This is a genomic window from Tractidigestivibacter scatoligenes (assembly GCF_001494635.1).
Taxonomy (GTDB): domain Bacteria; phylum Actinomycetota; class Coriobacteriia; order Coriobacteriales; family Atopobiaceae; genus Tractidigestivibacter; species Tractidigestivibacter scatoligenes.
In genome coordinates, this window is record NZ_LOJF01000010.1 from 1 (window position 1) to 57671 (window position 57671).

The following is a 57671-nucleotide window of genomic DNA, read 5'->3' on the forward strand; positions in this document are numbered from 1 at the left end:
CGATCTTTCTCTGCTCAGCGCTGTGCATGCGGCTTCCTTCCTGTTCCGATTTGGTCCAGGATTCCCACCGCAGTCCCACAAGTCATTTTTAAGTTTGCATAAACAATACCTATGTTATCATCCTGCAAAGTGGGTCTGGAAGTCGCTCTATCGTGAGTTAATTGATTCGCCTCGACCACCCATCTGGCTGACATTGCACGGCGTGCCCCTTATCCGCACAGGGAAAGGAGGAGGGTTTACATGTTCTTGTCTCCTGCAACATACATGCTGCTTGCAGGCGGATTCTCCGCTGTTGCCCTCATCTCTGCTCCGCGTGCTTTGCTTGCTGATAATGGCGCAGATGCTAGGCGCGGCCATCCCGGCGCGCCAGCACTGACATTCCCCCGCACCGCCACAATAAGCGGCATCTTTGGCCTTCGCCGGGGCAACGATCACAAGGATTCCGCGCCCCAGCGTGTGTCGCTGCCTGCTGCCAAGCAGGCTCCGGTAGGCCATGCCCCCGCAGACGCCCTCGACCTCAGCAAGCTCGACCGCGTGCAGCTGCTCCAGCTCCTGCGTGACGCCATGGAGGAGAACGACCGTCTCCGCGCCCAGACGGCAGAAGCCACTCGTCGCGCGGAAGAGGCCGAGAAGAAGCTCGAGGACCGACGAATCCAGATAGAGGACTCCGAGTCTCTGGCCGAGGCGTCGTTGCGCTTGGCGGGGATCTTTGTTGACGCCCAGCACGCGATTGACCTCTATGGTTACAACGTCGAGCAAAACAAACTCGGGGGGGGGTCTCCCAGCAGGGGCGTAGCGACCTCGGGAGACGCGACGCCAGAAGGCCCGGTGGAGAAAAATGAGCGCGCACGGGAATGATTCCATGCCCGAGCGCGACGGTGCGGGGCGGTTGCAATGAACGCCGCGCAGAGAAGACCACGACTACAAGAGGCAGCTGGGAGCAAGCGTAACCAGGGCGCAAGCCAAGTCCAGCTTCCCACTGTCGACCAGATAGATGAAGAGCTCCAGCGCACCGAGGGCCTGCGGAATAGGCACGGCTTTAGGCGCAACGTAGCATTTGCGCTGGTAGGTGTCTTTGCGGCGTCCGTGCTCCTCTCCACCTTTGTGCTTCCTACTTTCAAAATTTATGGCCAGTCCATGTCACCCACCTTGAACGAGGGCGACATTGTGGCGGCCACCAAGTCCGCCTCGTACAGCCGAGGCGACCTCGTGGCCTTCTCGTACAACAACAAGGTGCTCACCAAGCGCGTGATTGGCTGCCCGGGCGACTGGGTGGACATCGACTCCAACGGCAACGTGAGCATCAACGGCGAGATGATCGACGAGCCCTACCTCCAGGCGGGTGCCAAAAGCCTGGGCCAGTGCGATATCAGCCTGCCCTACCAGGTGCCTGAGGACACGTACTTCGTGATGGGCGACAAGCGCTCCGTTTCGGTGGACTCCCGCCTCACGCAGGTGGGTTGCATTCCGCGGGACCAGATTGTGGGCAAGCTCGCGCTTCGGGTGTGGCCCCTGGGAAGCTTTGGGGTGGTGGGGTCGTTATGAGACATGCGAGTGACCGTGGCCCGTAATCGGCTGCGATGACATTGGGCTGTGTATGGCACGAGAAGGCTACTCATGCTGAGAAAGGAAGGACAATGAAACACCTAAGCAAGAAGCTGACGTCCGTCATTACTGCCGTGCTTGCGGTTGTGATGGCGCTGACGCTGGCACCCACAGCGTACGCGGCAGACTCGACGTACAAGCTGACGCTTACGGGCACCGCGACGGGCCACACCTACGAGGCATACCAGATTTTCACTGGTGACCTTTCGACGAAGGAGGACGGCACCAAGGCCCTCTCCAACGCCAAGTGGGGCGAGGGCGTCACCTACACGGGCACCGAGTCTGCGGCTGACGTGGCGAAGGCCCTGGGCGACGGCACGATGACGATTGCGCAGCTTGAGGAAAAGCTCACGCTCACGAAGCCTGCGAAGACCGTGACCTCCGCGAAGGACTCGACGGTTATCGAGGGCCTTGACGCCGGCTACTATCTGGTGAAGGACAAGGACGGCACCCAGGCCAACACGTCTGACGCCTACACCAAGTTCATCGTCCAGGTTGTGGGCGACACCGAGGCCAAGATCAAGTCCGATGTCCCGACCGTCGTGAAGAAGGTCAAGGACACGAACGAGTCCACCGGCGACACCACCGACTGGCAGGACTCTGCCGACTACAAGATCGGCGCTGATGTGCCGTACCAGATCACCGGCACCATGCCCTCCAACATTGCCGACTACACCACCTACAAGTATGTGTTCACCGATACCATGTCCAAGGGCCTGACCTACACGGCCAAGAACGCCAAGGTCACGATTGGCGACAAGGACGTTACCTCGAGCTTTGCCGAGGTCGTTACCCCCAAGGAGGACGGCTCCACGGTCGTTACCTGGACCTGCAACAACCTCAGGGGCATCGACGGCGTCACGCTCGACAAGGACACCAAGGTCGTCGTGAACTACACCGCTAAGCTGAACGAGAGCGCCGTTCTCGGTTCTGCTGGCAACCCCAACGAGGTTGACCTTACCTACTCCAACAACCCCAATAAGGGTGGCGAGGGCGAGACCGGCAAGACCCCCAAGGACAAGAACATCGTCTTCACCTACAAGACCGTCGTGAACAAGGTCGACCAGGATAAGAAGTCCCTGGCTGGCGCCGCGTTCAAGCTCGAGAAGAAGGTTAAGAAGACCGACGGCACAACCGAGTACAAGACCGTCAAGGAGTTCACCGCCGGCGAGGAGACCAGCTTCGAGTTCAAGGGCCTGGACGACGGCGAGTACAAGCTCACCGAGACCACGACCCCCGCTGGCTACAACACGATTACCCCGATCGAGTTCACCATCAGCGCAGATCACGATACCGAATCCGACAGCCCCACGCTGACCAGCCTTTCCGGCAACGCGACCACGGGCGAGGCTACGTTCACCGCTGACAAAGATGCCGGCTCCCTCACGACCGACGTCGTGAACAAGAAGGGTTCCACGCTTCCCTCCACGGGCGGTATGGGCACCACCGTCCTCTACGTCGCTGGTGCAGCAATCGTTGTTGCTGCGGGCGTTGGCCTGGCCATCCGTCGCAACAAGCGTCGTGACGCATAGTCCTGTTCCTTAGTTCTTCTCATGCCAAGCGGCCGCCCCAGCCACGGGGGGGCGGCCGCGGACGCCGCGAAAGGAGGTGCAGATGGGAAGGTGGCTTAGGACGCACGTACCTGAGGTCCTTCTCAGCTGCGCTCTTATCGTTGGCGTTGGCATGATGCTCTACCCCTCGGTGAGCGACTGGTGGAACTCCATGCACCAGTCGCAAGCCATCGCCACCTATCAGGAGGTGGTGAGCGACAACTCCGCAGAGCGCAACCAGCAGATGTGGGACGAGGCGGTTGCGTACAACCAATCGCTTTCGCACGACGGTAGCCGGTTCACGCTTTCGGACGAGGAGCGCGAGAGGTACGAGCAGACGCTCGACGTGACCGGTACCGGGATCATGGGCTACGTGGAGATCCCCAAGATTAGCGTCTCTCTTCCCATCTACCACGGGACGGACGACACGATTTTGCAGATTGCCATCGGCCACATTCCCGGTTCCTCGCTGCCGGTTGGCGGGGAGGGCACGCACTGCGTGATTTCCGGCCACAGGGGTCTTCCGTCCGCGCGTCTGTTCACGGACATCGACCAGCTCCGCGAGGGTGACGTCTTCATGCTGCACGTTCTGGACAAGACGCTCACCTACCAGGTGGACCAGATTCGCGTGGTCCTGCCCGACGAGCTGGACGATCTGGCAATAGACGACGGGCTGGACCTTTGCACGCTGGTCACGTGCACGCCCTATGGGGTGAACACTCACCGGCTGCTTGTGCGCGGCCACCGCATTCCCAACCAGAGCGCGGCGATTGCGGACGGTGACGCGGTGCAGGTGAGTCCCGCCATCGTGGCGGTGGTGCTCACGGCGCTGGTGCTGCTGGTGGCGCTTTTCGTCCGGGCGGTGCGAAGGCGCGCGGACGGCTCGGGTGGAGGTCCGGGCAGTGGTCCGAGCAGAGGCACGGGCGGCACGCGGCACCGAGGCGCACCACGCGGGCGAGCATCAAAGGTTGTAGTAGGTACGAGAGAGGGAGCACAGTCGTGACACGCAGAGAGACAAAGCCGTTTGGCTCCGCAGGGCGAGTCCTCGTGGCTGTGGCGGTCCTTCTCGCAGCGGTGCTTGCCGCCGTGCCCGCGACCGCCCGCGCACAGGTGGGCATTGCGCGCGGCACAGTCTGCTCGCTTGAGGTTGAGAAGTGCCCAGCCGAGGGGCAGGGCTTCCACCTTGCGCTTGTGGCGCGGATGGACGCGGCAGGCAAGCTCACGGCGGTGCCGGCCCTTGAGGATGCGGTGACGGAGACCGGAATCGACCCGGCAACCTTTAGCGAGGCGACCGACGCCCAGACCCTCTCAGCCGCGGCGTCCAGCTACCTGGGCTACGTTGCTTCTGGCAAGGGATCCTTTGACGAGAAGGACGCCACGGTCGCTGGCGGCAAGGCAAGCTTTGCCGGACTCGAGCCTGGCATGTACCTTCTCACCGCAGACCCTGCAACCGTGGGCGGCTCAACCTACACCGCCCTTCCCAACCTGGTGATTGTGTCGCGCGTAGACGGCAGCACGTATGCCACGGACTGCCAGGTGGAGGCAAAGTTCGAGGTTCGCCCGGCAGAGACGCAGCACAACCGCGTGACCAAGCTCTGGCAGGGTGACAGCGCTTCCACGCGTCCTCAGTCCGTGCAGGTTGCCATCTACAACGGAGACCAGCTCTACCAAGAGGTCACGCTCGACGCCTCGAACAACTGGACGTTTGCCTGGGACGGTGAGGGCAACTGGTCCGTGCGCGAGAAGGACGTGCCCGCCGGTTATACGTGCTCGGTCCTCATGACGCGCGGAGACTCGGAGTCTGGCCAGGACGGCATGGACTTCACGCTCACCAACACCGCGCCCACTGGCAAGCACGAGAACCCCCGCACGCCTGGCTCCATCTCCAACACGGGCGACCCCACCTCGCCTGTGGTGCCGGCGGCGCTTCTCTGCGCTGGTGGCGTACTGGTTCTTCTCGGCCTTGCGGGACGTCGCAGGGAGGAGGGCCGCGCGTGAGCGATGCTCGCCTGACATCACGCGAGAAGCGCGGCGGTGCTGCCGGCGCGGCGTCGCGTCGCTGGCGGTTTGCGCTGGTTGCGGGCGCAGCACTCGTGGCCTGCGGGCTTCTCGTCTGGTGGCAGGGCATGCAGCGCGCGACGGCTCAGGCTAGCGAGGGAAGTGCGCTCTGCCAGGCGGTGCTGGCAGACCTTGATGCCACGGTGCCTGCCTCTGGGCCCGCGGCAGAGGAGGACCCGGCGGCCCTTCCTGTGGCGCAGCTCGAGGGCGTCGACGTGGTGGGCCGGCTTGTCTGCAAGGACGCGTTGCTCGACCTTCCCGTGGCGACGCTGGGTGAGGACGCGAGCCTTGTCCCCGCGCTTGAAGAGGGCAATGACGGCGAGCTTGTGGTGCGCGTGCCCGCATGGCTTGCGCGCGAGGCCGGCCTGGACGCGCTGAAGGCGGGCGACAGGCTTGTGTTTGTGCAGGTGAACGGTGCGCGGAGAACCTTCTCCGTTGCGGATGCAGGTACGACGAGCGCGGACTTTAACGACAACTTTGACCTTCTCGTCTACACCGAGGGGTCGTTTGGCGAGAAGACCTGGGTGGGTTGCTCGCAGTCCTCCTAGCAGGAGGCTTGCGAGCAGCGTACGCGGATCGAGACGACGATTCGAGGAAACGATGAACCGACTCTTCGAAAAAGCAAGCAGGATGCTCAAGGACAACCGCCGGAGGCATGGCCTTCTCGGCTTGGCGGCTGTGGTTGGCGCGGCGGTGGCCGTGGTGTGCACAGTGCTGCTCATGTACCCGGCGCACGCGCTTACGGGCGGCGACGCGCTGAGGAACGCGATCAACGACGACTCGGCCGTGTTCTGGCGCCCGGCGGGCGCAGACGACGACGCCTGGAGCAAGACGGACGGCGGCAGCGCAGTGGACGCCGATGCCGAGCTACGCCTTCGTGTGGCGTTCACGCTTCCTGCGGGTACGCTGGCCAACGGGACCACGCTGCAGTACAAGGTGCCGTCTTCGGTTCATCCGGACACGTCTACCGGCGCGATTAAGGGCGAGGTCTATGCCAGCCCCACGGTTGGGGACCCGTCGAGGAACGGCGCGAACGCCATCGGCACGTACAGCCTGGACGGCGACGTGCTCACGCTGACCTTCAACGACGACGTTGGGACGGCGAATGCGGGTAGCGCTCAGGGCGATGGGGCGAGCGACGCTTCGGCCGACGCTGGCGAGAAGACCGCGAGCGCGCTGAACGGCTACGTGGACCTTGACCTTGGCTTTGACCAGCTGACCTGCGACGACAGCGGTCTTGCGAGCATCGAGCTGAACGATTCCGTGAGTCTCAAGGTTGCGAAGGCGGCGGAGGAAGAGGCGTCTGCTCAGAGCGCGGATGACAGCGCTGCGACGGCGACCGTCGAGGCCACGACTGACGACGAGCAGGACTCGGCCGGTGTTGAGGCAATGTCTCTGATGGCTGCGGCACCCTCGGCCACCCTTGCAGACGCCAATGGGACGGGCGTGGACCTCACGCAGTACCTCAAGACGGTGACGGTCTCGAAGCAGCAGGGCAACAAGATGGTGCCTGCGACCGAGTTCAATGATGGCGATCAGGTGGAAACCTACATTAGCTACAAAATTCCGGCGAATGTTATCACCGCCACCAATCGTACGGCTAGGTATCAGATACCTAAGGGGCTTAAACCCAATCAGGAGCTTTCTGGCAAGATTACGAGGAATGGTGAGGAGATCGGCGACTACACCATCTCAACGAGCGGCCTCGTTACGCTTACTTTTTACGACAAAGTGGTCGAGGATGGCGGAGCAATTACCGGTGACGTTACCTTTGATGGCGTTGTGAGCAACAGCAGCACGACTGAAGACCTTCCCATCAACTTTGGAAACAACTCCGGGCAGATTACCATCAAGAAGAAGCAGGGCGGCGGCGGCAACGAGGACACCAACCACGATGTGAAAGTCAGCAAGACTTCTTCTCCGAGTGATGATAACAAGACCATCAACTACTCCGTAACCATCTCTTCCGATAAGGGCACGTCTGGTCCGGTGAGCTTCACGGACTATCTGAACAAGTACTATAAGAACAATGCCAATCCTGCCTATCAGCGGGGTTCCCTCCAGCTGGTAAAGATCTCTAGCAGCGGCAGGGAGACGCTTACTCCATCTTCTTATGGCCTTTCGTGGAATGACAACGGTACAAATGGCCCGACCTTCTCGCTCGGCACTCTGCCGCAGCTGAAGGCGGGTGAGAGCTATGTGCTCACGTATACGGTAGACGTGAATGCCACAGATTCATCAGCCATGGTCAGCAATAACGCAAATGCCTCCTCTGGCAACAACAGCGGCAGTGATGATGACCACGTGGAATTCAAGCAGGACGTATCCAAGACAGGCACGTATTACAAGGATAGTAACTCCATCATTTGGAGGCTTGAGATTAACCCCACTGGAAAGAAGGATATCTCGAACTGGCTTGTGACCGATGCCATGCCAGGTGGCACAAAGATGTCGCAGTACAGGGTCTTTAGCTCTGATGGTCAGGTTGACCACACGTTTACGAGCGATAATGACTCCAGCTTCAATGAGAGCAATCTCTATTTCAACTTCTCGAGCCTAGGCCTTACTGGTGACCAGAAGACTAAGACCTATTACATCGACATCTACACAGACGCTCCCGCAAGCGATAACACCAGTTTCGCGAATACGGCAACAACGTGGACTAATAGCGGGAAGGTTGAATCTACGGGAACCGTTGATGTCGAGCACCGCACTACCAACATCTCAAAGACCCATGTCTCCGACGTGGCGGACGCGACCAAGGCGAAGGGAATCCGTAAAGAGACCTGGTCTTCAGATGCCACTCTTCCGGAGGGCAACCTCTCTGGGATGACGTATACGTATACAGATAACATCAAGAATGCTACGGACGGAAACGGTACAGACCTTGGCCCTGACAGCCACTATGCGATTGCGGCTGATCTTGATGCGGCGCTCAAGGGCAACGATGGGCTCCGTGTAAACCTCAACTCCTATGACAAGTATCGCTATGTCGGCAATGGCACAGGATACTATGACGATTACTACAGATACCACGATAAGCAGGACGTCTTCTTTACGGTGACCTACTACGACGGCCTTAACTGCACTGGCAATACGGTTGATGCTAGCAATACCACCATACCTGTGAAGAGTTTCAAGGTACAGGTGAAAATCGCAGATGGAATTACGTTTAGCGCTACGAACATGAAGATTGGTGCGTATCCAACGTACATGGACACCACCAAGGTCAAAGAGGGCGAGTCCATTAACGCCAAGAATAAGGGTGAGATTGATAACAAGGAGTCCGAGCCGCAAGTCACCTACACCAGGCCGCATCGCATCCTGAAGTCGGTCAAAACCGGCAATAACAAGGCGGCGAGCGGCAACAAGTCCTTTAAGCTTAGCGAGATTAAGGATGGCAAGCTCACCTATCGCATCAACCTTGCAACCGATCCCTCTGATGACAACACGACGATCACCGTTACTGACACGCTCCCGAAGGGCATGACGTATGTCGACGATTCGATAAGAGCGGCGTTTTTCAAAGACGAGTACTACGAGGACACCACTAACAATGCTGGCGTGGATCTTGGCAAGGGCAAGGCAAACGCGCCCCAGCTAACTACAAGTACCACGGAGGATGGGGGGACTCTTCTCACCATTACAATCCCCAACTTCCACTATGACTCCAATCCCGAGAAGCAAACGATTGCCCTGTACTACGACGTGTCGATTAAGTCGGACCCTTCTTGGAACAACGGCTCGACCACGAAGACCTACTCCAATACTGCCAAGTGGGGGGAGAGCTCCTCTACTCAAAACACCACGGTGAACCGTGACGAAGAGGCTTTCTCTAAGAGCGGAGAGCAGGTCTATGACAGCGATGGTAACCCAACGAATGATTTGAGCTATTACATCGAGATCAATCCGACGGCTACCGACCTCGACCCCAACTCCAACAGCCTTACGCTAACCGATACCTTCAATTCCAATGGTATTGAGTGCTCTCTGGATCCGTCGTCGGTCAGGCTCTATGCCTATGACTACTCGCAGCCTCATCATTACGATCCAAACCGTGAGGTCGATGGGGAAAAATACTCGGTTAAGTACGATAGCAAGGCACATACGATTACGGCGCAAGTGCCTGATGGAATGGCGTGTGTTCTCGTCTATAAGTACTCGCTGAGCTCTTTTGCTAATGGCGCATGGGTCACCAATGAGGCTTCTCTCAACGGGCAGAGTTCTGAATCTAAGGGCCTTAGCTTGATTAAGGCATCTTCTTCCGCGCATGCCAACAAGGCACGTCTCGTTATTTACAAGGTGGATGCGGATAACTTCCACAAGCAGCTCAAGGGTGCCAAATTCAAGCTCTACCAGTGGGACAATTCGCAGCAGGCATGGGTGGAGAAGTATACCAATAGAGACCTTGTCACCGATGACAATGGTGCTATCACCTACGATCTTGAGGAGGACGCAGACTCACTCGATTCTGATGTTCTCTATAAACTGGTGGAGGTTGCGGCTCCTGCCGGGTATTCTGGGAACTCCGTTGTGCGTTACTTCATCATCAAGAATGTGAAGGAAAGCGATTCTGATGACAGCGCATTCTCGAAGGCAAATGCAGGCAATGCAAAGGACGACAGCGGCAACTATCTTGGCCTGCAAACCTCGAGCGTCGAGTTCTTTGATAACAATGTAATAAGCTCAATGTACGTGCCAAATGAGTACACGAGCCTCACCGTGAAGAAGAGCTGGGCAGACGAGAAGGGCTACTCGACTTCTGCTCCTATTGGGTCTTTTGTGAAGCTCACACTTAACCGTACGACGGACTACTCTGCAAGCGTAAAGGTAATAGGCGAGGGTAGCAATGGGGGCAATGCGAATCCCTCGGTGAGCCTCCTCCAAGGCAACGGTGTGAGTGACGGCACCGTCAAGGTTAAGAACGGTTCGGACTTCTCGTTTAATGTTGGATATGGATGGAACCAGTCTTTCAGTGTATATGTGAATGATAAGAAATACGGGGACTTTACTGCACCAACATCAGTAACGGTGGAAGGCAAGTACATCTCCGGTGCCACGACCATTGAGGTCAAGATGAATAACTGGGATCTCCCGACGCTTACTGCCAATTCGGACAAGCCATGGACGGCCCCGCCGGAGGGAAGCAGCTCGACGGCGGAAACTGTGGTGCTTTCCGATTCCAATAATTGGACCAACAGCTGGGACAATCTTCCCAAGACTGATGACAAGGGCAATACCTACAACTACACGGTGACGGAGGTCAGCTACACCGTGAACGGTACCGAATACACCCCTGGTACCGGATCCTACGACGTGTCGTACACCAACAACAACGGCATCCAGACCGGTACCATCACGGTGACCAACTCCGAGAAGAAGAACCAGGGCTACGAGCTGCCCTCGACGGGTGGCACGCCGAGTCCGCTGCCGTGGGTTGGCGGAACGCTTGCGGCGCTGGCCGGCGTCCTTCTCGTCCGCAGGATGCGTCCGCGCAAGAGCTAGCCGCGGCATCTGCGAACTGCTTTACTGCCCCGCCTCCTTGTGAGGCGGGGCTTTTCTCTCGCCATGTGTCGGCTCTTCCTGGCAAGAACAGCGCGTCCCTCTCTGCAAAGATACGCCTTCCGGCGAGAAAACGGCGCCTGAACAGGGGTTTCCGACGGGATTACGTACGAGATGGGGCCTCCGGCGTCAGAATGACGCCGGAGGGCGACTTCCGTACGCGATGGCTGCAAAAAACGTGCATTCCGGCATCGGCGGACGGTGGGCGTCTTTCAGGTTCGCCGGACCATTGGGTCAGAAGTGTGGTGCCCGGGGCGGTGCCGTTCGACGCTACGAGGGGCGGGTACCTTCTCGTCATTGGCCGGCGGTCGTGCCCCATTTGGGGTGAACACGGTAGTCCAGCTGCCGACCGTTCTGGAGGTGAGCACGATGATCCTCTTCTTGATCGTTGTTGTCCTGCTGGTGGCTCTTGCAGTGAGACTGTTCCGTGGACTCTTCTGTGGAGGTTTTGGCTGGGGTCGCCCCGTGTGGGGAGGTGGCTGGTTTGACCGACCCAGCATGTGGGGTTGCTGGGGCCGCGGCTGGGGCTGGGGTGGGCCCGTCCCGCGCGATGGCGGCATGAGGCCTGGCCCCGGCGGCCCTGGTCCCGATGGTCGCGGCGGCTTTGGCAGACCTCGCGATGCCGGTGGCCCTGGCGGAAGAGGCGGCGGCCCGCGCTAGAGTCGGCGGTGGTTCTCGCTGGGAAGCGACTCTCCTATGCGAGAGCGCGGTGCCCCTCTCTGCAAAAATGCGCCTTCCGGCGAGAAAAGGGCGCCTGAACAGGGGCTTCCGACGGGATTCCGTACGAGATGAGCCCTCCGGCGTCAAAACGGCGCCGGAGGGAGAGCTTTGGAAGAAATACCTGAGAAAACGTACCTTCTGGCGTCAGCCAACGGGGGACCCGCCGGTGCTCCGGGCGCCCTCGCGACTAGATTCGTCGCACGCCCTCCCAGATCCACATGATGACCGGCGCAGGAACGATCTTGTCGGCAATCCTCATGAGGAATCCCGTCACGCAGCATGTGGCGATGGGATAGTTTACGGCGTTCACCAGCATCGACCAGCGCACCACCCGCCGCGCGCCCAGCACGGGGAAGGGATGACGCACCGTCTGGCCGTTGGCCGTCTGGCGTGCGACGTCGATGAACTCGGTCTTCACCCACAGCGGGCACACCGCCGTCACAAAGATGCCGCGACCGCGCAGCTCAAAGCGGAGCGCCCGCGTGTAGCTGCGGACAAACGCCTTGCTCGCCGCATACACGTTAAGTCCGGGCAGTGGCTGGAAGGACGCGCTGGACGCAATCTGGATGATGCGTCCGCCGCGCTCCATGTGCGCAAGAGCTACCTGCGTCACGTCGACAAGCGCGCGGCAGTTGAGGTTGACCATCGTGTCGACCTCCTCGCAGGTCATGTCAGCGTAGGTGCCAAACTTCCCCAGGCCGGCCGCATTGACGAGAAGGCCCACGGAGAACTTCTCGCCACGCGCCTTGTCCTGCGATGCCGCCTCGTCGAGAAGCCCCTTAAGCTGCGTAATCGAGGCCTTGTCTGTAAGGTCGAGAGGAACTGGCCGCACAGGGGTCGAGAGCTCGGCCGCCAGCTCTTCCAGGCGCTCGCGCCTGCGGGCCACGGCCCAGATCTGGTCGTAGCCGCCGTGGTCGCTTGCCCAGCGTGCGTACTCGCGCCCCAGCCCGCTCGACGCACCGGTAATCAACGCTATGTGCATGACACCGCCTCTCTATGAGACAAAGGGAAACTCCCTTTGTCTCATGCGAGCTTCGAGATCACCTTTGCCGCGTCTTCATCGTACAGCGCTGACCTCTCCGCGATTCGTGCAGGTGCAATCACGCTGCCAAGGTTGAGCTGCACGTAGCGCGCGTTGCGGTTCTCAGCCACCTGCCGCCAGAAGGGGTACTTGATAATGCCCGGGGTGTTTGCGCCAACACCAATCTCCAGGTAGAGCACCTTGTCATGAGCGTGCTTGCGCACGAAGGCGTCGTAGCGGCGCGCGGCGGAGTGCCAGCCGTCATCCTCCACAAAGCGACCATCGATCCTGAGGTTCATGGTTATGGGCTCGCCACATACGGGACAGTGCGGAACCAGCTTGGTGGGGATACGAAGGTCCTTCTCGGCCTCAACCATCTGGCGCACGGCGTCGTAGTTGTCGTACGTGCGACTATGGCAGGGGACCGAGCACTGGAAGAGCCCGTAGTCGCCCTGCGTGTAGAAGAGTCGCTGCTTGTTGAAGCCGGCACGCTGGAACTGGTGGTCCACGTTGGTGGTGAGAACAAAGTAATCCCGGCCATTCACAATGCGCCGCAGGTCAAGATATGCGTTGCCCACCGGCCCGGCGTAGCGCTCGTTCCAGATGACGCGAGTCCACCACGCCCACAGCTCCTCCGGCGAGTCGTACGGGTAGAAGCCGCCGGAGTACTCGTCGTGGAAGCCGTAGCGCTGGGCAAAGTCTCCGTAGAGGCGCTCGAAGCGCTCCCCGGTGTAGGCAAACTCAGGCCCGCATGCCGCCGAGAGGCCCGCGCCAGCGCCTATGAGCACGGCGTCGCTCTGGTCTAGCCACGTGGCGATTTGCTCAGCGGCTTGCGAGGAGGTTTCGATAGATGTGCTCATCCACTGGTTTGAAGACATTGAAGATCACCTTCATCTGTGGTCGGTTGGGCTGTTCGAGCCTAAAGGCGCGCACTGTGTCGATTGCCACCTGCGCCGCCTCGCGGTTGGGATAGCGGAACTCGCCGGTCGAGATGCAACAAAAGGCGACGCTGTGCAGGTTGTGCGCGGCGGCAAGCTCCAGGCAGGAGCGGTAGCAGCTGGCGAGAAGCTCGCGGTCGTGCGCGGAGGGGATGCCCGTGGGGACGATGGGCCCCACGGTATGGAGCACGTGCGCTGCAGGCAGGTTAAAGCCAGACGTAAGCTTGGCCGAGCCCGTTGGCTCCTCGTGGCCCTGCTCGTTCATGATGCGCTTGCAGGCAAGACGCAGCTGGATGCCAGCGTAGGTGTGGATGGCATTGTCGATGCAGCGGTGGTTGGGGACAAAGCAGCCGAGCATCTGGCTGTTTGCAGCGTTAACGATGGCATCCGCGTCAAGCGTGGTGATGTCGCCGCGCCACACAGCGATGCCGTCAGCGTTGAAGGGGAGGTCTGAGACGTGCGAGATACCCCGCTCCGCCAGGCGTTCCTCGAGGTAGGCGTCTTGGATGGCGAGAAACTCCTCGCTTGCGGGTTCCGGCATGCGCACGTTCATGAGGGCGCGCAGCAGGTGGCGACGGTCATCGTGCGAGGGCGGCATGGCGATGGGGCTACCGATGGCGTATGCGCATGCAGGGTCTCCTAGCAGTGCTTTTATCAGGTATTCAAGCCGTTCGTCCTGCGTCATGCATGCCTCCCTTGTTGGGTGGACGCTGTTGCCGCCCGTCGTGTGTACTGGCTCCAGTGTGGCTCGTTGGCTCCAAAGAGGGAAGTACGCACTAATAAGTAGGCTGGTTACTGCGAGGGAACTGCTGGCGCGGACGTCACGCTGCATGAAAGTGCTCTATCGAACAGATAATTTGGACTCCGTGCATGAAAACGCTCTATCGAACGGTGTGTATCTGGTACCTTCATCAAATATGCAACTAAACATGCGCTAATGTGCATTTCCTATTAAAAATCTGCATAATCTCGTATATGTAGTTTATTATTTGATGCTAACAGATTCGAAGCACTGTTCGATAGAGCGTTTTCATGCAACGCACGCGCTTTCCTTGTTCGATAGGGCTTTTTGTGCAGAGTCCAGAAAGCAACTCCTGCTACTCTGGAAGCTAAAGATGAGAATCATCGAAACAATTCATCGTGTGTACCCGTGCGCTGCGTGAGGGTTATGCTATCGAAAGTCCTCCAGATAAGTAGTCAGTCTCCTGCGTTGCATACTGTCTAGCAGTAGAAACGCACTTCGCCAAAGTACTCTTCCCACATAGCGATGATTTCCTCGCTCCTTGCCTCCACGATACGCATGATATTTCGCAGAGTTTTGGGCGGTATTTTGGAGTTGTTGTTCGCGAGATAGGTCTTTCCGGATGCGGTAATCCAAATCTTGGTCGCGTTTTTCGTTGGCGCTCCCTCCGAGACGTGAACATGTATGGGTTCGAGCGGATCGCTTTCGTTCGTCCAGAAATAGACCCAGTAGGGGCCAATCCTAAAAACCTGAGGCATTCTCAAAGCCTCCGTTTGCAGCGAATTCAAGGATAAGGTTAGAAGTGGAACGAACTATGTCCTTGAGGTATCTAAGCTCCTCCTCGGAAAAGCCGTTGTTGTCTTCCCAGGTGCCATCGGGGAGCCAACATGTCACATGGTGGAATCCATCTCGAGCGTCCGGCTTCTCGATATATACCTTTACGCGGCCATCTTTGCCCATGTCGGAATGAACAATCTCGGTATCATCATTGAGCGTCATGAATGGATACATCATTTGAAATCACCCCCTGGCAGGCGAGCAAGCTGGTGGAATGCACCACGATCTCTGACTGAATGATATCAAGACCCGAGCTTGCAAGTCTCGTCTAGGGTGGAGTATCGCTGCAAGCACGAAAAGCCCCGCCGGAACGCGGTTCCGGCGGGGTCATCGGGCAACAAAGCCAAGTTCACGCACCTGCGCGACTAGTCCTCGTCCTTCGAGAGCCAGGAGAACATGGAGCGCACGCGCTCGCCGGTGGTCTCGATGGGGTGCGTGTTGATCTTCTCGCGCTCCTCGAGCAGCTTCTTGTGGCCGTTGTTGCAGTCGTCAACGAACTCCTGGGCAAACGAGCCGTCCTGGATGCGCTTGAGGATGTACTTCATGGCCTCGCGCGACTTGTCGTTGATGACCAGCGGACCGGCGTAGTACTCGCCGTACTCGGCCGTGTTGGAGATGGAGTAGTTCATGAAGTGGATGCCCTTCTCGTACATGAGGTCCACGATCATCTTCATCTCGTGATAGCACTCGAAGTAGGCAAGCTCCTCGGGATATCCTGCCTCGGTGAGGGTCTCGAAGCCGGCCTTGACCAGCTCGACCAGGCCGCCGCAGAGAACTGCCTGCTCACCAAAGAGGTCCTCCTCGGTCTCCTCGGCGAAGGTCGCCTTGATGAGGCCGGAGCGGGCGCCGCCCAGCGCCCACGCGTAGGACATGGCCAGCGGCCACGCGTCGCCGGTGGCATCGGTCTCAACGCAGACCAGGTCAGGCACGCCGGAGCCCTCGGTGTACTGACGGCGCACGATGTGGCCCGGGCCCTTGGGGGCAACCATGATCACGTTGACGCCCTCGGGAGCCTTGATGTAGCCGTAGTGGATGTTGAAGCCGTGGGCAAAGGCCAGGGTGTTGCCCGGCTCGAGGTTGGGCTCGATGAACTCCTTGTAGACCGCCGGCTGGGTCTCGTCGGGGGTCAGGATCATCACGACGTCGGCCTCCTTGGCGGCCGTCGCCATGTCCGTCACCTTGAGGCCGTGCTCGCGGGCCTTTTCGGCAGACTTGGAGCCCTCACGAAGGCCAACGCGCACGTCGACGCCGGAATCCATGAGGTTCAGCGCGTGGGCATGGCCCTGGGAGCCATAGCCGATGATGGCGACCTTCTTGCCCTGGATGATCGAGGGGTCGCAGTCCTTCTCGTAGTAGATGGTGACGGCCATGTCGTACTTCCTTTCGTTTGTGCCGTTTCCTTCTATGTTCATCCGCCGGACGGCGGGTGTAACCGTGTTCGTGGGGCCGGGTACGTGCGCCGGCCCGCGGGGTGCTACTGGTCGTGCCCGCGCGACATCGCGATCTTGCCGGTGCGCGTGAGCTGGCGAATGCCGTAGCTGCGGAAGAGGTCCTCAAGCGCGTCGAGCTTGCTCTCGGTGCCGGTTGCCTCCACCGTGAGCGTGTTCTTGCCCACGTCCACGATGTTGGCGCGGAAGACGCCGGCGATCTCGATGATCTCGTGGCGGCGCTCCGGCGTGCACTGCACCTTGAAGAGCACCAGCTCGCGCTCGATGGCGTCGTCCTCGGTGAGGTCAGAGATCTTGAAGACCGAGACGAGCTTGTGCAGCTGCTTGGTGATCTGCTCGAAGCCCACGTCGTCGGCCTCGACGATGATGGTCATGCGCGAGAGGTTCTGGTCCTCGGTGGGCGCCACGGTGAGCGAGCCAATGTTGAACCCGCGACGGCTGATCATGCCGGTGACGCGCGAGAGCACGCCCGGCTTGTTCTCGACCAGCACGGAGAGGATGTGCTTCATCATTCGTCACCGTCCTTCTCGCCGCCCGCGGTGGCGGGGCGTCCGTCCTTGCCAAAGCCCTTGCCCGAGACGCGTACGCCGCCAAGCGTCACGTCCAGCGCGCCGATAATGTCGTCGATGGGCGCGCCAGGAGCCACCATGGGGTAGACCGTTTGGTCCGTGGGGATGACGACGTCCAGGAGGTACGGCTCCTTGGAGGCGAGCATCTCGTCAAGCGCGTCCTCGACCTCCTCGGGGCGAGAGATGCGCCGGCCGCGCCAGCCGTAGGCGTCTGCCAGCTTCACAAAGTCCGGCACGTCGGGCAGCTTGGTGAACGAGTAGCGCTCGTGGTAGAAGAGCTTCTGCCACTGGTAGACCATGCCCAGGGCGCTGTTGTCGATGATCAGCACCTTGACGGGCACGTTCTCCTGGATGGCGGTGGCCATTTCCTGCACGTTCATCTGGAACGAGCCGTCGCCGGCAATGCAGACCACCTCGTCGTCGGGGCAGCCAATCTTGGCGCCAATGGCGGCGGGGAAGCCAAAGCCCATGGTGCCGGCGCCACCGGACGAGAGGAACGTGCGTGCGTGCTCGCGGCGGATGTTCTGGTGCGCCCACATCTGGTGCTGTCCCACCTCGGTGGTGACGATGGAGGCATCGGGGTCGAGCTTGTCGGAGAGCATCGAGAGCACGACTTCGGGCGCGATCTTGTCCGGGTAGTCCACGCTGCTGGCAAAGTCGTCGGTGTAGAACGGCCAGCGCTCGCGCCACGAGCAGACCTCGGCAAACCAGCCGTCGTCCACGGGCTTGGCGCCCTCCTTGTGCAGGCGCTCGTTGAGCGAGGCGAGAACCACCTTGGCGTCGCCCACGATGGGCACCGTGGGGTTCACGATCTTGCCTATCTCGGCCGGGTCGATGTCGATGTGGATGACCTGGGCGTGCGGGGCAAACTCAGAGACCTTGCCGGTCACGCGGTCCGAGAAGCGCGCGCCGACGGCGATGAGCAGGTCGCACTCCATAACGGCCATGTTTGCGTACTTTGAGCCGTGCATGCCCACGGGCCCCAGGTTGTGCTTGTTCGAGCAGGGCATGGCACCCTTGCCCATAAGCGAGGTCACCACGGGGATGTCCATGGTCTCGGAGAGCTCGACCAGCTCCTGGCAGGCGTGGCTGGTCACGATGCCGCCGCCGGCGTAGATGAGCGGGCGCTTGGCCTTCATGATGAGCTGCGCGGCCTGCTTGACCTGCCGCGCGTTGCCGCGGTAGGTGGGCTTGTAGCTAGCGATGCTAATGGAGTCCGGGTAGTGGAAGACCATCTGCGCGCCGGAGAGGTCGCTGGGGATGTCGATGAGGACGGGGCCCGGGCGGCCGGTGGAGGCTATGTAGAACGCCTCGCGGAAGGTGCGCGTGAGGTCGTCGGTGGACTGCAGCAGGAACGAGTGCTTCACGATGGGCATGGTGATGCCCACGATGTCCGACTCCTGGAACGAGTCGGTGCCAATGACGCCGCGCGTGACCTGGCCGGTGATGACCACCAGGGGCACGGAGTCCATGTATGCGGTCATGATGCCCGTCACGGTGTTGGTGGCGCCGGGGCCAGAGGTGACGAGAACAACGCCCACCTTGCCCGTGGCGCGGGCATAGCCGTCGGCCATGTGGGTTGCGCCCTGCTCGTGCCTGGCCAGCACGTGGTGGATGCGCTTGGAGTCATAGAGCGCGTCGTAGATCTTGATTGCCTGGCCGCCGGGGTAGCCAAAGATCGTGTCGACGCCCTCGCACTCCAGGCTTGCGATGATCGCCTTGGCTCCGGTCATGGTCTTGCCCTCGTACTCCGAGTGGGAGCCCATGCCAAAGGGCTTGCCCTCGATGGCCGTCTGCTTGCGGGCGAGCTTCTCGGCGACGGACGCCGCGTGGCTGTCGGTGTTCGTCATGACAGGTATGCCCCCTTGTCTGCGCTGGTCACGAGCTTGGCGTAACGGGAGAGGACGCCCGTGGTGTACTTGGGCGCGGGCGGCTTCCAGGCGGCGCGGCGGCGCGCCAGCTCGTCCTCGTCGACGAGCAGGTCGAGCCTACCGGCCTCGATGTCGATGGAGATCTGGTCGCCCTCGTGCACCAGGGCGATGGGTCCGCCGGCTGCGGCCTCGGGGCTCACGTGGCCGACGCAGGGGCCCTTGCTCGCGCCTGAGAAGCGGCCGTCGGTGATGAGCGCGACGGACTTTGCCAGGCCCATGCCGCAGATGGCGGAGGTGGGGGTGAGCATCTCGCGCATGCCGGGACCGCCGGCGGGGCCCTCGTAGCGAATCACCACGACGTCGCCGGGGTTGATCTTGCCGCCAAAGATTGCCTCGCAGGCCGCCTCCTCGGAGTCGAAGACGCGCGCGGGGCCGGTGTGCTTGTACATGCTGGGGTCGACGGCGCTCTTCTTGACCACGCCGCAGTCGGGCGCGAGGGTGCCGCGCATGACCTTGAGGCCGCCGTCGGGGGAGTACGGGTTGTCGATGTGGCGCACCACCGTGCCGTCGACGGGCGGGCACTGCTCGACCCACTCGGCCATGGTGCCGTGGCAGGTGTTGGCCGTGAGGTCAAGGTGCCCGGAGCGGCCCAGCTCGCCGATGATAGCAGAGACGCCGCCTACGTCGTTCAGGTCCTGGATGTGGAGCGGGCCTGCGGGTGCCAGACGCACGATGTTGGGCGTGGCCGAGCAGGCCTTGTCCCAGTCGTCCATGGTCACGGGGCAGCCGGCTGCATGCGCGATGGCCGTGAGGTGCAGCATGGTGTTGGTCGAGCCACCAAAGGCCTGGTCAAGCGCCATGCCGTTGCGCACGGCGCGGGCGTCGATAATCTGGCGGGCAGTAATGCCCTTCTCGAGCAGCTCCATGACCTTCATGCCGGCGTGCTTTGCCAGGCGGATGCGCTCGGAGTAGACGGCGGGGATGGTGCCGTTGCCGGGAAGCGCGATGCCCAGGGCCTCGGCCAGGCAGCAGATGGAGTTGGCGGTGAACATACCCGAGCAGCTGCCGCAGGTGGGGCAGGCGGTGTTCTCGAGCCAGTGCATCTCGTCCTCGGTCATGGTGCCGGCGGTCACCTGGCCCACGGCGTCAAAGAGGCTGTTGAGGTCGGTCTCCTCGCCGTGGCGGCCGCGGCCTGCGAGCATGGGGCCGCCGGAGACCAGCACGGTGGGGATGTCCAGGCGGCACGCGGCGATGAGCATGCCGGGGACGATCTTGTCGCAGCTGGGGATGAGGACCATGGCGTCAAACTGGTGGCCCTGGATGGCGCACTCGACAGAGTCTGCAATTACCTCTCGACTGGTGAGCGAGAAGCGCATGCCCTCGTGGTTCATGGCGATGCCGTCGCAGACGCCGATGGTGTTTACCTGCAGCGGAGTGCCGCCGGCCATGCGGACGCCGGCCTTAACGGCCTCGGCGATCTTGTCCAAGTGGGTGTGGCCGGGAATGACCTCGTTCTGGGACGAGACAACCGCTACAAGCGGACGCTCGAGTTCCTCGTCGGTAAGGCCGTCGGCCTTGAGCAGGCTTCTGTGTGGAGCGCGGGCCAAGCCCCGCTTGATGGCATCGCTTCGAAGTTCCATGGTCACCTCTCGCTTCCTGCGCAACCTTTCTTGTGCGAGAAATGCGACTTCAGGTGAGACGTGGTGCGTTCTCCCGATACCCTTCACGGTGGGCTCCGGCCCGAGGTAGTTGCGCTGCTGCCTGCGTGGGGGGTGGCCCAGAGGCGGCGCGCGTTCGCCCGAGCAGCTCGAGGGAATGTTCCTTGCCAACCACCGCGGGTTCTCATCTCGCCCGCTTGCTGTGGGATGGCGTGGCAAGTACTCGCCCTGTCATCGCATTTGCTCTGAAACTGTGCGGACGATTCTACGCTACGTACTGGTGATGTGCTGTAACGAGGAAGTAAATTCCACAGATGACGAGGTGATTTACGTGCCGGCGCCGGGCGTTGCGATGTTCTCCTCACCTGTCCTTGCGTTTCTCTTCCCGACGGCGTGGCGCGTTGTTACCGGCCCGTTGAACTTCTCAGCAGTCAACTGGGCGAACGTAAGTGGGTCTGGTCGAGCCGGTAACAACAGGTGGCAGAGCCATTGGCCGAGCAGCGCGCTTGTTACCGGCTCGTCGCGTGGTTGCTGAATATCTGCAGTTGTGAGCTGCGAGAGGCTCCCAGCCGGTAACAATGCTTGGCCGCGTTCGCATGACCAGCGCCACGCAATCCGAATAGCGGAAATCCCGATTGGTTAATGTGCTCTAAACAATCGGGATTTACAGGCGGCATAAAGTCGCGCCTCTCGCCTGGGTCCGGCCGGCACATGCGGCGGTATACTTGTCTGAACAAGTGACCGTGACCAGCCACGCTCGCCGCGCGCCACCGCGCACGAAAGGAGACGTCCGCCACCATGAGCGAGGAGTACAGAAAGGCCCTCCGTCGCGGCGAGCGAGACCTGCGCCGCGACACGTCGGCGGGCATCTATCCCTATCTGCCTGCGCTCGATTCCGTGCTCGCCCCTGGCGACACTGCCGGCGAGGTGCGTCTGGGCACCATGGAGATCCCGCTCGACATGGTGGCCGGCACTCGCACCGAGGGCCGCCAACGCTCCTTCTCGCGCACCTTCATGCCCGTCCTTGCGCCCACCACGGAGTTCGCGGCCAAGTGGTCAAACCTCTACGCCATCCAGACCACGGAGGGCTTCCGCGACCCCGTCAAGGTCTACGAGTACATGCACCGCTTCTACGTCCAGGAGGGCAACAAGCGCACCTCCGTGATGCGCTACCTGGGCGCCTATTCCATCGAGGCCGAGGTCACGCGGCTGCTCCCAAAGCAGTGGGACGCCCCGGAGCGCCGACTCTACGGCGAGTTCCTCGAGTTCTGGCGAGCAGTGCCAACCTACGACATCGAGTTCTCACGCGAGGGCTCCTACCGACGGCTGGCCGCGCTTCTCGGACGTGACCTTGTCTCGCCCTGGTCCGACGAAGCCGTGCGCGAGCTTACCTCCACCTACCAGTACTTCCGCTCGCTCTACCAGCGTGCGGGCGGCTCGCACTTGGACGCAACCTGCGGCGACGCTCTTCTCGCGTACCTGAGCTACTTCCCGGACGAGCGTCTTCTGGACACGCCGCCCTCCATTGTGGTCGAGCGGCTGGGGCGCCTGTGGTCCGAGCTTGCGCTGGCGGGCCCGCGCGAGGATGTGGTGCTGGTAAGCGAGCCGGAGGCAGAGCCAACCTCCCGCGGCGGCGTTCTCTCGCGGCTCTCGTACCACACGCCCTACTCGCCAGCCAATCCGCTTCGCCTGGCGTTTCTCTACGAGAGGCCCTTGGCAACCTCGAGCTGGGCACGTGCTCACGACGCCGGACGTCTTGAGGTCGAGAAGCGCTTCAACGGCACGGTGCAGACCGTTGCCTACGACAACTGCTCCTCCCCAGACGACTTCACTGCCGTAGTGGACGCGGCCGTTGAGCAGGGTGTGCGCGTAATCTTTACCTGCTCGCCCACGCTCATGGCGAACACGGCCAAGGCAGCTATTGCCCACCCGGAGGTTCACTTCCTCAACTGCTCGTGCAACCTTCCGCACAGTCGCGTGCGCTCCTACTACGGGCGCATGTACGAGGCCAAGTTCGTGACGGGCGCGCTGGCGGCGAGCTTTGCCACCAACCATCGCGTGGGCTACCAGGCAAACGTTCCCATGTTTGGGTCGGTTGCAGAGATAAACGCCTTTGCCATTGGCGCGGCGCTGGTGGACCCCAAGGTCAAGGTTCGCCTGGTCTGGTCCACGCGCGGCGGTGACTCCCTCTACCACCGGATGGCTAACGAGGGCGTTACCGTGATGTCTGGCTCGGACGTCACCGCGCCGTGGGACGACCCGCTTGCGCTGGGTCTCTACCAGATGGTGAATGGCCGCGTGCATAACCTCGCGCTTCCGGTGTGGAACTGGGGACGCTACTACGATCTTATCGTGCAGGGGCTTCTCAACGGGTCCTGGCAGGACTCCGGCGACGCCGCGCGCCCGCAGGCGGTAAGCTACTGGTACGGCATGTCGTCGGGGGTCATTGGGCTTAGCCTCTCGGATGATCTGCCCTACTACTCGCGCAAGCTCGTTGACCAGCTCACGCACGGCATCGAGCGCGGCGTGCTCGATCCCTTTGCGGGCGAGCTGAGAAGCCAGGCGGGCGTGGTTCAGCCGGCGGGCTCGCCCAGGCTGAGGGAGCTGGACGTTGTTTCCATGGATTGGCTCAACGACAACGTGGAGGGCATCCTTCCCGCAAACTGGCATCCCGTCGACGAGACGTCCCTGGCCGGCGGGCTGGGAGGCGGCCTTTCCGCCGGTGGCGTCACGGGGGAGGCGCGGCCATGAAGATCCTTGCGATTGCCGACGTCGAGGAGCGCATGCTGTGGGACAACTTCCGCCGCTCGCGCTTCGAGGGCGTTGACCTTGTCTTGGCGGCGGGTGACCTTGATGCCGACTACCTGGAGTTTCTCGTCACCATGCTCACGTGTCCCGTGCTCTACGTGCACGGCAACCACGACGAGAGCTATCGCCGCAAGCCGCCCCTGGGATGCATCTGCGTGGACGACTCGGTCTATGTGTACCGTGGCCTGCGCATTGTTGGGCTGGGTGGTTCCATGCGCTACAAGGACGGCACCTACATGTCCACCGAGCAGGAGATGCGCCGGCGCATCCGCAAGGTCGAGCCGAGCATCCGCCTGTTGGGCGGCTTCGACGTGCTTCTCGCCCATGCGCCCGTGCGCGGCGTGGGAGACCTGGACGACCTGCCACACCGCGGCTTCGAGTGCTTCAACACGCTGCTCGAGCGCTGGCGGCCCGCCCTTATGGTCCACGGTCACGTGCACGCCAACTACATCACGAATTTCTCGCGCGAGAGGGAGCTTGCCTGCGGAACCCGGGTGGTTAACGCCTTTGGCCACGTGGAGCTGGACGCGCCCACGCCGTCGCAGCTCTCGTACGGCTGGAAGGAACATCTGGTCAACAAGCGAGCGCTGCGCAAGAGCGACGGCATTGCCTCGCACGAGGAAGGCGTCCTCGGCGCCGGTCAGTCTTACGGCCAGCGGTGGTAGGCTACTCTCTTGTGATGCTGCCCGGCAAGTGGGCAGCCGTTGAGAGAGGACGAGGCCCATGTCCGTCGAGAGCGTCCGAGCGTACCTCGAGCCCTTTGGCGTTGCCGACAAGATCATCGAGTTTGACCAGTCGAGCGCCACGGTGGAGCTGGCCGCGCGCGACCTGGGCTGCGAGCCGGCGCGCATTGCCAAGACGATGGCGTGCGCGGTGGGGGATGGCGCCGTTCTCGTGGTGTGCGCGGGCGATGCCAAGCTGTGGAGCGCGGCCTTCAAGCGTGAGTTTGGGACAAAGCCGCGCTTTGTGGCGCCCGATGACCTGCCGCAGGTGGTGGGTCACCCCATGGGTGGCGTCTGCCCGTTTGCCGTGAAGCCCGGCGTGCGCACGTACCTGGACGTCTCGCTGCGCCGCTTTGATCGCGTGTTTCCCGCGGCGGGAAGCGAGAGCAGCGCGATTGGCCTCACCCTTCCCGAGCTGGAGCGCTGCTCGGCATCGCAGGACTGGGTGGACGTGTGCAAGGACTGGCGAGAGGAGATTGCATGACGTACGACTTCACATCAATTATGGAACGACACGGCACGGATGCCATTGCGGTCGACGCGCTTGGCTCGGGCGGCATGGCTCCGGATGCGCCGGCGGAGGGCTTCGACGCCATCCCCATGTGGGTCGCCGACATGAACTTCCCCACGGCACCCTCCATCACGCGCGCTATGGCAGAGCGCATCCAGCACCCGGCGTTTGGCTACTTCTCGCCGCGCGATGAGTACTATCAGGCCATTGTTGACTGGCAGCTCAGGCGCAACGGCGTGCGCGGCCTTGAGCCGGCACACATTGGATACGAGAACGGCGTGCTTGGCGGCCTGGTCTCCACGCTCACGGCCTTTGCCGCGCCAGGTGACGCCGTGCTTCTCCACAGCCCCACCTACATTGGCTTCACGCATTGCATAGAGGAGAATGGCTACAAGATCGTTCTGTCGCCGCTGGTCAAGGATGAACGGGGCGTCTGGCGCATGGACTATGAGGACATGGCCGCCAAGCTGGAGGAGAACCACATCCACGTGGCAGTGTTCTGCTCGCCACACAACCCCTGTGGGCGCGTGTGGGAGCGCTGGGAGCTCGAGCGCGCGATGGAGGTCTACCGCGAGCACGACTGCGTGGTGATCTCCGACGAGATCTGGTCCGACCTGGTGCTGCCCGGGCACGCTCACGTGCCCACGCAGTCCGTGAGCGAGGACGCCCGCCGGCGCACGGTGGCGCTCTACGCGCCGAGCAAGACCTTCAACCTGGCTGGGCTGGTGGGGAGCTACCACATCATCTACGACGACTACCTGCGCGATCGCGTTGTGGCAAAGAGCGGGAAGTCCTGCTACAACTCGATGAACGTGCTCTCGATGCACGCGCTTATCGGCGCGTATAGCAGCGAGGGCGAGGCCTGGCTGGAGGAGCTGCTGCAGGTGCTGGACGGCAACGTCTCCTGGGCGTGCGACTTCATCGGCGAGCACTTCGAGGGCGTGCAGGTGAGTAGGCCCGAGGGGACCTACATGCTGTTCCTCGACTGCAGCGAGTGGTGCGAGCGCCACGGCCGCGACATCGAGTGGGTCGAGCGCGCAGGATGGCGCGTGGGCGTTGACTGGCAGGATGGCCGCGCGTTCCACGGGCCCTGCCACGTGCGCATGAACCTTGCGCTTCCGCTCTCGCGCGTGCAGGAGGCCTTTGGGCGACTGGACCGCTACGTGTTCAACGCCTAGTGGTGCGGCGCCGGCAGCGCGACGCATCAATGAATGTCGCCGGAGAGACTCTTTTGGCGATATTTGCAACACACAGGCCCCTCCGGAGACAAAAGTCGCCGGAGGGGCCCTTTTGAATGCAAGCGCTGCCAAAATTCGCCTTTCGGCGACGTGGCCTCGCGTCCCTACGCCGCAAGCCCTGCTATAACGCTCACCATCGCGATAATGACGCCCACGATCGACTCGCCGCCCAGCACGCCAGAGGCAATGACCACGCCTGCCTCCTGCCCGTCGGCGTCGCGCGCGGCGCGCTCGTCCGCGGGCAGGCTGGCCGTGCGCGAGGCACGAACGCGGTCAATCGCCCACTTGAGCGCCGCGCCCAGCGCAGCTGTGAACGACATGTAGAACGGCAGATAGACGCCAAGTCCCAGCATCATTGCCGGCAGCCCGGCCCAGTAGAGCGCGATGCCCGCCGCAAGGCCAATCACAAACGCAGGGACGCTGGGGATGCCCGAGACCATCGTGGCCACGACGCTTGCCTGTGCCGAGACAAACTCCTTGCCAAGCCCAAAGGCGTCGGGCCCATAGGCCTCAACAAGCGCCATCATGACGGCTGCAGAGACCACGGCCCCCAGTACGCCGCCAATCGCCTGGCCCAGCCACTGGGCGCGCGAATCGGTGCCAAGGATGCTTCCTGCCTTGAAGTCGTTCATCACGTCGCCGGCAAGCCCGCAGGCAACGGCCACCACGCCGGCAATGAAGAAGAGCTGCACCTTTCGTACCTGCGCAAACGCCGAGACAAGCAACAGCACGATAAGGCCAAAGATCTCCATGGGGTCGATGCCCGTCTGTCCGCACGACTGCGCGCTCATCGCGGTGGTCACAAAGGCGAGAAGCACCACCGCAACGCTCACCACCGGAGGAAGTCCAAGCCCCATGCACATGAGAACCACGATGGCGGCGACAATCACCGCAAACGTGCCGGCGTCGGTGTGCACGCTGCCAGTGACCAGCGACTCGGCCGCGCCCGCGCCATCGCTATCGCTGCCCGTGCCGTTACCGGCGCCCCGCACGCCGCGCACGATGTCCGCAAGCTGCGGCACGATGTCCTTTGCCACCACGGCAAGGCCTGCGCCCATCATGAGTCCCATGCCCAGGCTCTTCACGATGCCCTGTGCGGCGTCAACGGCCCAAAGTCCCGCGGCGCTGCCTGCAACCACAATGCCAAAGTTGGCGAGAAGGGCGCCCGCAAACCACCAGGCCACGGCCACGCCGCCCACGAGAAAGCCCACCGAGAGCATCATGGGTGAGTTGTATATGCCAAAGCTCACGCCGGGGATGGGAAGCGCGGCCAGCATGGTGGGCACGGCGCCAAGTGCGTCGCGCAGCACGGCGTAAACGCCGGCGAGTCCCATCGATGCAAAGAGGCGGCGCCCGGTCTTGCCGCCGGCCTCGGTCGCGCGCAGGGTCTGCGCAGCAGAGGCGCCCATGGGAAACTCCAGGTTCGTATCAACAATGAAGTGCCGGTGGATGATTGCCGTGGCAACAAGGCCCAGGCCCGTGCCGGCAAGCGCCACGACGAGCATCTGCGCAAAGCCCACCTCGTCGGCGTATCCCAGCATCCATGCGCCGGGAATGGTGAAGGCCAGTCCGCCCGCAACCATGGCGCCAGCAGACATGATGGTGTGTGTGACGTTTGCCTCGTTCAGGCTGGCGTTGCCCAGAAGCTTGAGGAAGAAGAGCGAGACGATTGCCGCAAACACGATTGGCCATGGCAACGCGCCAAGCTTGAGTGCCGTGTAGGCCGAGGAGGCGGTGATAATGACGCAGCCAATGCAGCCAATAACGACGCCGCGCGCCGTCAGCTGCCCGCGCCACGAGGCGCGGCCAGAAGTCTTGTCCATGTTGTTCTCCTTTGTGTATATCCGCTCCCCCTGGTGGCCGGCGGTTGCGTGCCGAGGAGTCGGGTTACCGGTGCCGCGCGCCGGACATGCGCGCGGACTTGCTAGAGTATAGCGAATGGCCTCTGCGGCGTCGTCGAAGGGAGCGCACATGAGAAAGGGCGAGCAGGCCGAGTGGGCTAGGCAAGCCGAGTCCACGGCAGGCGAGAGGCGCTGTGTCCTTGCGGTTGACGTGGGCAACACGTCAACCGGCTTCGGGCTCTTCTCGGCAGATGCTGGCGAGACGGACGAGCCGCTTGGTACCTGGGAGCTCACCACGCCCGAGAAACTCACGGCCGACGAGGCTCGCATGCAGGTGGCGCAGGTCCTGGGCGTGCTTGCTCGCGACGTTGCCGAGCAGCGCTTGCTTGCTCCGGAGCGCGCGGCGACCTTTGCCGAGCCACCGCTCGACGCGGTTCTCTCCTGCGTGGTGCCATCGTTAACGGAGGCCTGGTCGGCGGCCCTGGCAACGGCCTGTCGCACGCGACCCGTGGTGGTGGGCCCCGGACTCAAGACGGGGCTGCGCATGCGCTACAGCGACCCTGCCGAGGTTGGGCCTGACCGCATAGCAGACGTGGTAGCTGCACGTGCCACGTACGGGGCTCCAGTTGTTGCGGTGGACTTTGGTACCACCATGAACATCGAGGTCATTGATGCCGAGGGGGTGTTTCTCGGCGGAATCATCGCGCCGGGGCTTGCGCTTGGGGCACAGGCGCTCTCCCGCGCCGCAGCCCGCCTGCCCGTGATCGAGCTGCATGCGCCCAAGGCGGCCATCGGCCGCTCCACGCGCGAGGCCATGCAGTCTGGCGTGGTCTTTGGCGAGGTGGCTCGCGTCGATGGTCTTCTCGACCGCATCTTTGCCGAGCTTGGTGGGCAGACCTGCGTCGTGCTTACGGGAAGCGGCGCCAATCGCGTGGCTCCCCTTATGTCGCATGCGGCCGTGGTGGACGAGACCCTCACGTTGCGCGGGCTGCACCAGCTGCGCCTTGGGGTCGTCCGCAGGGGATAGCCCGGGTAGCTGGCAGTTTGCGCCTGCGCACAAGGACGGCCCGGGCGGGCAATCCCGTCCGGGCCGTCGCGAGTCGCCTACGGGTTTCTCGCCTGTGTGCTCTTCGCTTGTGGTCAGCGTCTAGTAGCGCGGATAGAGCATGGTGGGGTAGGTGGTCACGTTCTCCTGTGGGCCGTGCTGGCCGCGCACCTTGTTCACGATTGCCTGTGCCACCGCTGCCACCAGCACGGCACTAAAGAGCAGGGCGATCATGATGAGAAACACGATGAAGATGATGAGCGGACTGGACGTGGAAATGCTGGGCATATGCCGTCACCTGCAACTTTCTTGAACGGCCTTCAGTTTTGACAGCTTATTTGTAACACGTTGGCAACATTGTTTCAAGTGTGTTTCGCGATTCTGCACAGGGCGCGGGCGTTGTGGCTGGCGTAAGCCCCTTGGCCTAAAGGGGTAGGATTTCCCGTAATGGGTGGATGCCCCGTTGGCGTCCCGAAGGGAAGGTCCCATGATTACGTTTCTTCTCGCATCGTTCTTCGCCATTCTGTTTGCGCCGGTCATGCTGGCCGTCCTGGCGGTTTGGCTTGTGTTTGCCCTTGTCGTGGGCATATTTCGCATCCTTGGCTGGGCGATAGGAGCGGGGCTTCGCGTGTTCTGGTGGCTGTTCCTCGCATCGCTGGTGCTTGGGCTTATCGGCTTTGCGCCGGCTGTGCTTGTTGCCATCATCGCAGCCGTTATTGCCTGCACGCACCCCACGCGCATAGGGTAGGTGCGGCAGCTGCACTTATGAACGGCACGATGCTCCAAGGCTTCTCGTGGTACCTTGACGCGGACGGCGGACACTGGCGCCGCCTGGCCGAGGATGCCCAGCTCTTTGCCGACAATGGCATCACCGCCGTGTGGCTGCCGCCCGCCTACAAGGGCATGGCCGGTGCAAACGACGTTGGCTATGGCGTGTACGACACCTATGACCTGGGCGAATTTGACCAGAAGGGCTCTGTGCGCACCAAGTACGGCACGCGGGAGGAGTACCTGGCCGCCATCGACGCGATTCACGCAGCGGGCATGCAGGCTCTGGCCGACGTGGTTCTCGACCACCGCATGGGCGCCGACGGAACGGAGCGCGTGCGCGCGACCGAGGTGGCCTCGTACAACCGCGAGCAGCCCGTCTCGGCGCCTCGCGACATCACGGCCTGGACTCGCTTCGACTTTCCCGGACGCGGCAACAGGTACTCTGACTTCAAGTGGAACTGGACCTGTTTCCACGGTGTGGACTATGACGAGGCAACGCACGCGAACGCCATCTACCTCTTTGACGGCAAGCACTGGAGCGAGCAGGTAGACCACCATGACAACGGCAACTACGACTACCTCATGGGCTGCGACGTGGACGAGATGTACCAACCCGTCTACGACGAGCTGCTGCGCTGGGGCGAGTGGTATCTCTCGACCTGTGACCTCGACGGCTTTAGGCTGGACGCGCTCAAGCACATGGACCGCCAGTTCTTTCTCCGCTGGCTGCCGGCGCTGCGCCAGGAGTTTGGCAAGGAGCTTTTCACGGTGGGGGAGTACTGGTCGCCGGATGTAGGTGAGCTTAAGGCCTACCTTGGCTCTGAGCGCGCGATGAGTCTCTTTGACGTGCCGCTCCACTACCACCTGTACCAGGCGTCCTGCTCGTTTGGCACCTTTGACCTGCGACGCCTCTTCGACGGTACGCTTGTGGGCGCCGATCCCACGCGCGCCGTGACCTTTGTCGAGAACCACGACACCCAGCCTGGCCAGGCACTTCAGTCCTTTGTGCAGAGCTGGTTCAAGCCCTCAGCGTACGCGCTCATCCTGCTGCGCGAGGCGGGCTACCCGTGCGTCTTCTACGGTGACCTCTTTGGCATGCCCAACGACGGCAACATTCCCGCCGTGCGCGAGCTGCCGCTGTTGATGGAGCTGCGACGTCGCTTTGCCTACGGGCCGCAGCACGACTACCTCGACGACCCGGATGTTGTTGGCTGGACGCGCGAGGGCGACGGGCGCCATGGCGGCTCGGGTGTGGCGTGCGTGCTCACCGATTGCGCGGGCGGAGCAAAGCGCATGTACGTGGGGTCGCGCCACGCCGGCGAGCGGTGGGTCTCGGTGCTTGGCGGGGAGTCCGACGCCAGCGTGGGGGACGACGGATGCGCTGAGTTTGTCTGCAAGGGCGGGGGCCTCTCGGTGTACCTGCCCGAGGACACGGCGGGCGTGCTCGAGAACGACATCGTGCGCTACGGGCGCGACGTGCCTGCAGACCTGGGAGCGCACCTGCCGCCGCCCACCGAGGAGGAGCAGCGCGAGGCAGACCGCATCAGGCACGACGCCGAGCGCTACTCGTCCAGCCAGGCGAGCAGGTAGTCAACAACCAGGCCGTACGAGCGCACGCCGTCCTTCTCGCCAAAGCTCTTGAGGTAGGTGTCGTTGACCGTGGTGCCCACGTCCTCGAAGGGACCTTCGAAGGCCTGGTAGTGCTTCTGGGTGGCGGCGCGGTCTTGCAGCACGAGTGCCACGCCAGCGCCGTTTGCACCTGAGAGCGCGTCCGAGACCAGCCGCTGTGCGCGCTCTGGGTCTTGCGTCAGCAGGGCGTTCACGCAGTAGTTGAAGGCGGAGTAGTAGCCTGAGTACGAGAAGCGCACGTCATCGCTGGCAGAGCAGGCGAGAAACGCCGAGAAGTTGGCCTCCTGCTCGCTGGCTATGCCCAGGCGGTGCGCCGCTTCGTGGCACATCGTGAAGGGGAGCTCGGCGGCTGCGGTGTGAAGGGGCACACTCGACTCCGCGGTTGCGGCCCAGAAGATTCCCGTGTGGCCGCTGTAGAGCAGGGGCTCGCCAAAGAGCAGGAGAGACTTCACGGGGGCGGTGCTGCCTGAGAAGACCTCGTAGCGCTGCGAGAGCGGTGCGTACGATGCTCCGGCGATGCGTGCCAGCTCGTAGAAGTCCTGGTGGGAGAGGGTGCCGTCCTCCTCGCGCGGGACCAGCTGCGCACGTGAGGCCGCCTGGTCAAGGTAGTACGAGGTGGCGTCCGCAAGCTGGTCCTCGCTGTACTGGCCAACCTCAAGGCCAAGGTCTTGCGAGAGCTCCGGGGCATAGTGGTTGAGCGCCCAGTCGGCGGTGCCCAGGGAAGCCGTTGCGGCCACGACCAGCGCCACAACCGAGAGCCACGGAAGGAGGCGCTGGTGGCGGCGGATGCGGTGCACCAGCGTCACGATGGCTGCCACCACAAGGGCGGTGGTGAGCCAGTCCCAGATGGCAAAGGGAGCCACGGAGGTTGCGGTGGCGAGCGCGGACATCAGGGATTTCGAGAGCCGACGGTAGCCGGGGAAGAGGACCGCCTGCAGGTCTGGCTGCGAAAAGATGGCCGCGAGTAGCGGGCAGGCTGCCGTCAGGATGGCGGCGGCTATGAGCCGCGCCCTGATAGGCTGGCTGTGCTTCGTCGGGCTCGCCTGTGCCATCTGCTGCTCCTTTCATCTTGGTGCTGTCTCTGGTCATATCCTGCCATTCTCGGCGCTGCTCGTGTTGCTTGAGAGCCCCGTGCCGCTGTTGTTGAGAACACAGTCGACAGAATCGGTATCCGACGGGGCTTGAAACGTCGGGATTCTCCTCAACAGTGCATGGCGAGTCGCGCGCCTCCCCACCGGCGGCGGGCGGACTTCCGGTTGGCAGCAGTTTTGGTAAGAATCCTTACGTGACTGCGATGCAGTAGTAATTCTCTGACCTGCGGTTTATCAGGCTTCAAACTGCCTTGTACTTGGGGTGTCCCCGAAAATCCGTAGCCCAACCGTAGATCTCTGCCACCGTTGCGCACTTGGGGTGTCAACACAACCGTTCTGCACTCCGCACCGTCGACGTCGGGCTTTTTTCGGACAGAATTCACGCCGGGAAAACCGCAGAACGTCCGGTTTCTGCCGGCAGTGCTCCGGGGGTGGAGAAGACGGCTGCATGAGGCAATCCCATCACTCCGACAGATGTCGGATTTACGCACGGTGGGGGACGATACGGGCAAAAGCCCAGCACCACACAAAGCTTAACCGCGACCGTGCGTAGTTCTGGGAAGTTCGGGAGCGCGAGGGGGGATTGGCTGCTGACCTCGAAGTTTGAGGAATATCTAAGTATGATTGACTTAGAAAATCTTAGATTAAATGTATAAAGAAACCGCAGCGGGGAACATATAAGAGTGAACCCAAGGAAGCCCAGAGAAAGGGCTTCCACCACATAGAAGGAGTGGTAACGATGGCTGGCATGGTTCCTTATAGTGACTACGAGAAGGCACTCCGCAGGGCATGGCCGTTTGGAGCCTTCGACGACTTCTTCGCTCCTCTCGCAGCGATCAGCGCCGATGACGCATTCAAGATGAACGTCGAGGACGCGGGCGACAAGTACGTTGTGACCGCGGAGCTCCCGGGCGTCAAGAAGGACGAGGTCGACGTCGAGCTCAACGAGGGCAGGCTCTCCATCTCAGTGGACAAGAAGGAGTCCGACGAGGAGAAGAACAAGAACTACCTGCAGAAGGAGACCTCGGAGTGGCAGGCAAGCCGTGGCGTGTATCTGAAGGATGCCGCAACGGATGGTCTCACCGCAAAGATGGATGGCGGTGTCCTTACCGTCAACGTCCCCAAGCAGGCGGAGAAGTCCAACGTCACGAAGGTCGCTATCGACTAGCAGCGTAGGCTTTATCTCTTGCAGCGCCTAGCGCAACGGCACCCCGGTTTCGGCCGGGGCGCCTTTTTTGTTGTGTGCCCCTTCCCGGCGCCCCTGAGGTCCCTCTTGCCCTCCTCCTTCTTTAGCGGTTTCTGAGAATCGGGCGCCGTGTTTGACCAGTTGGCGAGCAACTCTATTCTCAAATTCCGATAAAGAAGGAAGGGGCCGAGGAGGGGGCCGAGGAGGGGAAGGGAGAGGGGGTAGGGTCTAGGGTAAGGGGCAAAAGACCAGGGGACCGACGCGGTGCGGGCACTACCGTCTACCGTTTGCGTGTTGGAATTGAACTTATTTCAAAAAATGGAATCATCTCAAGTGGCTTGGGGGATGATACTCTCTGTTCCAACCCAGGCCCCACGTAGCGCGCAACAGCGCGGGCGCGAGGGGTTGCCCCGAGAGCGGTTATCCGCAGGAGAAGGAGAGGCTCATGCCCGCGTTCACGTCCATCAAGGCCAAGGCCATCGGCATCGCTGTCGACCAGGGTGTCAACATGCTATACGACGACTTCGATGGCAATCTGCCCAAGGTCGAGTCTCTCATCAACAAGTTTGCCGGCTCTGGCGACTCCATCAACGACGCCCAGCTCAGGCTCTTCAACATGGTCATGGGCTACATGAAGGATCCCACCAACAACTGGCGTCGCCTGGTCGACAACATCATCAACAACGTGGACAAGGACGTCGTCAAGACGTTCGTGCACAACTTCTTCGTGAACTCGGTGACCATTGGCGGCGCTCGCCAGCGCGAGGTTAACGACACCGAGGGCTGCAACTGCCCCTGGGCCATCCTCATGGACCCCACCACCCGTTGCAACCTGCACTGCAACGGCTGCTGGGCGGCCAACTACACCAACGCCAACCACAAGGACCTCACCTTCGAGGAGCTTGACTCCATCATCACGCAGGGCAAGGACCTGGGCACCTACATCTACCTCTTCACCGGTGGCGAGCCCATGGTGCGCAAGAACGACCTCATCCGTCTGTGCGAGAAGCACCCGGACTGCTTCTTCTCGGCGTTCACCAATGGCACGCTGGTGGACGAGAAGTTCGCCGACGAGATGCTCCGCGTGAAGAACTTCATGCCGGCATTCTCCATCGAGGGCTTCGAGGAGGCAACGGACTCCCGCCGTGGCAAGGGCACCTTTGCGCGCGTGACGCACGCCATGGACATCCTGCGCGAGCGCAAGCTCCCGTTTGGCGCGTCCATGTGCTACACCAGCGCAAACTACGATTCCATCACGAGCGACGAGTACATCCAGTTCCTGGTGGACAAGGGCGTCCTCTTTGCGTGGATCTTCACCTACATGCCCGTTGGCCTGGGTGCTCCCGTGGAGCTTCTCGCCACCGCCGAGCAGCGTGCCGGCATGTACGACAAGGTGCGCAAGAACTGGCGCAACAACGTGCCCATCTTCTTCGCGGACTTCTGGAACGACGGCGAGTACACGGGCGGCTGCATTGCCGGCGCCCGCCGCTACATGCACATCAACGCCGCCGGCGACGTGGAGCCCTGCGCGTTCATCCACTACTCGGACTCCAACATCCGCGAGAAGAGCCTGCTTGAGTGCTACAAGAGCCCGCTCTTCAAGAGCTACCAGGCGCATCAGCCGTTCAACTCCAACATGCTGAGGCCGTGCCCGCTGCTTGACAACCCCGGCATGCTCTCCGAGATGGTGCATGAGACCGGAGCCAAGTCCACGGACTACGTGCACCCCGAGGACGTTGACGAGCTCGAGAGCAAGACGCAGGCGGCAGCTGCGGCATGGGCCGAGAAGTCCGCGCCCATCTGGGCTGCCAGCCCCAAGGGCAGGCTTTCCGATCGTCTCGCCAAAGAGACCGGCGACCCCAACGCCTGGGTGAAGTACTAGGGGGTTCGTGGTCGTAGTCGGACGGTTGCGCGGTTCCGGCGACACGTGGCCTGGCTCCGGCGACATGTCTTTCTCGCCTTTTCCGAGCGGCTGGGGTGACCTAACTGCTCGGATTTTTCGTTGGAGCGATTCCCGCGGTTTGGCCGTCACCCAGCCGAGATGCCGCGCGATTTCGCCGGTTAGGAATTTTCCGAACGGTTAGACCAGCTTAAACGGCTAGATTTCGCGGCTTGATACTGGTGCCGCTGAAATACGACGGTTAGGGCGCCTTAAACGTTCGGAATGCGCGGCTTGTTGCAGCCTCGGCTTCTCGCCAGGGGGCGCAAGGCGGTAAGATATGGCCTGCTTGAAAATGGCTGCGGCTGCTCAGACGGCTAGCGGCCCTCCCGAAAGGAACGTACATGATTCGCGAGCTCTGCAAGGACGACGCCATCCTCTCCAAGAAGTGCCAGCGCGCCACGCCCGAGGACGCGCCCCTGGCGCAGGACCTCATTGATACCCTCCGCTCCGTCGAGGACGGTGCCTGCCTGGCGGCCAACCAGATTGGCGAGACCAAGGCCGTGGCGGTCTACCTCGATGACAACGGTGAGGCGCACGTGCTCTACAACCCCCGCATCATGATGGGGCTCAACGCCACGCGCACTGTCGAGGGGTGCCTCTCGCACGACGAGCCCTCCAAGGTCACCCGCTACGGTAAGGTCAAGGTTTCCTATGACGAGCTGGTTGACGGCAAGTTTGTGCCGCGTCGCCGCGATCTTACCGGCTGGGAGGCCCAGATGGTGCAGCACATGGTTGACCACTGCAACGGCAAGCTGGTCTAGGAGGCAATCGTGGCGGACGAGAAGAAGGTCATCGACCTCGAACTGCCTGCGGGTAAGCTCTTTGCGCAGTACCCGGACCTCTCTGGCCTTCTCGCTGAGATGGGCATCGAGAATGTTGATGCCGAGAAGACCTTCCCCGAGGTGGCCGCGGACCTGGGCGTCGAGACAAGCGTGATTGCGTTTGCGCTTGAGGCCTCGGGCTACAGCGTGCAGGGCCTCAAGGCCGCAGATGACGGCTACAAGAGCCCGCTTGATGACGTGATGAACGTGCTCTTCGACAATTCCTTCCATGGCGAGCCGCTGCCGGATACGTCATCATCTGGGCCCATGCTGGCCCACATGGAGATGGCCATTCGCCGCGCGCAGGACGAGGGCAAGCTGCCCAAATGAGACAGAGGGACAGTCCCTTTGTCTCATTGCGGCGCAGGAGCTGCGATTTTCTGCAGCGGGGCTGACGGTTTTCTCGCCTTCGGTGCAAAACGGGCGCCCGAAGGGCCCTTATCGACAGGATTTACTCAATAGCGTGCCCTCGGGCGTCAAATTGACGCCCGAGGGCTGATTTCGTCCAAGGATGAGACAAAGGGAGTTTCCCTTTGTCTCACTACTCGTCCTTGTCGCTGCTGGTAAAGAGCGCAGCGAGACGACCCATGAACGACTGGTCCTGCTGCTCGTCGTCGGACGCCTGCTGCGACTGGTCGTCGGAGCTGCTGCTAGTGTCATCGGCGCTCTTCACGCCGTCAACCACGTAGACAAACTGCACCTCGCGCACGTTGGTGTTGCTGGGATCGACAAAGGAGTGCAGCTGGTAGCCGCGGCCAAGCTTCTCGTCGATGGTGTCCTGCAGCTCGTCCAGGACCTTCTCGTCCATGCCATCGACGGACTCCTGCAGCTCGTCGAGGCCGTTAGAGAGGGTGTGGCTGCCGTCGGCTGCCTGGGAGGTGCCGTCAGCAAGCGTGTCCAGCCCGCTGTCAAGGGCGTGCGCGCCGGATGCGAGCGCCTTGGCACCCGCGTCGAGCTTGGTTGAGCCGCTGCTCAGCGTGTCGATGCCAGCCGCAAGCCGCTTGGCGCCGTCCTTTGCCGAGGAGGTCCCGGCAGCAAGCGTGCCCAGGCCGTCATCCAGCTGGTGCGCGCCGGAGGCCAGACTCTTGGCGCCGCTATCCAGCTTGGTGGAGCCGCTGCTCAGCGTGTCGAGACCTGCCGAGAGGCGCTTTGCACCGTCCTTTGCAGAGGCAGCACCATCTGCAAGCGTGCCAAGTCCGCTGTCGAGGCTCGAGGCGCCGGATGCGAGGGAATCGACGCCGTTCTTGAGCTCGCCGCCCGCCTGCAGCGAACCGGCAAGCGTGTCGACGCCGGCAGACACCTGGTGCGCCCCGTCGTTGAGCGTCTTCAGGCTCGTGAGGTCGATGCCCGCCAGCTGCTGCTGCGCGCCGCTCACCATCTCCTGTGAGCTCTTGACCAGCTCGTTCGACTGCGTGAGCACGGTCTGCGACTGCGCGAGCACACCCTGGATGCCCGTGCCGTCGGGTGCGCTCCCCTCAAGCGAGGAGAGCGTGCCGCTCAGCGCCTGCGCATCGGTCTGGAGCTGCGTTGCGGTGGAGCTCATACCCTGCAGCCCCTGGGCCAGCGTCTGGATGGTGGATACCGCGGTAGAGGCGTCAGTCGCGGCGCCGCCGGCGGTTCCGGCGGCAGCGGTGCTCTCGCTGGCAGCGCTCTTGGCGGAGGCCATGGCGCTCTCGACGGCGGCCTTCTGCTCCGCCGTGAGCGTGGCGTCCTGATCAAGCGTGGCCATCGTGTCGTATGCGTTGGTTGCGTCGGTCGCCGCCTGTGAGGCCCGGCCCTGCGCTGCCGTTGCCTTGGCAGCGGCGGTACCGGCGCTGGTTCCCGCAGAGCTCAGCGCCGTCCCCATGCCCGAGGTGGCCTGCGAGAGCGCCTCGAGGTCTGCCTTCACGGCCTCTGCCTGCGAAACGGCCGTCTGGCCCTGCTGGCTCATGCTTTGCGCAGAGGCCTCAATGGCGGCAAGTTCCTGCTGTATGCCGTCGACGGACTGCTTTGCGGTGTTGAGCTGGGCGTTCATGCCCGCAAGCTGCTGCGGCAGCATGCTCGAGAGGGTGTCGTAGAGCTGCTGCGTGCCATCCGCTACCTGCGACGCACCGGACTTCAGCGCAGTGAGCGAGCCATCCTTTGCCTCGAGCGCGGCCTTGAGCTGCGCCGCGCCACCTGCAAGCTGAGAAGACCCGGCCTTTGCGCTCTGTGCGCCGGCATCCAAGCTGTCTAGGCCGCCCGAGAGCTGCGTGGCGCCCGAGGAGAGCTGCGCCGTGCCGCTCACGGCCTGTGCTGTGCCGGCGGACAGCTGGTCCGCACCATCTGCTACCTGCGAGGATCCTGTCTTTGCGCTCTGCGCGCCCGCCTCAAGCTGCGCTGCTCCGCTGGCAAGCTGATGCCCGCCGGAAGAGAGCTGCGCCGTGCCGTTCACGGCCTCGCCGGTGCCTGCGGCTAGCTGGTCCGCTCCGCTCGCAAGCTCTCCAGAGCCGCTCTGGGCGCTTCCCGCGCCGGCGTTGATGAGGTCAAGCGCGCTTGCAAGCTCGCGCCCACCAGAGGCCAGCTGGTCTACGCCGTCCGTGAGCTTGGAGGTGGCGTCCGTGAGCTGGGAGTTGTCGGCGTCGCGCACATTGATGTCCATCGAGAGCGGCATGGCGCTTATCTGCCAGCCGGAGTAGGTGAAGTCCGTTGCCTCGCCCGTGATGTGCCAGTCGCCGTTGGTTCCGGGGAGCAGCAGGTAGGTGACGAGGGTGTTGTCGCCCACCACGGCAACGGTGCCGTCATCGGAGTCATCCAGGTGGAAGTTGTCGTTGGGGAAGGTGCCTTGCGCCTGCAGCATGAAACTCTTGGCAAAGTCCGAGGTTGCGGTGTCGTCGTCCATGCCCGTCACCTTGAGCTCTATGTCCAGCTTGCCGCTCTTGCCCGAGAGCTCATCTGGTGAGACAACCTTGCCATCCAGGCGGTAGGTCACCTCAACATCCCAGGGCAGCTGCGTTGAGGCGTCAAGGTCGCCCTGGTAGTAGACAGGCTCGCCGGCCGTGGTGGTGAGCGTTACCGAGCCGTTGGTGTTGGTGAGCTCCTCGGAGGTCGAGAGGTTCTGGACCTTGGTGTAGGTGCCCGGGTCAGTCACGGTCTGGGCGGTTGGGGTGTCGAAGTCGTTCACCACGTAGACGCCGCTCTTCTTGCCCGTGGCATCGGTCCTTGCGTAGACGACCTCGGTCTTTGCGCTCTGGGTCTCGCCCGTCTGCGCGTTGGAGTTCGGCTCGGTGGACTGGCCATTCACCTCGTCTGCCAGCGCCTGCGTGGCGCCAAACGGCACGCACATCGTAAAGCACATGAGTGTGCCCACAGTTCCCACGAGGGCCCTGCGCCCAAGCGAGGGGACGCTCTTCTCGGCAACGCGCTTCTTGTTCTTGGTGGTCATTGCTGTTCACTCCAAACGTTTGGGGCGGGCGGTGCCCGTCGCGTGATCGATGCGTGTCTTGTCCGCCGCTAGGCCGCAGGCGTGGTTGTGGGGGAGTCCGGCAGGGAGCCTGCGCCCGAGCTGCCAGCAGCGCCCGAGCTGCCCTTACCCTCCTGGTAGAAGCCAATCTTGTAGCTGGTGTGGCGCACAAAGCCGTCAAGCAGCTGGAAGAGCAGCGGCAGCACAAAGAAGATCTCGACAACCGAGATAAACGCGCCGCGGGCAATGAGCTCGCCCACCTGCTGAATCATGGGGCTCGAGACGGCCACGGTGATGCCGATGCAGGCCAAGATCAGGATCGAGCTTGAGGTGATGATGGGCTGGGCGGTCTTCTCAACAGACTGGAACGCGGCGTCCTTCTTGTTCATGCGCTTGCGGCGCGCCAGGTACTCCTCGGTGAAGATGATGGCGTAGTCCACGGCGGCGCCCAGCTGCACGGCGTCGATAACGAGGAAGGCCACAAAGTTGATGGTGTCGCCGGTGAAGTACGGCACGGCCTCGTTGATCCAGATGGAGACCTCGATGGCGCTCACCAGGATGATGGGGATCGAGATGCTCTTGAACATCACGAGAAGCACGGCGCCAATGGCAAGGATCGAGGCCATCTTGACGGTAGTGTTGTCCGTCGTGGTGACGGACTTGATGTCCGCGTAGCTCACCGCGTTGCCGGCAAGCTTGTAGTTGTCGCCGTAGTGCTCCTGGCAGATGTTGCGCACGGTGGTTACCAGGTCAAAGGCACCCTTTGACTCGTCGGGGATGTTCGAGGTGAGCACGATGCGGCTCCAGCCGCTGTTGAGCAGCTGCTTTACCTGGCTCTCGTCCGCAAGCTCGTGCGGCAGGGCGGAGCCGGCAATGGTTGAGTACGAGAGCACGCTCTTGGTCGTGGGGAGAGCCTTGAGCTCGTCTACCAGGGCATTTTCCTCGGCCCAGTTGCCTTCGGGAACCATGATGGCCCAGGTCTGGGACTCGCCAAACGCCTTGTTGATGATGTCGCCGTCAATCTTGACCTGCGAGTCCTGCGCGATGTTCGCCGCCGAGCCATACGTGAAGCTCACGGCACCAGAAGCCTTGAGGGCGGGCACGGCAAGCACAATGGCGATGATTAGCGCAGGCACCGCACCGGCGCGGCACACCTTGGCCATGCGGTTGAAGGACTTGAAGAATGGCTTGTGCGAGGTCTTCTCGACGGCATTGCGCATGTTGTACAGGATGCAGGGCATGAAGAGAGTGATCGAGAAGAACGAGCACACGATGCCCTTGGCCAGCGCGATGCCCATGTCGGCGCCAATGAGGAACTGCATGGCAGCCAGCGAGAGGAAGCCAAAAAACGTGACGGCCGCGGAGGAGAGGATGACGGGGAACGACTTGGTCATGGCCATGACCATGGCCTCAAACTGGTCGTCCGTCTTCTCGCGGTAGCGGCCAAAGTTGGTGAGCAGCACGATGGAGTAGTCCATCGAGACGGCCAGCTGCAGCACGCTTGCTACCAGCTGCGTGATGGAAGAGATGGTGCCACGGAAGATGTTGGTGCCCATGTTGAGCGCAATGGCCACGCCAATGGTGAGCAGCATCACAACGGGGTGCAGGTAGCTCGTGGTGTTGAGAAGCACCATCACAAACACCACGATGACGGCGATGGTCATGATCTTGGCCATGTCGGTGTTGATCGTCGCCATGTTGGCGGCGTCGGACACGGCTGAGCCGTCGATGGCCACGGTCTGGGCGTCTGGTAGCGCCTGCGCCATCGAGCGGATGGAGTCTATCTCGGCCTGGTCCACGTCGCTCGTGAAGACGCACTGATAGAGGTAGCCCTCGCCGTCGTACCACTCCTTGACGGTGTCTGCGTTTGCAACCTCGATGGGCTTGTCGAGGTCCACCTCGTCACCGAGCCAAGTGACCGAGGTGACGCCTGGCTGGTTCTTGAGCTGCTCGTCAAACGAGGCGGCGTCCACCTGCGAGATGCCCGTCACATAGACGCGGGCGTTGGTGATGTCGTTGCCGTAGATCTCCTTCATGTCATTGAGGTCTTGCGAGGACTTTGCGCTGGTTGGCAAGTAGTCGCTCATGTTGGCGTCAATCTTCACCTGCGGAATGCACGCCACGCTCAGGCAGGTGAGAATCACAAAGAGCGTGATGACCAGCTTCCTGTGGCGGAGCACCCCACGAAAAAAGCGTTCCATCTGCTTGCTGCTCCTTTCGGATATAAATCACTCACCTGTACGTTGTTAAACACATGGTGATTTTCTACCCGAATTCAATTATTCTGAGAAGCGCAGAAGAACTTCGGGTCATTGCGGGCCACATTTCGTTCGGACTTGTACACTAACAATGTCATTTGTTGCGCTTGGAGGGAGCACATATGGCAGAGAAGGGCATGAACAGGAACGCGCAGCGCTCCATACGCCTGCTCAAGGAGGCGTTCATGGAGTTGCTAGCCGAGAAGCCCTATGAGAGCATCACGGTCTCCGACGTGGCCCGTAAGGCTGACCTCAACCGCGGCACGTTCTACGCCCACTTCGACAACGTGGACGACCTCATGAGGTCCGTGATGGCAGACACTGCAGACACCATCTCGGAGTTTCTCTCGCAGGCGGTGGAGAGCGGCTTTCTTGAGGACCCCCTGCCCGTGCTCACGCAGGTGGGGGCCTATCTCGACGAGAACAGGGAGCTTACGCGCAAGCTGGTTGAGTCGAGAAGCATCGAGCCCTTCGTCTTTGCGCTCGAGTCCCGCTTCCGCGAGTGGGTTCAGCAGCGCATTCCCGTAAACACGCAGCAGGAGAAGAAGGCCTGCACCATGCTCACCGACTACATTGCCGGCGGCGTGCTGCAGACCTACCGTTCCTGGCTCGTGGGGGACTACCCAGGCGTGGAAATCGCCGAGGTCAACAAGTGCCTGAGCGAGTTCGTGCGCTCGACGGGCACGGTGCTCCCCGCGCTGCGTGAGGGGAAGTAGCCGACAAGGACGCAGCGCGCGCTCCTTTCCGCCCCGTTCGCGAGGTCTTCTCGCTCTCTCTCCTCCCGCTCGGGAAGAAGGCCGGAGCAATGGCGCACAATAGACGCATTGGGAACTCGAGACGGAGGCAACATGGAGACCAAGGACTTCACCCTGCACCGCGACGGAGTCGACGGGGACTTTGACGTGACGCTGTATGGCACGGCCGGGCGGCCGGTCATCGCGTTTCCCGAGGGCGACTCCTCGTGCGCAAGCTGGGAGGAGGGCGGCATGGTCGACGCGCTGGCTGGGCTCATCGACGCCGGGCGCGTGCGGCTCTTCTGCGTGGACTCCGCCGACGGTGCCAGCTGGTATGCGGGCTATGCTCCCACTGACTACCGCATAGCAAGCCTCGGCGGGTATTTTGACCTTGTCGAGAACGAGCTTTGTCAGTTGGTGCGCGACGAGGCACCTGGAGCCGGTGCGCCCATCGTTGCCGGTGCGGGCCTGGGCGCGCTCAACGCGACCATCGCCATGTTGCGCAAGCCCAGCATCTACGGCGGGCTTCTCGCACTCTCGGGCACCTATGACGCCGCCTGGGTTGTGGGGGATGCCATGTCCGATGCCTGGCGGGCCTTCTCGCCTGTGGACCTTGTGCGCGGGCTTGGCGACAACCCGCTGCTGGTAGAGGCCCTGTCTGGGCTACAGCTGGCGTTCGTGTGCGGTACTGGTGCCGGCGAGGAGGGCGGAGAGACCCAGCGGACGCTTCAGGGAGAGCTTGAGGCTGCGGGCGTTTTCGCAACGTTTGAGTACTGGGGTGCCGACGTTGATCACAGCTGGGGTTGGTGGCAGGAGGAGGCGCGGCAGCTGCTTCCGTGCCTGCTTGAGGAGGATGGCCTGCAGCGCAGGCATGCGGCTTCTGTTGTGGGAGATGCGCGGGCAGCCGCGAAGAGTGCCAGCGCAGATCTTGCTGGCGCGGGGGAGCGGCTCGAGCAGGCAAAGGCGCGTCTCGCCCAGGCGCACGACGCGTTGGCTGCGGCCGAGGAGCGCACCAAGTTCGAGCAGCAGTCCGTTGCCGAGCACGCCAAGGAGGCCGAGCGCCTTGCCGCTGTCGCGCACGATGCGTGGGCAGAGAAGGACCGCATTGCGGCACTGCTGGAAGATGCCATCCGCAAGGGCAATGAAGCCCAGGTAGAGGCCGATAGGGCTGCTGCCGAGCTCTCCTCGGCCCAGTGGATTGCGGGTGAAGCCGAGGCGGCTGTTGCTAGTGCGAAGTCCGATCAGGCCGCTGCCGAAGATGAGGTTGCGCGTGCCGAGGAGGGCGTCGAAGCCGCGCGTGCGCGCGAGGCAGAGGCAAAGGCGCAGCTGCAGGCCGTGCTCGACGAGGCGTCGACGGCGAAGCCGGAAGTCGCACCTTCTGCGAAGGAGTCAGCCGAGAACAAGCCGGCCGCTCCCGCCAAGAAGACCACGGCGCCTGCGAAGAAGCCAGCAACGAGAAAGGCGACCACCGGCACCAAGCGCTCTTCTCGCACGCACAAGTCATCCGGCAACCAGGGCGCTGCACGCTAGGTAGCGACTACAGCAGCGGGTCAAACGCGCGGGCGTACTGGGCAAACAGCCGGTCGAAGAAGTACGTGACCCCAAAGGTCGCGTAGATTCGGTGGAGCGAGGAACCCTCGCTTGCGTCCTTTCCAAAGGCCAGCACGTCGTCGAAAATTGCGTGCAGCGCCGGGTCCTCGCTTGCCGTCACAATGACCTTGTAGGCGTGGCACTGCTCGATGACCGCACGCTGCCTGCGGGCGAAGCCATTCGACGTGGTCACAACAATGAGCAGGTCGTTGGGGGTGAGGGTGTCAAGCATCGCGGTGCTGGGAGAGTCCTCGGCCACCAGGTGGACGGTCTTGTCCTCCACAAGCATGGCCTGTTGGAACTCGCGTAGCGCCAACGTGGAAGACTCCGTCGAGAAGATCACGATACGCCCGCACGTGTTGAGCGAGTTCACGATTGGCAGTAGCTCACCTCTGGCGACAAGCCCGTCTATCTCGGTGTATATGGCGTCAAGGTCCTTGTGCAGGTTGCGGTGCTCGTCCCTCTCGGCCCAGGCATAGACGAGGTAGTGGCGGCGCAGCGCGTTGAACTCGTCGTCGGAAAGCTCTCCCGCCTCCTTTATGTGGAAGCCAATTTCGCTCATGCTGCCTCCTAGCTGCTGGGTCGCCAGCTCGTATGGATGACAACAGTCTACGCAACGCGTACGTCGTATGCGTCCGCTCACCCGAATGACCCCGCGAGCGTATGCATCGGTTAGGACGCCTCATGAGAAAACCTGTTGGTGCCCAGCGAGAAAGAAGCCGGAAGCGTTGGCGATGGTCCCGTCGGCGGTCGCGTGCACAAAAATTGCGGTTGCCGGCCCATTTTCGGAGAATCGCCGAGTACGAAGCCTCTAACTTTTTGCGGAGCCGCAGGTAGGAAAATGGCACCTGTCGGGTGATACTAAGCAAAACTCCCAAAATGGGCCGGCAACCGCAATTTTTGTGCAAATGGCCTCTGGTGAGCATAAAAATATCAAAGTTACTAATGCTTGCGACGGTCGAATGGCAATATCAGGTTCCGTTTGCCGGGAGCTGCAGGCATTTACATGGTCATCTCTCCCGCTGACCGCCAATACCGTGCTATCGATTGGCCGCACTGGGTATCAATGGGGCTGGCGCCTGTTTGCACGAGAAGGGAAGCAGCATGTACAACTTCACGTTCCACGTCCCCACCACCATCCACTTTGGCAAGGGCCAGATCTCGCACCTCGACGAGCTTGCCCAGTACGGCAAGAAGGCCCTGCTCTGCTATGGTAGCGGCTCCATCAAGCGCAACGGCATCTACGACGAGGCCCTGCGCATCCTCGGCCAGGCCGGCGTGGAGGTCGAGGAGCTCTCGGGCGTGGAGCCCAACCCCCGCATCGAGACCGTCCGCCGCGGCGTCGAGACGTGCAAGACCACGGGTGTCGACATGGTCCTCGCCATTGGCGGCGGCTCCACGATCGATTGCGCCAAGGTGGTAGCAGCCGGTGCCCGCTATGACGGTGACCCCTGGGACCTGGTGATTCATCCCGAGAAGATTACCGCCGCGCTCCCCATCTTCTCGGTGCTCACCCTCTCCGCGACCGGCTCAGAGATGGACCCGTTCGCCGTGATATCGGACATGACCAAGAACGAGAAGTGGGGCACTGCCGCCGAGTGCATGAAGCCCACGATGTCCGTGCTCGACCCCACCTACACCTTCACTGTCTCGCGTCGCCAGACGGCCGCCGGTACGGCGGACATGATGAGCCACACCTTCGAGAACTACTTCACCATGGAGCCGGGCGCCTACGTCCAGCAGCGCATGGCCGAGGGGCTTCTCCGCACCATGATCCACTATGGGCCCATTGCGCTTGAGGAGCCGGACAACTACGAGGCCCGCGCCAACCTCATGTGGGCTGCCTCGCACGCCATAAACGGCCTGGTCAATGCCGGCGCCGCCAACGCCTGGTGCGTGCACCCCATGGAGCACGAGCTCTCGGCGTTCTACGACATCACCCATGGCGAGGGACTGGCCATCCTCACACCGGCGTGGATGGAGCACGTGCTCTCCGTCAAGACGGCGCCCATGTTCGCGACGTACGGCCGCAACGTCTGGGGCCTGCAGGGCACCGACGACATGTCCGTGGCGCGCGACGCCATCGCCAAGACTCGCGAGTTCTTCTTTGTGACCATGGGCATGCCGGCCAACCTGCGTGCCGTTGGCATCGATGACGAGAAGAACTTCCGCGTGATGGCCGAGAAGGCCGCCGCTGGCAGCAAGGGCAGCTTCGTGCCACTTACTGCCGACGATATCGTGGAGATCTACCGCGCGGCACTCTAGTTCTTACCTGTAGGAAAAGGGAGCGCGCCCCTCCCGGCATGCCGTCGAGAGGGGCGCGCTTCGTTGAGAGACATCAGTGTCCTAGAGCACGGCACCCTTGTAGTTGGCCTCGTAAGCACCAGAGAAACCCAGCTCTACGGCCGCTCCGTCGTATGCCTGCAGGTTGGGGTTCCTCCCTGCGCCCCAGCACCCAAAGACCCACGACCCGTACTCGTCGATGGTGCGCTGCGAGTAGGACATGAGCTCCGCCCGCAAGCGCGACTCGTACGACGGCGCGTCCGGCCTGTCTTCCTCTGTGATGAGCGCCCCAAGGCGAGAAGTGAAGCGGGGAACGATCTCTCGGGCGCGAACCTCCCAGATGAGCGAGAGCTTGGAGATGAGGTCGACCCGCTCGCAGAACTCGTAGGACTTTGGCGGCAGCATGCGGTGGGCGTCAGGTCGGTATGAGGTCCCAAAGAGGTAGGCTGCCCGCTCCAGCACGATGGACTTCTCGCATGCGCGGGCATTCTCAAGGTCCTGCAGGTACGCCTCGAGGAGGGACTCCGGCCACAGGGCAAGCTGCGCCGCTCGAAAACGGTTGAGCACCAGCCCAAACGATGCCGCGTCGCAGGGCGGGTTGGGCTCCTGCAGGGCGCGTTCGAAGTCCTCGTCCTCGCGCCCAAGCACGGTTTCGACAAGCTCGGAAACAGACATGCATCTCACCTCTTGAGCTGGCGTTCTTCTCGTATTGTTGCAGAAAGGGGCGCCAGCTGAGCCGGCGCCCCCTGGGGGAGTGTCACGCTTTGTGCGCGGCGTACCCTACTCGCCCTCGACCTTGCCCGGGAGCAGCAGCGCCGAGATGGTCGACACCACGTACGCGCCGATGCCAAAGTAGAGCGCGGGCACGTAGGACTGGAAGGTGTCGAAGAGGAAGGCGCCCATGAAGGTGCCGAACGACGGGCCGATGCCCATGATGATGAGCGTGGCGAGGCCCCAGATCTTGCCGAGGGATGCGCCGCCAAAGACGGTGCCCGCATAGCCTGCGGCGCCGCCCGGCTCGATGCCCCAGTACACGGCGAGCAGGACCATGCCCACGATCACGACGGGAAGGCTGCCGGAGAGGGCGAGGAGCACGCCTGCGATGCCAAAGAGCGGGGACACCACGAGCATGATGCGGCGGGCCGGGCGCTCGACGCCCATGCGCTTGACCAGGGCGTCCGATGCCCTGCCGGTGAGCGGCATGGTGAAGATGCCCGCGAGTCCGATGACCATGTAGATCACGTTGGCGAGCGGCATCCCCAGAAGCGACGGCTGGGTCCAGCCGAGGTCGACGGTGAAGTAGCGCACGATCTGCGACCAGATGAGGAACTCGCCCATCACGGCGAACATGAATGCGAAGATGTCGCACCAGAGGGCGCGCGTCTTGAAGGCCTCGCCAACGGTCCAGACGTGTGCGGGCTTCGCTGCGGCGTCGGTCTTCTTCTTGGGCAGGGAGTCCAGGCCAAAGGGCTGGGCACCCACCTTGTCGGGCATGGGCTTGGCCACGGCGGCGGCGATGAGGAGCATGACGGCCATGATCACCGAGAGGACCTTCATGCCGGCGGACCAGCCGGCGCCCTTGAGGATGGGGGAGACCACGATGGTGAGGAGGAGCTGCGCCATGGGGGCGCCCATGAAGGCGAGGCCCCACTTGGTGCCGTACTCGGTGCCCACGTACCACTTGCGGCACGAGATCGTCGAGGAGACCCACAGCATGCCCGTGCCTACGCCGGCGAAGACGCCATAGGTCACGAGGTAGACCGGGAAGGACCAGCTCGCGCCCTCGGGGATGAAGGACGTGAGGAAGAACCCGAGGAAGCAGCAGATGGCGCCTATCGCGTAGGCGGGGCGGGTGCCCTTCTTGTCGATGAGGCCGCCGGAGAAGTACGCGGTGATGGCGTAGAAGGTCATCATGAAGCAGTAGCCGAGCGAGGCCTGGGTGGAGGTCCAGCTCATGCCCTCCATGAGGGACGACTGCATGATCGAGAACGAGGAGCGGTAGCCGAAGAGGCAGAAGACCGCGAGCCAGGCGGCGATCACGGTGCAGGTGCCGTACTTCTTCGCGGTCTCCTTGGTGATCTGCTCGGTAGTCGGGGCCTCGTGCTCCGGCTTCTGAGCTGTTGCTTGTTCAACAGACATGGGAACCACCAATCTATTCGAATGGATCTGATTCCGTACAAAGAACGCCCCGGGGAACCATGGTTCCCCGGGGCGTGGTCCAAACCCTAGGGCTGGAGCGTGTGCATAGCTCAGATGCGGCTATGCCTCGACCTTCTCGGCCGCCCCACGCTCGAACTTCTCGCAGTTCTTGGCGCCGTTGTCGGCGAAGGCCCAGAACTTGTCCTCAAAGCCCGTGCAGGTTCCCATGTTCTGCTCGCCCGCCTGGTAGTGGCTGCAGAACTTGCACTTGAAGCCGGGGGTGAACTTGGGGCAGGTGGGCGTGTCAATCTGGACGGTGATGTCACCGTTGGCGTGGCAGATGCCCTTGGCCACGTCGATGGGGATGTAGTTCGCGCAATCAGAGTGCTTGCACATCGTGGGAATCCTTTCTCGAGAAGGTCGTGGGAATGCGTGACTGGACTAGATGGACTCGTACTCGGTGCGGGCGATGACCTCGTCCTGGATGGGCTTGCCAATCTCGACCCAGTACTGAGTGAAGCCAGCGACGCGGATGAGCAGGGTGCGGTAGTTCTCGGGGTGAGCCTGTGCCTTCTTGAGCACGCGGGAGTCCACGATGTTGTACTGGATGTGGAAGCCGCCCTTGCGCATGTAGGCGCGGGTGAGGTCCAGGAGCTTGCGGGAGCCCTCGACGCCCTTGGTGGCGCTGGGGTGAATCTTGAGGTTCATCTGGGAGTTCTGCGACATGGAGTGATCCCAGCCGGTCGCGGACTCGAAGAGGGCGTACTGGCCGTGAGTGTCGGTGCCGGGGTAAGCGGACATCGAGGCGTCGGCGAACGTCGTGCCCTCAAGGCGGCCATCAGCGGTGGCAGCGGTGACGGCGCCCTCGGGGCCGTGCGTGGACACGGACATCTGGCACACGTAGAGAGGCTCGGCGTAGAGGGACTCGAACTTGTGCGGCATGTCCTCGCAGAACCAATGCTCCCAGTCGTAGAGCATGTCGTCGACGTAGGGCTCGTCGTTGCCGTACTTGGGCGCGCGCAGGCAGTCCGCGTGAATCTCGTCGTAACGGCCGTCATCGTCGTCACGCTTCTCCTGGTCCTTCAGGGACTCGGAGCCAACCTCCTTGGACGTCTTGTAGCCAAAGTTGTGGTCGAGTGCGTCCTTGAGCTGGTCAAGCGTGTACTTGTGGTCATCGTAGACGAGCTTCTTGATGGCCGCGAAGGAGTTGATCTGGTTGCACATGCCGCAGCACTCGATGTTGAACGTGGCGTTGTAGCGATAGCCCTTCTGGGCGATGCCGAGGCCGCGCTCGAGGCAGTTGGGCTTGAGCAGCGAGTTGACCATCGACGGCGTGAACTTGCGCCAGACGTCGTGCTGGATGTTCATGCACTTGTTGAGAACCTCGACGGACTTCTCGTAGTACTTCTTGTACTGATCGACAAGGTCGTCGAACGTGTCGAACGTGCGGTTGTGCGGCTCGAAGACCTGAAGGCCGGTACGCTTGTCGAAGCCATTGTTGAGCGTGAGCTCGAGGATCTTCGGGTTGTTCAGGAAGTGGACGCCAACAGAGGTAGGCTGACCGGAGCCACCGGGGATCCAGTAAAGCTTGCCACCGTGGTGCAGGGGCATCCAGGTGCCGGGCGAGGTCTCGAGGCAGCCGCCCACGGACCAGGCGCGGGACTCGCGGACGGTCATGCCCTCGTGCTGGTACTGGTTCTGGATGAACTCCATGCCAATGCGGTTGTTCATGATGGCGGGATATCCGGCACCAGTCTTAACGCATTCCATGCACTTGAGGAGGAACTCCTCGGGCGTGGCCTCGTCGTAGAGCAGCGAGAGCGTGGGCTGGGTGGTCTGGCACTTGATGCCTGCCTCAAGGATGAGCATCTCAAGACGGTTGGCTGCAGACTTGCCCTCGCGGTCGAGACCACCAATGCACACGTTGTTGAAGGTGTTGCCCGAGAGGACGCCACCCACGACGCCGGTGCATGCGAAGGCGTCGATGCAGGTCATCTTGACACGGTAGAGCTCGTTCCACTCCTCGGCCTCGGCCTCGGTGAGGCGGCCAGCCTCGATGTCCTGCTCGAAGTAGGGGTAGAGGACCTGACCAATGCGGCCGGGGGACAGGCCAGACATGGCGTCCTCGTTGAGCTCGGCAAGGTGCAGCAGGTAGATTGCCTGGAGGGCATCCTTGAAGGTCTTGGGCTTCTCGTGGGCGATGCGGTGCATGCGCTCGGAGATTTCGGAGAGCTCTGCGCGGGAGGTCTCATCCTCGGTGCAGGTGAGCAGGCGGTCAGCCTCGCGGCCGTAGTTGTCGAACCAAGCGGACAGGCCACGGCAAAGCTCGGCCATCGACTTGTAGTAGTACAGGCGGTCCATGCCGGAGATGCCGTCGCCGCCAGCCTCGCCAGCAACTTCACCCGCGCGCTTCTCGCAGAAATCGATGAGGCCATCAAAGCCGTACTCGAGGACGTAGTAGTAGTTCATGACCTCGCGGCCCTGGGGAATCGTGAAGCCAGAGTCAAAGTTCGACACGACCGACTTCATGATGTTTTCCTTGATCTTGTACTCGGGCACCATCTGCTCGTACTTGCGGCCCACGTCCTCGACGGACTTGCCGGCCCAGGCGTAGGCCAGGCGGTGCATGGCGGGGACGATCTCGCGGCGGACACCGTACTTGCCGCCCACGGAGACTACGTTGCCAAAGCTCTTGGTTACGTTGCCGCCGCCGGCGCCAAAGTGGGAGACCTCTGCGCTGGATTCAGCGCCCGTAGCAAGTGCGGCCTTGTAGAGGTCGGAGTCCTTGTCCATGAAGAAGCTCTCGGTGAGCCAGGGCAGCGGGGCGGAGCCGCGATAGAAGCCGGCCTTGGCGCCAACGAGCAGCTCGTGTGGCCAGATGGGGGTGTCGAGGTGCTGGAAGACGCTCTTCAGGCCGTAGGCGCGGCGCATGATGGGGACTTCGCCGTCGTGCTCGGTTGCGGCGCGCGTGTACCAGTAGGACTCCTGCACGTCGAGCGACGAAAGCGTGTCGAAGTAGATGTTGCGCAGGTAGTTGGCGCGCGGCGTGGGCTCCTTCTTGATCTCGCGGTCCTGGATTTCCTTCGGGGCCTCTCCGTTGGCCTGGCTCTCGAGTGAGAGTCCTCTCTCTGCCAGGACCTCGGTCAGCTTCATCGGATGGAGTTGTGCCATTCTGACCTCCTCGATAGAAAACCGTGACGGCTCTGTGCCGCCTCTTACCAATCGTCATTGTGTGTGAGAGGTAGCAATTTGAGATGGGTCTTGGCTCGTGTTTGGCGGTCGTATCTTCTCGCCGCCAAATAGCACCAAAGGTCGTATGCGGGACCAAAGTAGTAGGTCCGCCCCCCGAAATCCGCCCTCCGGCACGACCTTGGCACTACGGCCAAAATGTGCCTTTCGCCAATAATCAGGAGATAAACGGGCAGTTTCTACAAGCTGTGATGCTTGCTGTCATGAGAGGAGACAGACAAATGAGGAGGAGTCTTTCCGCGCCATTGAGCGATAGGGACAGAGAGCTCAAAGGAAGGATCTTCGACATTCAGTCGTACAGCGTCCATGATGGCCCTGGGTGCAGAACGCTCATCTTCATGTCCGGCTGCCCCTTTCGCTGCAAGTGGTGCTGCAACCCCGAGAGCTTCTACAATCGACAGGGCAAGCTCTACCGAGCCTCAAAGTGCGTGAACCGTGCCGACAAGCGCTGCACGCGCTGCCTGGAGGCCTGCCCCTACGGTGCGGTGAGCGACAACTCGCAAGACCCGGACCACCCCATGAAATTTGACTGGGAGAAGTGCCACGTCTGCACCACGTTTGAGTGCGTGAAGGCCTGCTATGACGATGCCCTGGTCACGATCTCCGAGGAATACACGGTCGAGCAGATCATGCACATCCTCGAGCGCGACCGCCACTACTGGTCTGGAAATGGTGGCGTGACCTTCTCGGGCGGCGACCCCATGTTCCAGCCCGAGTTCCTTCTTGCCGTGCTGGAGCGCTGCGACGAGGCCTACATCCACAAGGCCATAGAGACGGAGGCATCTGCCTCGACTGACGTCTACCTCAACGTGATGCGCCACATGGACTTTGCCTTCAACGACCTCAAGAGCATGGATACCGAGAAGCACCGCGAGTACACGGGCATGGGCAACGAGCAGGTGCTGCAGAACATTCGGGCCTTTACCAGCTCAAACTGCAGTGCTCGACTCATCCTGCGTACACCGGTCATCCGGGGCTTCAACGACACCGAGGAGGACTTTGACAAGATTGGTGCGTTCATGAGGGAAGTGGGCTTGAACGAGCTCAACATCCTGCCGTTCCACCGGCTTGGCGTGAGCAAGTGGGAAGAGCTCTCGATGACGTACGCATTCGCAGACGACAAGCCCACGTCGCCCGAGAAGCTCGAGAGTCTCCGCAAGGTGGTTCAGGGGCACGGGGTCAAGTGCTACGTGGGAAGCGAGACGCCGTTCTAATGCATGGGACGCGGGATGCGGCGTTTCTCTCGTCCGCATCCCGCGGTGCGCTTAGCCAAAGATGTTGGACATGAAGTCGTCTGCTATAAGGACGCGACGCAGGGCTTCTACCTCGTCGTGGTTCACGGAGCCATCCGCAGAAATGCGGCTCAGGGCCTCCGAGGGGGTGTAGCCGTCGAGAATCTCCTCGCAGAACATGAGCATGAGGGCGCAGGCGCCATCGGTTGTGGCGTGGTCAACGTCAAGCGAGAAGCGCTTCCCCTCGTTGCCAAAGACACGGTCAAGCTCCGTACGAGCGGTGGTGCCCTCCCAGAGGTCGCCGAGGTACGCAAGGACACCCTCGATGGAGCCATAGCGCGGCACCAGGTCAAGCGTGAGGTTGACCATCTCGTGGACTATTGCCTGAGACTGCTGCTCTAGGTCGACGCTCTGCGTGAGGACGTCTGTCCAGCGCAGGGCGTCCGACTTTTCCAGCATGCCGTGCGGGCCCTCAATCTTTGTGGGCGGTTCGTCGTTACCAATAATCTGCCTGTCGGCAACGCGAAGCACCTGATCGAGCGACATGGAGCGCTGCATCATGCGTTTGCCACGCACAAGGAGCATCAACACGTAGTAGAGCCGGTCAAAGAGAATGGGCTCGAAGGTGAAGATGTTGGCGCCAGAGCGAAAGGCGGCTAGCCGTTCCTCGGGGGAGTCGTGCGTCGAGTAGATAACCGCGGGCTGCTCCACAATGTTGTAGTGCTCGCGGAGTCGCCGACATGCCTCGTAGCCGCTCATGTCCTGAAGCTCTACCGAGAAGATCACCACATCGATGCGATACGTGCGGATGATGCGGAAGGCCTCCTCGGCACGGTAGCACAGGACCACGTCGCAGCCGTAGGCGGCGAGACCGCGCTTGAAGCGCTCGCGTGCCTTGCCGTCTGAGCATACAAAGAGCAGCTTGGGAGGTCTCATACTGCTACACCACCATAGTCTGGCGGTTGTCCTCATCAAGCGTGTCTGCGTACTCGCAGATAAGCTGGACACGGTTCTTCACGCCAAGCTTGGCAAGGATGCTGCTCATGTGTGTCTTGACGGTCTTCTCGCTGAGGAAGAGGCGGTCGGCAATCTGGGAGTTGCTTAGGCCATCGCATACCAGAACGGCAATCTCGTTCTCACGCGGGGTAAGGACGGGGGAGAGTATGCGCGTGGCGCCTCTGGAATCCGCCGAGGGGTCAAGATGGACGTCGAGAAGCCGGCAGGTGCACTCGAGCCACGAGGTGGCCTCGCTTAGCTCCTCGTGGGTGATGACGGGAAGGTCGAACTTTGCCTGGAGCTGCTCGGCGTGTGGCGCGTCATCAAAGACAAAACCGTCGCAGCGCCACAGGGCAACGAGGCGTGTGTTGAAGAAGACAGGTATCGCAAATGAGGTAATGCCAAAGTTGCAGGTGCGCACCAGTGGGTCAAAGACCCTTCTGTTCTGGAAGTAGCTGGCGACCGCTGCGATGTCGTGTGCTGCGATGCCCGAGCAGTCATGCGCCATCCCAGATTGGACAAAGTTGCAAAAGCCCAGCTTGAGCGAGGGGACAAGCAGAGGCTTGCCCTGCGTGTCTATGAGCAGAAGTGGAACGCGATAGTCTCGGACAAAGCAATCCTGGAAGTCCTGGAGGGCTCCCTTGCCCACCATGGATACCCACCTGTCGGCACTAATCTCTTTGGGCTGGTGGCTGCCACCGCCAACGCTCCTGAGCATTGCACAAACCTCCCCCAAGACGGCCGCTTTACACGACGTGCCTGTTTGCTGATGTGTACCCCCTCTACATGTAGGTGGCCCCTACCACCCACGATTGCGGGCTCTCCCAACTTCCGCACTTTGCACCATTTTGCCCCCGGCGGTTCTGGCTATACGGAATTGTTCGGCAAACGTGCCATTTGCACGCATTCGTGCCATACATTCTTGCAGGTAAAGGCTGTTCGCTCATGAGTTTCAGTTATTTTGGTTTTTACGCCAACGGTGCTATGTGGGCGAGCCTGTTGCCCACGCTCTGCGGCAGACGCTACCAGAAGGTCTCCCGCCACACATTCGCGCCTGAATCCGTGGCCTGGCCTCTCTGCACCATTGACGAGAAGGACTTCACGCGGTGCTCTTGAGAACAATTTCGACAGAATTCGGCTCTAGGATAGAGAATTCCGTCCAGTTTCTTCTCAACAGCGCCACAGCAGGGTTGGGAAGGGGGTGTAAGCGTCCCGCGCGTTGGATGGTGGGTTCACCCTTCTCGCCGTGACTTCCGGGCGATACACTCCCGATTATGGTGCTTGTCGGTTCTCGAATATGGTTCTTCTCGCTCCCGATTATGGTAATATGCACGTACTGATTATGGTATTTCATGAGGGGAACTAAGTGATAGGGCGAGACATCATCCCATGCGCGAAGAAGAACGCTGACTGGTTTCCCGTGGTCTCTATCACGGGCCCGCGACAAAGTGGCAAGTCAACGCTGGTTCAGGCCACCTTTCCTGAGTATCGCTATGAGAACCTCGAAGACCCAGGTGTTCGAGAAATGGCGCTTGAAGACCCGGTTGGGTTCATTCGCCAAAGACCGCATAAGCTCATCATTGATGAGGCTCAGCTTGCGCCAGAACTCTTCAATGTTATCCAAGTGGTCTCTGATGAGGTGGGTACACCGGGGCAGTATATTCTCTCCGGCTCGCAGAACTTCCTCCTGCTAAGGCAGATCACGCAATCCCTTGCGGGGAGAGTGGGCCTACTCAGGCTCATGCCGCTTTCGTATCGGGAAGCGCACAGAGCCATACCCGAGCTGTCGGTGGATGATTTCGTTATTCGCGGCGGCTATCCCCGTCTGTATGACGTGGACATTCCGCCCGAGGTCTATTACGAGAACTACCTGAGCACGTATATCGCGCGCGATGCGTCCGGGTATGTTGATCCAGGTAACCTCAGCGCATTTAGAAACTTCATTACGGTCTGTGCTGATAGGTGTGCAAATCTTCTCAACCTCACCAGCCTTGCCAATGACGTGGGTATAAGCCCAAAGACTGCGAGGTCATGGCTCTCTCTTCTGGAGTCGAGCTATGTGGTGCAGCTTCTTCAGCCGTATCACGCCAACATTCGCAAGCGACTTACCAAGACTCCCAAGCTCTACTTTAACGATACAGGGCTTCTCTGCCACCTGCTTGGGATTACGACCAAGGATCAGTTCATGGTTTCCCGCCATAGGGGAGCGATTGTGGAAGACCTGATTATCTCCGAGACGGCAAAACGACACATCAACTCTGGCAAGCAGCCCCAGCTCTTTTTCTATCGCGATGACAGCAAGATTGAGGTCGATTTGCTCGACATGACCAACCCCTTGGAGCCCGAGCTTGTGGAAGTCAAGTCATCGGCAACGTATAGGTCTTCGTTCACGAGACACCTGGCTCGCGTGGGAGATCTGGTTGGCGCCGACGTTGCCAACCAAGCGGTTGTCATGAACGTGGACAAGACCGCAACGGTAGGAGGCCGCACGGTGTGGTCGATGGAGGACTGGCTGCTCCGCGAGTAGCCAGTCTCCGCCATCCTATGCCAGCAGTGCCACGTGGGCCGGCACGCCGCCCACAAACGAGAGCGACGGCTCACCGGCAATGAGCGGACGGGCGTAGCGCAGGTAGGTCTCGGTTACGCCCATGCCGTCTTCGCGGATCATCTCCGCTGGCACGGCCTTCACGGCGTTTGCCACGCGGTTCACGTCAACCAACTCGTAGCGAACCTCGTACGGCGCGTCGGATACGCGCGTGAGCGCGCTCATGACACCCGAGGCGCCGTCCAGCGCGGCGTTCACTCCGCGGGCACCAAGGCCGGATGCCTCGGTGAGGTCCGTCTGGCTTGCCAGGTGGGCGGCGCAGCGCTGCGTGGTGCACAGCTCGACGGCACGCGTCTTGCACCCCAGCTCACGGTGGGCCACGTCTGCCAGGTAGCGACTCGTGCCCGAGAGTGCGGCCGCGTGCCCAAAAGCATCGACGCGCGCCGTGGAGCCCGCTCGCTCGCAGATGAGCGTGCCATCCGCCGTGCGCACGCCCTCGCTCACGGCAACGACCACGGTGTTTTTCTCGGCGATAAGTTCCGCGAGCCTTTGGAGAAGGTCCTGCTCGTCGAGTGGAACCTCGGGAAGGAGCACCAGGTCTGGCGCATGGCCGCCCGCCTCGCCGGCAAGCGCGGCGGAGGCGGCAAGCCAGCCGGCATCGCGGCCCATGATCTCGACGAAGGTGACGCTCTTGAGGTCGTAGACGTCGGCGTCGCAGGCAAGCTCGTCCACGGTGGCGGCAATGAACTTTGCCGCGCTGCCATAGCCTGGCGTGTGGTCGGTGAGGATGAGGTCGTTGTCAATGGTCTTGGGCACGCCCACAAAGCGGATCTTTGAGCCAATGGCCTCGCCGTAGCGGGAGAGCTTCGCGATGGTGTCCATGGAGTCATTGCCGCCAATGTAGAGCACCGCGCAGGCGCCAAACTCGGAGAAGCGCTTGAAGAGCGTACGGTAGGTCGTCTCGTCCGTGGAGGGGTCCGGCAGCTTGTAGCGGCAGCTTCCCAGGTAGCTCGACGGCGTGTGCGAGAGAAGCTCGAGCT

General features: G+C 62.0%; 46 protein-coding genes (1 of these 46 running past the window's edge). 24 read left to right on the forward strand and 22 right to left on the reverse strand.

The genetic code is table 11. The annotated features are described in order from the left end of the window. Positions 1–240: 240 nt before the first annotated feature. The 8 genes from AUL39_RS11305 (at position 241) to AUL39_RS11095 (ending at position 11435) form a co-directional block, all read left to right on the forward strand. A complete protein-coding gene (locus tag AUL39_RS11305; RefSeq protein ID WP_070807586.1) occupies positions 241–858 on the forward strand; it encodes a hypothetical protein in 618 nt (205 codons plus the stop codon). A gap of 36 nt (positions 859–894) precedes the next feature. Then, complete coding sequence (gene lepB / locus AUL39_RS07180; protein ID WP_082667309.1) at positions 895–1545, forward strand: signal peptidase I; 651 nt, start codon at positions 895–897, stop codon at positions 1543–1545. Between the two features lie 92 nt (positions 1546–1637). Then, the gene (locus AUL39_RS07185; protein ID WP_059054928.1) at positions 1638–3137 is read left to right on the forward strand and encodes a SpaH/EbpB family LPXTG-anchored major pilin; all 1500 of its coding nucleotides are present in this window, start codon (positions 1638–1640) and stop codon (positions 3135–3137) included. 82 nt (positions 3138–3219) lie between these two features. Further along, the gene (locus AUL39_RS07190) at positions 3220–4158 is read left to right on the forward strand and encodes a class C sortase (protein ID WP_070807587.1); all 939 of its coding nucleotides are present in this window, start codon (positions 3220–3222) and stop codon (positions 4156–4158) included. Further along, positions 4155–5153, forward strand: a complete 999-nt coding sequence (locus AUL39_RS07195; protein WP_059054929.1) for a Cna B-type domain-containing protein — start codon at positions 4155–4157, stop codon at positions 5151–5153. Before AUL39_RS07190 ends, AUL39_RS07195 begins: the two co-directional genes overlap by 4 nt. Beyond that, the gene (locus AUL39_RS11090) at positions 5150–5761 is read left to right on the forward strand and encodes a hypothetical protein (RefSeq protein ID WP_059054930.1); all 612 of its coding nucleotides are present in this window, start codon (positions 5150–5152) and stop codon (positions 5759–5761) included. Before AUL39_RS07195 ends, AUL39_RS11090 begins: the two co-directional genes overlap by 4 nt. Positions 5762–5843: 82 nt before the next feature. Continuing rightward, a complete protein-coding gene (locus AUL39_RS07205; protein WP_059054931.1) occupies positions 5844–10718 on the forward strand; it encodes a SpaA isopeptide-forming pilin-related protein in 4875 nt (1624 codons plus the stop codon). A 426-nt stretch (positions 10719–11144) separates the two neighbouring features. Further along, positions 11145–11435 carry a hypothetical protein gene (locus AUL39_RS11095; protein ID WP_153001587.1) on the forward strand — a complete coding sequence of 97 codons (291 nt, stop codon included), beginning with the start codon at positions 11145–11147 and terminating at the stop codon, positions 11433–11435. Between the two features lie 247 nt (positions 11436–11682). Here AUL39_RS11095 and AUL39_RS07210 read toward each other — a convergent pair whose 3' ends face one another. From AUL39_RS07210 to ilvD, 9 genes are all read right to left on the reverse strand, one after another. Next, positions 11683–12477, reverse strand: a complete 795-nt coding sequence (locus AUL39_RS07210; protein ID WP_059054932.1) for an SDR family NAD(P)-dependent oxidoreductase — start codon at positions 12475–12477, stop codon at positions 11683–11685. A gap of 41 nt (positions 12478–12518) precedes the next feature. Next, positions 12519–13376 (reverse strand): SIR2 family NAD-dependent protein deacylase, encoded by an 858-nt coding sequence (locus tag AUL39_RS07215; RefSeq protein WP_059054933.1) that lies wholly within the window; start codon positions 13374–13376, stop codon positions 12519–12521. Next, the gene (locus AUL39_RS07220) at positions 13339–14139 is read right to left on the reverse strand and encodes a protein-ADP-ribose hydrolase (RefSeq protein WP_059054934.1); all 801 of its coding nucleotides are present in this window, start codon (positions 14137–14139) and stop codon (positions 13339–13341) included. The genes AUL39_RS07215 and AUL39_RS07220 overlap by 38 nt, the downstream gene beginning before the upstream one ends. A 536-nt stretch (positions 14140–14675) precedes the next feature. Then, positions 14676–14954 carry a DUF4160 domain-containing protein gene (locus AUL39_RS07225; RefSeq protein ID WP_059054935.1) on the reverse strand — a complete coding sequence of 93 codons (279 nt, stop codon included), beginning with the start codon at positions 14952–14954 and terminating at the stop codon, positions 14676–14678. Next, positions 14938–15195 (reverse strand): hypothetical protein, encoded by a 258-nt coding sequence (locus tag AUL39_RS07230; RefSeq protein WP_201783936.1) that lies wholly within the window; start codon positions 15193–15195, stop codon positions 14938–14940. The genes AUL39_RS07225 and AUL39_RS07230 overlap by 17 nt, the downstream gene beginning before the upstream one ends. 203 nt (positions 15196–15398) lie before the next feature. Next, entirely contained in the window at positions 15399–16445 is a 1047-nt protein-coding gene (ilvC, locus tag AUL39_RS07235; RefSeq protein ID WP_235810796.1) for a ketol-acid reductoisomerase, read from the reverse strand. Positions 16446–16507: 62 nt separating this feature from the next. Then, positions 16508–16993 (reverse strand): acetolactate synthase small subunit, encoded by a 486-nt coding sequence (gene ilvN / locus AUL39_RS07240; RefSeq protein ID WP_235810797.1) that lies wholly within the window; start codon positions 16991–16993, stop codon positions 16508–16510. Beyond that, positions 16990–18900 (reverse strand): biosynthetic-type acetolactate synthase large subunit, encoded by a 1911-nt coding sequence (gene ilvB, locus AUL39_RS07245; RefSeq protein WP_059054937.1) that lies wholly within the window; start codon positions 18898–18900, stop codon positions 16990–16992. The genes ilvN and ilvB overlap by 4 nt, the downstream gene beginning before the upstream one ends. Next, entirely contained in the window at positions 18897–20561 is a 1665-nt protein-coding gene (gene ilvD / locus AUL39_RS07250) for a dihydroxy-acid dehydratase (protein WP_059055332.1), read from the reverse strand. Before ilvD ends, ilvB begins: the two co-directional genes overlap by 4 nt. Positions 20562–21377: 816 nt before the next feature. Between ilvD and AUL39_RS07255 the strand changes: the two genes are divergently transcribed. From AUL39_RS07255 to AUL39_RS07270, 4 genes are read left to right on the forward strand one after another with little or no spacing between them, the layout of a single operon-like run. Continuing rightward, positions 21378–23330 carry a BMP family ABC transporter substrate-binding protein gene (locus tag AUL39_RS07255; RefSeq protein ID WP_059054938.1) on the forward strand — a complete coding sequence of 651 codons (1953 nt, stop codon included), beginning with the start codon at positions 21378–21380 and terminating at the stop codon, positions 23328–23330. Then, positions 23327–24052, forward strand: coding sequence for a metallophosphoesterase family protein (locus AUL39_RS07260; protein ID WP_070807588.1), 726 nt, complete (start codon positions 23327–23329; stop codon positions 24050–24052). The genes AUL39_RS07255 and AUL39_RS07260 overlap by 4 nt, the downstream gene beginning before the upstream one ends. Positions 24053–24110: 58 nt before the next feature. Next, complete coding sequence (locus AUL39_RS07265) at positions 24111–24593, forward strand: YbaK/EbsC family protein (RefSeq protein ID WP_059054939.1); 483 nt, start codon at positions 24111–24113, stop codon at positions 24591–24593. Continuing rightward, positions 24590–25798: a MalY/PatB family protein gene (locus AUL39_RS07270; protein ID WP_059054940.1), complete on the forward strand. Its 1209-nt coding sequence runs from the start codon at positions 24590–24592 to the stop codon at positions 25796–25798. Before AUL39_RS07265 ends, AUL39_RS07270 begins: the two co-directional genes overlap by 4 nt. Before the next feature lie 164 nt (positions 25799–25962). Here AUL39_RS07270 and AUL39_RS07275 read toward each other — a convergent pair whose 3' ends face one another. Continuing rightward, entirely contained in the window at positions 25963–27681 is a 1719-nt protein-coding gene (locus AUL39_RS07275; RefSeq protein WP_059054941.1) for an OPT/YSL family transporter, read from the reverse strand. A gap of 148 nt (positions 27682–27829) precedes the next feature. Between AUL39_RS07275 and AUL39_RS07280 the strand changes: the two genes are divergently transcribed. Continuing rightward, a complete protein-coding gene (locus AUL39_RS07280; RefSeq protein WP_082667311.1) occupies positions 27830–28726 on the forward strand; it encodes a type III pantothenate kinase in 897 nt (298 codons plus the stop codon). Between the two features lie 120 nt (positions 28727–28846). Here the strand turns inward: AUL39_RS07280 and AUL39_RS07285 are convergent, their stop codons facing one another. Then, positions 28847–29032: a hypothetical protein gene (locus AUL39_RS07285; protein WP_059054942.1), complete on the reverse strand. Its 186-nt coding sequence runs from the start codon at positions 29030–29032 to the stop codon at positions 28847–28849. 199 nt (positions 29033–29231) lie between these two features. Here AUL39_RS07285 and AUL39_RS07290 point away from each other — a divergent pair, with 199 nt between their 5' ends. Both AUL39_RS07290 and AUL39_RS07295 read left to right on the forward strand, forming a co-directional pair. Beyond that, positions 29232–29492, forward strand: a complete 261-nt coding sequence (locus AUL39_RS07290) for a hypothetical protein (protein ID WP_059054943.1) — start codon at positions 29232–29234, stop codon at positions 29490–29492. Next, positions 29381–31105: an alpha-amylase gene (locus AUL39_RS07295; RefSeq protein WP_408033262.1), complete on the forward strand. Its 1725-nt coding sequence runs from the start codon at positions 29381–29383 to the stop codon at positions 31103–31105. Before AUL39_RS07290 ends, AUL39_RS07295 begins: the two co-directional genes overlap by 112 nt. Here the strand turns inward: AUL39_RS07295 and AUL39_RS07300 are convergent. Beyond that, a complete protein-coding gene (locus tag AUL39_RS07300; RefSeq protein ID WP_059054944.1) occupies positions 31078–32196 on the reverse strand; it encodes a DUF3810 domain-containing protein in 1119 nt (372 codons plus the stop codon). The two genes, AUL39_RS07295 and AUL39_RS07300, sit on opposite strands and share 28 nt — an antisense overlap. Positions 32197–32974: 778 nt before the next feature. Between AUL39_RS07300 and AUL39_RS07305 the strand changes: the two genes are divergently transcribed. The 4 genes from AUL39_RS07305 (at position 32975) to AUL39_RS07320 (ending at position 36514) form a co-directional block, all read left to right on the forward strand. After that, positions 32975–33403: an Hsp20/alpha crystallin family protein gene (locus tag AUL39_RS07305; protein ID WP_059054945.1), complete on the forward strand. Its 429-nt coding sequence runs from the start codon at positions 32975–32977 to the stop codon at positions 33401–33403. Between the two features lie 463 nt (positions 33404–33866). Further along, the gene (locus AUL39_RS07310) at positions 33867–35303 is read left to right on the forward strand and encodes a radical SAM protein (protein ID WP_070807590.1); all 1437 of its coding nucleotides are present in this window, start codon (positions 33867–33869) and stop codon (positions 35301–35303) included. A gap of 401 nt (positions 35304–35704) precedes the next feature. Next, on the forward strand, positions 35705–36124 hold the full coding sequence (locus AUL39_RS07315; RefSeq protein ID WP_059054946.1) for a peptide deformylase: 420 nt from the start codon (positions 35705–35707) through the stop codon (positions 36122–36124). Between the two features lie 9 nt (positions 36125–36133). Beyond that, the gene (locus AUL39_RS07320) at positions 36134–36514 is read left to right on the forward strand and encodes a hypothetical protein (RefSeq protein WP_059054947.1); all 381 of its coding nucleotides are present in this window, start codon (positions 36134–36136) and stop codon (positions 36512–36514) included. A 211-nt stretch (positions 36515–36725) separates the two neighbouring features. Here AUL39_RS07320 and AUL39_RS07325 read toward each other — a convergent pair whose 3' ends face one another. Both AUL39_RS07325 and AUL39_RS07330 read right to left on the reverse strand, forming a co-directional pair. Then, complete coding sequence (locus tag AUL39_RS07325) at positions 36726–39587, reverse strand: YhgE/Pip domain-containing protein (protein WP_059054948.1); 2862 nt, start codon at positions 39585–39587, stop codon at positions 36726–36728. Positions 39588–39655: 68 nt separating this feature from the next. Then, entirely contained in the window at positions 39656–41806 is a 2151-nt protein-coding gene (locus AUL39_RS07330) for an efflux RND transporter permease subunit (protein WP_059054949.1), read from the reverse strand. A gap of 179 nt (positions 41807–41985) precedes the next feature. On the opposite strand from AUL39_RS07330, the gene AUL39_RS07335 reads away from it, so the two are divergent. Both AUL39_RS07335 and AUL39_RS07340 read left to right on the forward strand, forming a co-directional pair. Further along, positions 41986–42579, forward strand: coding sequence for a TetR/AcrR family transcriptional regulator (locus tag AUL39_RS07335; protein ID WP_059054950.1), 594 nt, complete (start codon positions 41986–41988; stop codon positions 42577–42579). Between the two features lie 132 nt (positions 42580–42711). After that, positions 42712–44127, forward strand: a complete 1416-nt coding sequence (locus AUL39_RS07340; protein ID WP_059054951.1) for a hypothetical protein — start codon at positions 42712–42714, stop codon at positions 44125–44127. 7 nt (positions 44128–44134) lie between these two features. Here AUL39_RS07340 and AUL39_RS07345 read toward each other — a convergent pair whose 3' ends face one another. Beyond that, positions 44135–44749 (reverse strand): phosphoheptose isomerase family protein, encoded by a 615-nt coding sequence (locus AUL39_RS07345; protein ID WP_059054952.1) that lies wholly within the window; start codon positions 44747–44749, stop codon positions 44135–44137. A gap of 542 nt (positions 44750–45291) precedes the next feature. Here AUL39_RS07345 and AUL39_RS07350 point away from each other — a divergent pair. Continuing rightward, positions 45292–46452, forward strand: a complete 1161-nt coding sequence (locus AUL39_RS07350) for an iron-containing alcohol dehydrogenase (RefSeq protein WP_059054953.1) — start codon at positions 45292–45294, stop codon at positions 46450–46452. Positions 46453–46533: 81 nt separating this feature from the next. On the opposite strand, the gene AUL39_RS07355 is transcribed toward AUL39_RS07350, so the two are convergent. From AUL39_RS07355 to hpdB, 4 genes are all read right to left on the reverse strand, one after another. Then, positions 46534–47145 carry a DUF4125 family protein gene (locus AUL39_RS07355; RefSeq protein ID WP_059054954.1) on the reverse strand — a complete coding sequence of 204 codons (612 nt, stop codon included), beginning with the start codon at positions 47143–47145 and terminating at the stop codon, positions 46534–46536. A gap of 105 nt (positions 47146–47250) precedes the next feature. Continuing rightward, positions 47251–48609: an MFS transporter gene (locus AUL39_RS07360; protein ID WP_059054955.1), complete on the reverse strand. Its 1359-nt coding sequence runs from the start codon at positions 48607–48609 to the stop codon at positions 47251–47253. A 120-nt stretch (positions 48610–48729) separates the two neighbouring features. After that, positions 48730–49005, reverse strand: coding sequence for a 4-hydroxyphenylacetate decarboxylase small subunit (hpdC, locus tag AUL39_RS07365; RefSeq protein WP_059054956.1), 276 nt, complete (start codon positions 49003–49005; stop codon positions 48730–48732). 45 nt (positions 49006–49050) lie between these two features. After that, complete coding sequence (gene hpdB, locus AUL39_RS07370) at positions 49051–51780, reverse strand: 4-hydroxyphenylacetate decarboxylase large subunit (protein WP_059054957.1); 2730 nt, start codon at positions 51778–51780, stop codon at positions 49051–49053. Positions 51781–52079: 299 nt separating this feature from the next. On the opposite strand from hpdB, the gene hpdA reads away from it, so the two are divergent. Next, on the forward strand, positions 52080–53072 hold the full coding sequence (gene hpdA / locus AUL39_RS07375; RefSeq protein ID WP_059054958.1) for a 4-hydroxyphenylacetate decarboxylase activase: 993 nt from the start codon (positions 52080–52082) through the stop codon (positions 53070–53072). 51 nt (positions 53073–53123) lie between these two features. On the opposite strand, the gene AUL39_RS07380 is transcribed toward hpdA, so the two are convergent. Both AUL39_RS07380 and AUL39_RS07385 read right to left on the reverse strand, forming a co-directional pair. Continuing rightward, on the reverse strand, positions 53124–54026 hold the full coding sequence (locus AUL39_RS07380; RefSeq protein WP_059054959.1) for a response regulator: 903 nt from the start codon (positions 54024–54026) through the stop codon (positions 53124–53126). Between the two features lie 4 nt (positions 54027–54030). Then, the gene (locus AUL39_RS07385; protein WP_235810798.1) at positions 54031–54804 is read right to left on the reverse strand and encodes a helix-turn-helix transcriptional regulator; all 774 of its coding nucleotides are present in this window, start codon (positions 54802–54804) and stop codon (positions 54031–54033) included. 702 nt (positions 54805–55506) lie between these two features. Between AUL39_RS07385 and AUL39_RS07390 the strand changes: the two genes are divergently transcribed. Beyond that, entirely contained in the window at positions 55507–56613 is a 1107-nt protein-coding gene (locus AUL39_RS07390) for an ATP-binding protein (protein ID WP_235810812.1), read from the forward strand. A gap of 15 nt (positions 56614–56628) precedes the next feature. Here the strand turns inward: AUL39_RS07390 and AUL39_RS07395 are convergent, their stop codons facing one another. Next, positions 56629–57671: the 3' portion of a diphosphate--fructose-6-phosphate 1-phosphotransferase gene (locus tag AUL39_RS07395; protein WP_059054960.1), read on the reverse strand. It continues 190 nt past the right edge of the window; 1043 of the gene's 1233 nt are visible here — the last part of the coding sequence; its start codon lies beyond the right edge, outside the window; the stop codon is at positions 56629–56631.

What these genes read in the sequence shown, in the direction of transcription:
- AUL39_RS07350 (WP_059054953.1), top strand. Translation starts at nt 45,292, where the DNA reads ATGTACAACTTCACGTTCCACGTCCCCACCACCATCCACTTTGGCAAG.
- hpdA (WP_059054958.1), top strand. Translation starts at nt 52,080, where the DNA reads ATGAGGAGGAGTCTTTCCGCGCCATTGAGCGATAGGGACAGAGAGCTC.
- AUL39_RS07345 (WP_059054952.1), bottom strand. Translation starts at nt 44,749, where the DNA reads ATGAGCGAAATTGGCTTCCACATAAAGGAGGCGGGAGAGCTTTCCGAC.
- AUL39_RS11095 (WP_153001587.1), top strand. Translation starts at nt 11,145, where the DNA reads ATGATCCTCTTCTTGATCGTTGTTGTCCTGCTGGTGGCTCTTGCAGTG.
- ilvD (WP_059055332.1), bottom strand. Translation starts at nt 20,561, where the DNA reads ATGGAACTTCGAAGCGATGCCATCAAGCGGGGCTTGGCCCGCGCTCCA.
- AUL39_RS07265 (WP_059054939.1), top strand. Translation starts at nt 24,111, where the DNA reads ATGTCCGTCGAGAGCGTCCGAGCGTACCTCGAGCCCTTTGGCGTTGCC.
- AUL39_RS07255 (WP_059054938.1), top strand. Translation starts at nt 21,378, where the DNA reads ATGAGCGAGGAGTACAGAAAGGCCCTCCGTCGCGGCGAGCGAGACCTG.
- AUL39_RS07225 (WP_059054935.1), bottom strand. Translation starts at nt 14,954, where the DNA reads ATGCCTCAGGTTTTTAGGATTGGCCCCTACTGGGTCTATTTCTGGACG.
- AUL39_RS07215 (WP_059054933.1), bottom strand. Translation starts at nt 13,376, where the DNA reads ATGAGCACATCTATCGAAACCTCCTCGCAAGCCGCTGAGCAAATCGCC.
- AUL39_RS07280 (WP_082667311.1), top strand. Translation starts at nt 27,830, where the DNA reads ATGAGAAAGGGCGAGCAGGCCGAGTGGGCTAGGCAAGCCGAGTCCACG.
- AUL39_RS07380 (WP_059054959.1), bottom strand. Translation starts at nt 54,026, where the DNA reads ATGAGACCTCCCAAGCTGCTCTTTGTATGCTCAGACGGCAAGGCACGC.
- AUL39_RS07220 (WP_059054934.1), bottom strand. Translation starts at nt 14,139, where the DNA reads ATGACGCAGGACGAACGGCTTGAATACCTGATAAAAGCACTGCTAGGA.
- AUL39_RS07205 (WP_059054931.1), top strand. Translation starts at nt 5,844, where the DNA reads ATGCTCAAGGACAACCGCCGGAGGCATGGCCTTCTCGGCTTGGCGGCT.
- AUL39_RS07210 (WP_059054932.1), bottom strand. Translation starts at nt 12,477, where the DNA reads ATGCACATAGCGTTGATTACCGGTGCGTCGAGCGGGCTGGGGCGCGAG.
- AUL39_RS07190 (WP_070807587.1), top strand. Translation starts at nt 3,220, where the DNA reads ATGGGAAGGTGGCTTAGGACGCACGTACCTGAGGTCCTTCTCAGCTGC.
- AUL39_RS07260 (WP_070807588.1), top strand. Translation starts at nt 23,327, where the DNA reads ATGAAGATCCTTGCGATTGCCGACGTCGAGGAGCGCATGCTGTGGGAC.
- ilvN (WP_235810797.1), bottom strand. Translation starts at nt 16,993, where the DNA reads ATGATGAAGCACATCCTCTCCGTGCTGGTCGAGAACAAGCCGGGCGTG.
- AUL39_RS07360 (WP_059054955.1), bottom strand. Translation starts at nt 48,609, where the DNA reads ATGTCTGTTGAACAAGCAACAGCTCAGAAGCCGGAGCACGAGGCCCCG.
- AUL39_RS07310 (WP_070807590.1), top strand. Translation starts at nt 33,867, where the DNA reads ATGCCCGCGTTCACGTCCATCAAGGCCAAGGCCATCGGCATCGCTGTC.
- hpdB (WP_059054957.1), bottom strand. Translation starts at nt 51,780, where the DNA reads ATGGCACAACTCCATCCGATGAAGCTGACCGAGGTCCTGGCAGAGAGA.
- AUL39_RS07275 (WP_059054941.1), bottom strand. Translation starts at nt 27,681, where the DNA reads ATGGACAAGACTTCTGGCCGCGCCTCGTGGCGCGGGCAGCTGACGGCG.
- AUL39_RS07185 (WP_059054928.1), top strand. Translation starts at nt 1,638, where the DNA reads ATGAAACACCTAAGCAAGAAGCTGACGTCCGTCATTACTGCCGTGCTT.
- ilvB (WP_059054937.1), bottom strand. Translation starts at nt 18,900, where the DNA reads ATGACGAACACCGACAGCCACGCGGCGTCCGTCGCCGAGAAGCTCGCC.
- AUL39_RS07335 (WP_059054950.1), top strand. Translation starts at nt 41,986, where the DNA reads ATGGCAGAGAAGGGCATGAACAGGAACGCGCAGCGCTCCATACGCCTG.
- ilvC (WP_235810796.1), bottom strand. Translation starts at nt 16,445, where the DNA reads ATGAACATAGAAGGAAACGGCACAAACGAAAGGAAGTACGACATGGCC.
- hpdC (WP_059054956.1), bottom strand. Translation starts at nt 49,005, where the DNA reads ATGTGCAAGCACTCTGATTGCGCGAACTACATCCCCATCGACGTGGCC.
- AUL39_RS07330 (WP_059054949.1), bottom strand. Translation starts at nt 41,806, where the DNA reads ATGGAACGCTTTTTTCGTGGGGTGCTCCGCCACAGGAAGCTGGTCATC.
- AUL39_RS07285 (WP_059054942.1), bottom strand. Translation starts at nt 29,032, where the DNA reads ATGCCCAGCATTTCCACGTCCAGTCCGCTCATCATCTTCATCGTGTTT.
- AUL39_RS07270 (WP_059054940.1), top strand. Translation starts at nt 24,590, where the DNA reads ATGACGTACGACTTCACATCAATTATGGAACGACACGGCACGGATGCC.
- AUL39_RS07355 (WP_059054954.1), bottom strand. Translation starts at nt 47,145, where the DNA reads ATGTCTGTTTCCGAGCTTGTCGAAACCGTGCTTGGGCGCGAGGACGAG.
- AUL39_RS07305 (WP_059054945.1), top strand. Translation starts at nt 32,975, where the DNA reads ATGGCTGGCATGGTTCCTTATAGTGACTACGAGAAGGCACTCCGCAGG.
- AUL39_RS07300 (WP_059054944.1), bottom strand. Translation starts at nt 32,196, where the DNA reads ATGGCACAGGCGAGCCCGACGAAGCACAGCCAGCCTATCAGGGCGCGG.
- AUL39_RS11305 (WP_070807586.1), top strand. Translation starts at nt 241, where the DNA reads ATGTTCTTGTCTCCTGCAACATACATGCTGCTTGCAGGCGGATTCTCC.
- AUL39_RS07230 (WP_201783936.1), bottom strand. Translation starts at nt 15,195, where the DNA reads ATGACGCTCAATGATGATACCGAGATTGTTCATTCCGACATGGGCAAA.
- lepB (WP_082667309.1), top strand. Translation starts at nt 895, where the DNA reads ATGAACGCCGCGCAGAGAAGACCACGACTACAAGAGGCAGCTGGGAGC.
- AUL39_RS07315 (WP_059054946.1), top strand. Translation starts at nt 35,705, where the DNA reads ATGATTCGCGAGCTCTGCAAGGACGACGCCATCCTCTCCAAGAAGTGC.
- AUL39_RS07290 (WP_059054943.1), top strand. Translation starts at nt 29,232, where the DNA reads ATGATTACGTTTCTTCTCGCATCGTTCTTCGCCATTCTGTTTGCGCCG.
- AUL39_RS07340 (WP_059054951.1), top strand. Translation starts at nt 42,712, where the DNA reads ATGGAGACCAAGGACTTCACCCTGCACCGCGACGGAGTCGACGGGGAC.
- AUL39_RS07385 (WP_235810798.1), bottom strand. Translation starts at nt 54,804, where the DNA reads ATGCTCAGGAGCGTTGGCGGTGGCAGCCACCAGCCCAAAGAGATTAGT.
- AUL39_RS07325 (WP_059054948.1), bottom strand. Translation starts at nt 39,587, where the DNA reads ATGACCACCAAGAACAAGAAGCGCGTTGCCGAGAAGAGCGTCCCCTCG.